Origin of the sequence: Hymenobacter guriensis (assembly GCF_015773195.1) — a bacterium.
GTDB classification, from domain to species: Bacteria; Bacteroidota; Bacteroidia; order Cytophagales; family Hymenobacteraceae; genus Hymenobacter; species Hymenobacter guriensis.
The window spans coordinates 1-53,429 of the sequence record NZ_JADWYK010000021.1; the positions used below are offsets into that span (position 1 = coordinate 1).

Here is a 53,429-nt window from a genome sequence, read left to right on the forward strand (position 1 = left end):
GCATTGCAGCCAAGCCCCGCTAAATGGCTCGCAACTACCTGCTCAAACAGCCCATGCTCGGGGCAGATAATCTTGATCTTGCTTTTGTTGTTCGTGTACACCGCCTGCGAATAGTCGTATTTCGTGCCGTGAACGGCGCGGGCTTTTGCTATGAACTCGTTTAAGCTCAACTTAGCTGTGCCAGCACATTTCGCGCAGCCTATCCCTTTTATATGGTCGTTAGCTGTCTGCTCAAACACGCCATGCTCGGGGCAGATAATCTTGATTTTATGCCCGCTTCTAATGTAAATAACCTGCGAATAATCATAGCACGAACCGTGAACAGCCACGGCCCGCGCTACAAATTCCTCCTGTGTCATTTTCTTAGGCATCACACATCAACGTTTACTTGTTTCAAGATAAACAATCCCTTTGCAGGCAGCAGGGAAAGAATCGCTTCTACTTCCGCGTAGCATTCAGACTTCCCCGCGAAGGGCAGCAGGGGCGCGTAAGAAGCCAACCCCGCCGCGTGAATCTTCTGTTCCAAGTCAAATACCTTACCCGCACTCTGCGAACTATACCGGGCTATGGTGCGCCACTTGTAGGGCATTTTAAAGGGCGTGAAGCGGGCCGAAAGGCAGAACGTAATGCCGACCTTGTAAAAGGATTCCCCGTTGCCATAGCAGCGGATAACATACAGCACCGCCTTGCGCCCGTTTTGCTGGGTCAGCCACACTGCCCGGCGTCTCCCGCCCCGAACTCCCTCGGGGCGGGCTTGCATTTGCTTACTCACCTGCGCAACCCTCCTTTTCGATGCTGTCTGCTACTTCCCGAAAGGTTTTGTCCTGATTGAGGCGCAACGCTATGTCGATTTGCTTCTGTTTGGCTTCAAAAGCTACCTCCCCGCACCAGTACACTTCCTGCCGCTCCAACTCAATTACCCGCAGCATAGCCTGATTTGCCAAGCTATACGCTAAGTCCTTACCCTCTCCTTTTAAGCTAAGCGCAACAGCCGTAGTGCGGGTGGAGCGGAAGGCGACTTCTACGGCCTCTCCAAGCTCAAAAGCGCGTTTAATTTCAGTGAGGGCCTGCATCAGAGCGCGGGCTTGGTCAAGGTAGGCAATCACTTCGCGGAGTTCTTTTTCGGCGTCTTTCATTGGGCGGGGTTGGTTTGGCAGGTGGACAGATATAGGGCGCGGCGGCTCAGGTGGCGGGCGCGTAATTCATCAAGGGCGGCATCAAAAGCGGGCAGGTGGGCGAGGGCGGCGTCTACCAGCAGAGAGCCGATATGAAGGGCCACTTCCGGCAGTACCGCTACTTCCACGCCTTCGGGGTGTTGGGCCGTGCGGAGCGTCACGCCTACCAGCTTGCCGGACAGAATATCCGCCACGACTTGCGGGCGCAAAGGCTCCGCTAGGGAAGCCCCCGTAGGGGCTTCCTGTTTGTGCGAAATGAACATCGGGGCGGGGCTTAGAGGTTAGCTAAATCCCAGGAGGTGAGGCCCGTTTCGGCGGTGAAGGCATAACCGGCGGCGGCGGCACTCATGCCCCCGGCGTAGTCGCTGGTGCGGCCCCGCAGGATGCGCGTAGCGGCGGCAGCGGCAAGGGCCGTGCGCTCGGAAGCTACCCGGCGCACGTTGCGCAGCCACAGGGCCAGTTGGCCGAGGCTCTCGCACTGATAGGCGCTATCGTTGGCGCGGAGGCGTTCGGCATCGGTGAACACCGATTTAGCCATGTGGTACATAATGGCCTGCCGGGCTTGGAGCAAACGGAAGGCGTGGTAGATTTCGCTGCCGGGGGCAAGCGGGTTGGCGGGGGCAAGCATTGCTGTGCTTGCGAGGTTGGTTTGCAGTTGCATACCTTTGCGGTTATAGTGTGAAAAGAATCGGGCTTGCTGGCCCGGCTCTGAATCGGGGGCCATCCGTTGCTGCGGGTGGCCCTTTCTCTTTCAGAACATTGTAAAGGTACATAGTTTCATTGCGCAATCAAAGGAACAAGAAAAGATTTTAACAATTTATTTTCTTGCGCATCGAAACAACTAAAGTCGCTATATTTGTGCCTATGGAAAATCAACCAAAGAGAATAGGCCGCCCACCAAAAAGCCCAGCCCGACTAAAGAAGGGTCGCAACCTGTCCTTTACTGATGCCGAGTACCAACGTCTTGCAGAGTTGGCGGCCGAAGCAGATAGAGGCTTAAGCGAGTACATTGTGGAGGCACTTGGCTTGGATAAACCGAAGCCTGCCCCAACCTCCCTTTAAAAGCCTCTACGCGTCAGGATTTGCGGCTAGCAAGCTAGTAGGCGGGGCGTATGGTTTCCGGTCGGTTTGCTATCTTCCGGCTATGAAAAGAATCTATCTAGCGGTATTGACTGTAGCCCTTTGGGGGTGTCAGCCGAAAGCAGACGATCGCCCGCAAAAGGCGGTGGGCGCTGCGGTTGCGCGTGTTAAGGAGCTTTACCCAGCCGCTAGCGTCACTATGACACAGTATCGAGCCGTTACAATAGGCGACTCGGTAGCATTTCACAAAGGGCAGCCCAGCCCAGCAGACACTACCGTGCTGGAATACGTTGTGCATACCAAGTTTCAATTCAGCGACTCACTGAACCAGTTGCGCAACGATTCTTTGACCCTGGCTGTAAGCCCGGATTATCAAGTTTATCATACTGGCACTACCAAGGGAATCAGATACTTAAAGCTTAAGTGGTAAACTAATACTTTACATTATATTTGCTCAGGCCCTAATAACCTGAGTAATGGATGCAAAAATTGACCTTTCTAAATACATCGTTGGCGGAGAGGCTGTACAGGAAACAGCCAACGATGTAAACGAACTCGCAAGGGCCGTTTCGGCTTTTGCCAAAGGGCTGGAAGCGAACAGCAAGCGTATTCAAAATGAGTTCGCGGCTATCCGCGCGGCAGCAATAGAGGTGCGTGATAAGGGGAACGGGTTGAACCTCGTTAACGACGCCGATATAAAAGCCCTGCGAGAACTCTTCCCTGTTGTCGAGAAACTGAGGGAATCTAAGAGAAAACTTAAGGAGGCGGAAGCTGGGCAGGCGGGCCTGCTGAAAGAAACAGAAGCCGCCTCTAAACAGCTAACCAGCGCGCTACGCGAACAGCAGGCAGCCCTAAAGAAGTCGATTAATGATAACGATATTGAGGCGGCAAAGAAGTACGCCGCACAAATTCTAACAACCAAAAACCAAGCCCAGCTACTTACGCAGGCGCTTAAAGGAGCCAACACGGAGCTTACTGCGGCAAGTGGGAGCTACAACGCCCTTGTGCTTCAAACCAACAAGCTGCGGGCCGAACTGCGGGCGCTGGATACCGGATTTGACAGTAGCAGCGAACACGCCAACAAGCTAAAGAAGCAGATAGCCGACAATACGGAGCGTATTATTGAATTTGACAGGGCAACTAGCGCGTCGTTTCGCAACGTTGCTAGCAACGCCTCCCGCTTTTCTGAGGCGGGCGCGGGCGGTGAAGGTCTGGTTAAAAGCTTTGTCGCTGCCTACTTTGGTATTGAGGCCCTGGCAAATGGGATAGGGCAGGCTGTTGATGCGGCAGTAGGTTCTTTTGTGGAATTTGAAAAGGCGCAAAGCAGCTTGTCTGCCTTAACTGGCGCAAGTGGTGAAGACCTGAAATTCTACGCTGAACAGGCAAACCGCATCGGCCCGGCTATGGGTAAATCAGGAGCCGAAGTGCTAGCCGCGTTTGAGAAAATCGGGTCTGCACAGCCCGCCTTGTTGAAAAACAAAAATGCATTAGCCGCTGTAACAGAGCAGGCCCTGCTGCTGGCTGCCGCGTCAGGCGAAGATTTAGCGCCTGCTGCCGAAGCCTTAACCGGCGTAATGAATCAGTTCCTTGCCCCGGCTGCCGAGGCGGGCCGCTATGTCAATGCGTTGGCGGCGGGAGCGAAAGAAGGCGCCGCTACTATTCCGCAGGCGGCTGCCAGCATGAAGTATTTCGGCACGAATGCCGCTAGCGCCAACACCAGTATCGAACAATCGGTGGCGCTGATTCAGGTACTCGCAGAGCGCAGTATAAAAGGCGAGCAGGCGGGCGTAAACCTGCGCAACGTGTTTGCCAAGCTGGCGTCGGGGGCGCGAGACACCAACCCCGAAATAGTTGGGCTTGACAAGGCGCTGGATAATCTAGGCAAGAAGAACCTCAGTACAGCAGAGTACACTAAGCTGTTTGGGCTGGAAAACTCCAACGCTGCCAAAATTCTGGTAGATGGGCGCGACAAGGTAAAGTCACTCACCATTGCCCTAACCGGAACGCAGACAGCCAGCGAACAGGCAGCCCGCCAACTTGACAACACCGCCGTTGCTGGCAACCGCTTAGTAGCCACTGCGAAGGCTGCTAGCGTGGCCTTCATTGCCGGTGTGGCTCCGGCGGTGCGTAGTCTTTTCAACGGGCTGTCTGGGCTTATTGGCCGGATTTCAGGGGTTACCAAGTCCTTTGAGGAGAACCTAGAAGCTACCGGGCGCGTCATTGCGGCCAATCAAGCGCAGGGGCGCTCTGCGCAGGCCCTGCTTACACGCTATGAAGAGCTAACCGCCAACGGCCTCAAGCCCACCGCTGCCGAAAAGAAAGAACTGGATATTATCACGCTCAAACTGCGCGACTCGCTAGGGCAAAGCGTGGTGAGTATCGAGAAAGAAACCGGCGCGCTTGTATTGAATAAAGACGCCGTACGGGACGCAATCAAGCAAAGACTACTGCTGGCTAACCAGACAGCCGGAACGCTTGCCTTGCAGGCTAATACCCTCAAAGAACAGGCGGTGGCCGAGTCGGCGGCGGCTAAAGGTTTTCAGCGGGACATGAAGGTGCGACAGGATGAACTAGAGCAACTAAACCTGCGTGTAAGCGAGTTCTCCAAATTCGGGTCGCTAAGGCTTAAGTTTGATTTTGTTACCCCAAACGCCAACAATGCCGCCTTTTCCAAGGAGCAGCAGGCGGCGCAGTTAGCTTATGTTGATTCGTTCAACAAGCGCAACAGCGCAACAGCGCAGGCTACAGAGGCAACACAGCGCTACAACGCCACGCTAAAGCAGTTGGCTGACTTAGGTTTTAGTGCCGCCGATGTGCAGCGTCTTTTCGGTATTGAATCAGCTAAAGCCGCACAGTCTATCCTTCCCACCGATGAGGACACGGAGTCGCTGGATGAAAACACGGAAGCCCTGAACCGCAACGCCAAAGCCCTGGCCGAACGTCGGAAGGCGGAGCTGGAGCTTTCGCTTGCTCAGATGGAGCAGACCATTGCCCGCACGAAGCAGTTTCAGCAGGAGCAGGCTGCGCTGTTCTCCAAGGGCATCATTTCGCGTGAAACCTATGCAGAGGCTGTAGCTGGCACGGAGGACATCATCAACGATGCCCAGCGCCGGGCCCGTGACATCCGCATCGAAATATCCAAGCAGGAAACAGCGGCCCAACTGGCAGAGGTGAACCTGGAGCTGGCGCGCATCAAGAAGCGGCGCAAGGTCACGAATGAGGAAATCAACGATGCTGAGCAGGCCGCGGCCAATCGGCGGGTAGCTATTACCCTCTCAGAGAAAGCCAAGCAACTGAAAATTCTGGCGCAGTACGAGAAGGACGTAGTATCGGAGCCGATAGACCCGGTTGTGCCCACTATCGACACGCGTGCGTTTCTGAAGGGGCAGAAGTCCATTGACCAGATCAACGACGACGCCTTGAAACGCATGCGGGAGTATGGCGAAAAGGTGGGCGCGGAAAACGACCTGCGGGTGCAGCGGTTTCGAGAGTCAGAAGAGCGGAGGCGGGAAATTATTCAACAGTCCGTTGATCTGGCTATTCAGGCCGAACAGGCGCTGTTTGACTTCATAGCTCAGGGCAACCAGCAACGGATTGAAAACGAGGAGTACAACCGCGACCAGGCCGTCAGGGGTGCCGGTGACAACGCTGAGCTGCGCGCTTCTATCGAGGAGCAATATGATAAGCGCATCCGCGACCTGAAGCGCAAGGCAGCCCGCGACGAAAAAACGCAAGCGTTAATCTCCGTGGCCATTCAAACAGCGGTGGCGGTGGCCAAAACGATTTCGGAGTTGGGTATTCCCGCCGGTATTCCGTTTGCTGCCATCGCCCTGGCGAGCGGGGCAATCCAGGCCGCCGTGATTGCGTCTCAGCCTTTACCGCAGTATTTCAAAGGCAGGGAAAACGGCCCCGCTGAATGGGCGCAGGTAGCCGAGCGTGGTCCGGAGCTGATCGAGGGCCGTAGTGGTGGCATGAAGCTGGTGCAGAAGCCCTCTGTTGTGTTTCTGGCCGCCGGTGATAAGGTGCACACAGCGCCAAAAACGGCCGACATCCTACGGGCCGCTGACGCGCGGCAGTCGGCGCTGACCGCTTCGTCATTTAGCAGCAGCGCCCAGGCACTAGCCAACAACCGGCAATCGGAATTGACGCCAGAGCAGCTGGCTGAGCTGCTCCGCAAGGCAGGCGAGGCCGGGGTAGATAGGGTGGTGCAGGCTATCAAGAACCAGAAGACCTTCCACACCAACTACACCGACAACGGCATTGAGCGTGCCATTAAGCAGGCCGGCAGCCTCACACACTACGTGGATAGCATCCTGAACAGGTCTTAGCGGCTCAGGGCCTTGGTCCGCTGCTGCTGATATTCTTCCTCCGATAACACGCCCGTGTCGCGTAGCTGGCTGAGTTTTAATAGCTCATCCGCTACCGATGGGTTTTCTTTTGGGGCTGGTGGGGCCTGCTGCACAATCACAGGCGTGGGCGTGGATACCGACCATATGAGTGCTGCTATCCAGCCAATGATGGTCCACCCCAACAGCAGATTGAGCAGTGCAATGCTTCCGGATTGCCGGTGGTTCCTGCCAATGATGGCGGGCAGGAAGTAGATACCGAAGGCAATAGCTGCCCCAATGGTTTCTGTGATACCGAGCCCTTCCTCAGCATCTAAAAGGAGTACAGTGAACATACTACCACTCGTTGTAAAGGATGCCTTCAGCAGCTGTTACAAACAGGCCATTATTGGGCGTTTTATTGTCTATGCGTACTGTTTTGCGCAAGGTGCCATCGATGTACAAATCTGCTGTTAGGTAGCTGCCTGCAGGCACCACCTTGGGCGGCTTCACATTGAGAAAGCTCAGCCTTACCGACACATCATAGTCGGCCGGGATTTTGTTGGTAGACTTCGTGGCGCTTACCTCGGGCGTGGCGATGTTCTCCGAGAATTCAACCACCTGTTTATCGTCGGGGTTGTTTCCCAGGTGCGACGCGCTAGTAGCTGACACCGCCGCACCTAGCCCAGTGAGGCCGGCGCCAGAATACCGCACTTCCAGGATGCGCTCAGACTTCGGGGCTGTCTTCTCCTCGTCTTCATCGCCGCCACAGCCGGCGGCTGCTAAGGATAGGCACAGGAATAGGGTACGGATGTAGAATAGAGTTTTCATTCCGCCAATATAATAAACTGGCGGGAGTGCCCATGCGCTTTTACCCAGTATAGCCCCGGCATCGTCGGGGCACAAAAAAGCCCCGACGATGCCGGGGCTTTTGTCTTACAGGCTCATTCCTTTGCCTTCCAAGAATCGTTTTAGAATTACAAGCGCCTCTTCGGATTGCGCTATTTCTTCCATTTCGAATGCCTTCATGGCTTTTTCATCCAGAAAGCCTTCATATCGAGCAGTGCAACTCATGTCGTACAGCTCAATATAAGCATTGTAGGCGTTTTTACTTACGGGGATATGGGTATCTGGCTTGAATCGTGGCGAATAGTGAATGGTAGATCTGGTTGCGCTATGGCTCGAGAAACCTGCTTTAGGGCATCTTTCTCTTGTCAACCAAGCACTAAGCCAATGTAGCCCAGTGTAGAACATCACTATTACGACCCAATCAGGGAATCCATCTCTCCCTTGGTCTTTCAATACAGCAACTAACTTTTGGTTATGGTTTGCTTTATTGAGGTAAGAATTAACGCCATCCTGACTCATTAAGCTATTGCAATTTCAGTTGATGCAATAACCGAAGAGCCTAATGAACTCGGGATCAAATGGAAAACCAATGGAGCCAGTGTCTCAAAGCCGCTCTCCTTGTAGTCAAGGCGGAACTCACGGAAAGGAGCTCGGTTATCCAAGGTGTAGTCATGGAAAGCAATAGTGTATTCCAATACACCGCTGTCAGCGAAGTTGCCGACCTGCCAGAAACCTGCAACTGAATGTTCAGCAGCAATGCTTTTGACATGAGTTACTACAATAGCATGGAGCAACTCAGCAGCTCTTGCGCTGAGGTGTTCTTGCGACTCCATGAAGTATTGCAACGGAGAGGTAATCAACAAGTCTGCCTTTTGAGCAAGCTGTGTTGCAATACCATACTCACTTAAGAAGTTAGCCGCGCCTGCGAACTCACTGCTAACGCGCGTTAGCAAATCATGCACACGCTCGTCATTGCCAGTTTCGTTGTGTTTGGCGGCGTGGGAGGTCATCATAGTTACAGTCTAGGAGGTTCTAATTGGGTGGGACTCCTACTACAGGCCCACAAAAGTAGGCCATTATACGGCCATTTCAAGGGACGAACACCGCATAGCAAGAAATAATTTAAAATATTTCTTGTGCGACAACATATTTCGGTGTATGCCCAATACTATATAAACGCGCGCGTTTATATAGTACATGCGCGAGTATCATATGGCTTGCTTACTCCCTTTCGCCCGCTCGAAGTAGTCCAGGTGGTGCACAAAATCATACAAACTCAACGCCTTCGGGTTCTGCACATGGTAGTGAGTTTTCAATTCCAGGCAGGCATCTTCAAAACCCCGCGCCAGCAGCCGTTCGGCGTTATGCTCTGCATCGGGCCGGTAGATGGCTGGCAGCATCATCTGCAGCAGCACGTCGTTGATTTCGGCCAGCGGCCCGGCGTACGTACCCTCCTGCTCTTCCAGTAAATCCAGACACTCCAGCACCAGGCGCTGCCGCAGCTGCTCATCTATGGCCGACTGAACAGATGGGAAGCGGGCGGGAAACTCCCGGCTCAGTTCACGCTGAAGTTTTTTTTTACAGCGTCGAGCGTCTCTTCCAACTGCTGCTGCGTGAGCCCGGTAGCCAGCACGTCGGCGCCCGTAATAACCGGCTTGCCTTCCAATGTGCTATCGGCGGGCTGGGCAATACTGATCACGACGGTGGCCAGGGCCTCGGCCTTGGTGCTTTCCCCGCTTTCCAGGTTGTTGAGGCACAGCATCAGGTTGTTCCACTCCTCGGTGGCGGCATCGTACTTTTTCGCACCCTGAAACATGCCGATGCGCCGCAGGTGGCTGTTGGCGTCGCGCATGTCAGAACCCAGCCCGGCCTCGCGGCTGCAGGCCTGGGAGAAGCGCAGGTAATTGCCGGCCGACACGTCGCGGATGGTGTCGGTAACAGTGAGCACGTAGCCCGTGGGCGTTTCGAGTTGCAGCATTTAGCGGGAAGTAAAGTGTTCACAGAGAAAAGCCACGAGCAGAGGCACACACACGGCCCAGCCGCCGGCCGGGGTACACAGGGCCGCCAGCGCGGCAACGGGCAGGCCGGGTACCCAAAAGCAGGTACAGAAGGCGCAGTCCCCGCTGGCTTTGGCCGGCAGCCATACAGGCCGGTACACGAGCCACCACTCCCAGGCAGCGCCTACGGTACTGTGTAGCAGGTTGCCGGGCCGCGCGGCGCGCACCAGCGAAGCCAGGAGCAAGGAAGCCAGCAGGGAAACAGCGAGGGCGTGTATCATGGGCGTAAGTCAGGCGGGCAGGCCGTGGGGCCCACTTGCACGGTGAACGGGCCGGTGCAGTCGATCAGCCCGGGCGTGTGGGCAATGAAAACAATGCGAGCCGCGGCATAGGGGTACATCAGCAGCTGGTGCTGGGCTACTTCCCACCCGTAGCGCCGGAATACCTCCTCGGGCCGGCGCTCTACGGTCAATACCTCCGCATCCGGCAGGGTGTCGGTGAGTACCCGCATGGCGTCGGCCATCAGCTCGTCGGAGTAGTCATAGCCCCGGTTGTCAATCCTGGGCAGGTTCGCCCACAACACCATGGCCAGCGGGTGCGACCATTTGCCGGCGATGCCTTCGGCCCCTTCGTCCCAGTCGAAGGAATCGGGGCCGTTGCGCTCAAAGAAGCTCAGCGTGGCCTGCTTCTCGTCGGGGCGCAGATCTGCATGCTTTCCGCTACCATCCTGCAGGTAGAGCTGCGGGAAGCGCTCCGCCTTCTTATTTACCACGCGCTGCCCGGTCTGCACCAGGCCGTAGGCGTTCGAGAGCCAGGGCAGACCGGCGGCGAAGGCATCGAGCAGCGTATGCACCGGCCGCTGCGCGAGGCGCGGGCTGGCAATGGGCAGAGGGGCGGGTTGGCAGGTCATAGCGTTAGTTGATGCCTATGTGTTGAAATCGGGCCTTGCGGCGGTTGTCGCGCCATGCTTTCGCTACCTGCGTGAAGGGTGCCAGCAGCTTCATTTCCTTGCCGCACCAGTACACCAAGCACTTAGGCCCCTCCGGCGTGACGTCTTCGGGGAGCGTATTGGGGTCCGGCCAAGCCTGCACCTGCGAAACATCCGCCCACTCCAGTAGGGTATTGGCGCAATGCAGATTGTTTATTCCGTCTTTTTCGAGGATCCAGAACTCTACTACCCGAAAAGAGCCGTCGCCGTAGTCCTTGAAATAATCTGCCTGCTGCTCTCCTGCCATCAGTCCAAATACCGCCCGATAAAGGCGTCTAGTTCAGGCTGTAAGATACTGCGCACGAAATCATCCAAATCAGCCTCATTGATGCCCAACAACTCGCCGTACTTCTGTAAAAAGGCGTACTTTTCGTCGGTGGCAACAATCAAATATTGAAGCTCTGCCGTGTCCTGGAGCTCCAATGAATCCAGAAACTCACCCGTCAGCTTCAGGTCGACGTAGGCGGTGTTTTTGAACTTGCCGTATTTGGCCTTGAATTTGGCGTAGGCTGGGCTGTAGCCCCCCGGTTGGATAACTTGCCCGTCCGGCAGTTTGCCTGCCTCCAGGTAGCCCCGATTGATGTCGAGCAGCAGCGCGCCCCCGTCGCGCACCAGGCGGCCCAGCTCCTCCCGAACGGCGGCTGGCAATCGCTCTATGCGCGTGGCGAGGGCTTCCAGCTGATCAAGCATGACTACCCGTTTAAAGAGGCAACACTCACCCGGTCGCGCTTGGCTTCCTGGCATTTGCTGTCCAGCCCGCTCAACCCCAGATCGACATTCTTCACCATGGACGGATAGTAAACATCTGGCGTGCTGAGGTCTTTGCCTCCCCACAGGCGCGCCTCGTACTGCGTGAGCAGCGCGTAGGCATCAGCCTGGATATCGGCCCGCTGCGAGTGCTGGGTGATGGTCGTTGAGCCCAGCACCACGGACAGCATGCGGATGCCCAGGGCCAGCTGCACACAGGGCGCCAGCCGCTCCTGGTTTTCTTCTGATGTGAGGGCGGTCAGAAGGTCGCAGTAGCTGAGCAGCTCCAGGTTCAGGCCGAAGCTCTGGCTTTCGAGCCGCACGGCCGACGTATCGAACAGCAGCCGGTCAGCATCGAGGCTTTCCGCCGGCACCGAAATAGCGCGGGGCCAGGCGTAGTCTTTCCAGCTTTCGTAGGGGTCGCCCGGGCAGCCGCAGGGGCCGGCGGTGAAGTCCTTGTACAGTGCCCGCACATCCAGCAGATCGTCTTCGTAGTAGCCGATGTAGAGCGTAACGTCCGGCTCTGCGGCAGCGGACACATCATACGGGCCCGTGGGCGCGCCCTCGCCCTGGGCGGTAAGTTCTACCCACTTCACAAAGTTGGCCCGGTCTCCGGAGTCGGATTGCACCTGAAACAGCAGCATCGCGTCCGGTTGATCGGAGCGGTAGACATAGATGGGCAGGGGTTGGGTCAGCAGCGCGTCCAGCTGCAGGCCGATGCGCGGCACCTGGGTGGCCACACCCACCCGGTTGCGCAGATTTAGCTGGAAGCCGACGAAGCGGCCCAGCGGGTTTACAGCGTTGGCGCGGTTGGCCAGCCCAGAAAACAGAGGTGTAGTCGGCAGCAGGGTTTTGGCCGACAGCTTGCGCTCGTTGGCAAATTCTGCTACAAACGTCTTGAGGGTGTCGTCGGTAATGCGTTGCAGAAAAGCCGGCAGGGTTTCCTTCTCCGGCTTGAGCTCCTGCAGCAGCGGCAGTGTCACCAGCTCGTTTAGGTCATTCAGATACAGCCCCGAACGACTCTCCGTCAGGGCGGGCGTCAATGCCTCCACACAAGAATCGCCGGCCGACTCGCGCCAGCCGACGATTCCTTGTAGTGCAAGCGCAAGAGCGTTCAGGCGCAGCATAGGGGTGTGATTATACTTGGTCCAGTACCTCGTACTTGTACACGCCGGTGTCACCATTGGACGAGTAGGCCTCGGTGAAGGCAAACTCGGCCGACAGCACGAACGATTCCACGTAGTCAGCCTCGCCACCGGCTACGGTAGCCGAAGAGTCAGCGCAGCCGCGCTTCACTTTCAGCTCCCAGGTAATGCCCATTACGGGGTCGGTGAAGGTCGTCCACACGTCGGTGCCGATGTCCTTGCCGTCGCGGTGCAGCTGGTTGGTCCAGGGGAACACGCCGATGGTGCCAGGGGTGAACAGGTAGGCCGTGGAATCCACGCCGGTACCATCATTCACGAAGCGGGAGAAGTACGGGCGGAAGTCATCCACCTGGAAGCCCAGGTTTTCACCGTTGGCAGCACCCTGACGCAGAACGTAGCTCCAGGCGTCTGCCAGGTTGGGCGAGGCGACGATATCGGCCAGGCCGGAGAAGTCGTTGCCCATCATCTCCGTGGTCAGGCGGCCAAAGAGGCGGTTGTAGTCCGCGAAGGGCACGCGCTTGGCGCCGGCCACCGTGGTAGAATACCGGGTGCCGTTGTTGATGGTCGCCTTGATGGTCTCCAGGTGAGCAGCCGACAAGGTTTCCAGGCGGGTGTAGCCCGAGCGCAGGCGCTCAGCCAACTGGAAGTTAAACTGCTTCTGGTAGTCCATCTGGTTCGTAGCCGAGGCCAGGTATGACACGGCAAATTCCTCCACAATCGTGTTGAACGACAGGGATTTCATGGCAGTCGTACCGGTGCCCTGGCCGGCGCATTTGCGGGTAGTGCCCGAGCCGGCGGCGCCCTTCACCAGAACCGGAATCTTGGTGGGCTGGCCGGTGTACTTGCGCAGGTCGGTGATGTCCAGGCCCGGAATGAGCAGCGGCGCGTTGTCAACGTGGGCCTTGAAGGCGCCAAAGTTGGGCATGCGCAGCTCGTTGCGAGTTACACCAGCGGTTTGAGCGTTTTCGATAGCCGCACGGGCTTCGAGCAAAGTGGTGGCGTCAAAGGCCATAGTGGTAGGTTACTTGAGGTCGGGACGTGCCTTCTTGAATGCCGCGTACACCTTGCCTCCTTTGTCGGAGCCAGACGGAATGCCCTGTTTGTTCAGGTCTTCCGCAAACTCCTTGAGGCTGGTGTACTTGGTGAAATCGAAGGTGGCCGCGTCGTCTTCCTTGTTGAAATCATTGCCGGAGCCTTGGAACCCGCTTCCGGTCGTAACGGACTGTTTTTTCAAACTCACCACCGTAGGGGCGAACTCTGCCACGAGGACAGCTGCGGTCATGGGCGCGGCGGTTTTGGAGTCGCGCTTCACTTCCTTGGTTACTTTGTCGGTAAACTGCTCCTTGCCCTCTACCACGTCGATGTCGTATTTCTGCGACAGCCGGTACTTCACGAACTCGCGCTGCGAGTCCAGTAGTTCGGGCGTGGTGTTGATGGGCAAGGTGTTGATAGCGGCATCCAGGCGGGCGTTGATCTGCGTCTGCTTGGCTTCTGTGGCGTACCTCACCTGCACCTGTTGCAGCTCGGTGTCCTTCTGCGTCAGCAGTTGGTCTTTGGCGGCAATATCAGCGCGCAGGCGGGTAAGCTCGGCGTTTTCGTCGCCGCCGCTTTTGCCGAATTTCTCTTTGAAAGCGCGCTCTGTGTAGTCATCCGTGCGCTCCCCTTCGTTTTTAGGGATGCCGGTGGCCTTGAGTACGCGCGAATCAATGGCGCCGTAGGTGTTGCCGGTAGCGGTGCGCGTGGCTTCAGCGGCGGCAATCTGCCGTTCGTTGGTTAGCCTGGCGGTAAGCTGTTCAGCAGAAAATGTTTCTACGAGGCCGAGCTTTTCGGCGAAGGGATTCACTCCATCGGCCGGTGTTTCGGTCGAACGGAACTGTTCTAAAACTTCCGGCAGGCCGAGCTTTTCGGCCAGATCAGAAACGATTTTTTCGTTGAGCATGATTAGGGCATTGTTGCCAGTGAGGTGCCAATTACTTCCGTCTGTTCATCAGGGCGGACAAAAGGATTGCGGGGGCTCAGCCAGATAGGCGGCGTGGACTGCCCGTAGACTCCCATATAGAGCTTGCCGCCGTTGGCGTTCAGCACAGCCATTTCCTCAGGTGTGAACGCCCAGCAGCTTACGACCTGCTGATTATCAACAAAGCAGGGCAACGACACGCACTCATCGTCACTCATGCTGTCCGGCTTTTTGAGCAGCCAGTTTTGCTCGGGGAATTCTACGGGCGTGGCCATAGCTATGCGGGCTTATTCTTGTTTGACTTGGCCGGCGCTTCAGCAACCGGAGCTTCAGCGGGCGCTTCAGCTACTGCCGGGGTCTTTGCCGTGGGCGTCGTACCGCCATCGGCTTCTACTTTTTTCCACACGGAGCCGGGGTAGCTCAGCAGCGTAGCAGCGTGCTTGGGGTCGAACTGGTGCGACTTTTTCGTGTCGCTGGCCTGGAGCGTGACTTTGTTTGTCATCTTACTTAGCGGCCTTGCCTTTGTGGAGTACCTCCGCCTGGAAACCGGCCTGCTTGCTGATGCTGGTGCGGTACTGGTGGGAGTCGAAGGCTTTCACCACCGGCTCAGCCAGCACCTCCCCGCCCAAGCGGACAATGCGAACGTGCGTCAGGTGCTCTTCGTCTTTGGCTGGCTTGTAAGCTGGGTAGGGCTTGGCGGATGCGGCGGGCTTGGTGGCCTCGGCTAGTTGACCGCGGAGTTTGGCCAGCTCGTCTTCCAGCTCCTGCTCCCGGGCCGTCAGATGGGGGCGCTTATCGCCTTGCTCCTGCAGGGCGTCGATGTTGGATTGCTCCTGCTCCCGGGCGTCGATGGAAGCTTCCAGGGGCGCGATATCAGGCGGCGACTGGGGCGGCTGCTGCGACTGGGGCGAGGAAGGTGAAGGTTGCTTGCTCATTGCTTTTTTCAGTTAGGTAAGAGGTTATTTTTTGCTGCCGGGCTTCTTCTTGCCGCCGGGCTTCTTGGGCATTGGCATGCCTTTGGGCATTTTCTTCATGGTTACATCGCCATTTCAGGCGCTTTAGCAGGTTTAGTGGCGGGGCTCATACCCATTAGCTCATCCGTCGTGTACCACTTGTGCACGGACCCGTCAGGCAGCTTCACAGCGTAGGTATCACCTTGCACCTGCGCAATGGTCAGATTCAGCCCTTCGTGGGCGGGCATGTGCGCCATCCCCGGCTTGACCATCACGGCATCTCCTACGGTAAAGGCTGGCGCCGTCGCCGGGACAGCAGCGGCGGGGGCGTTAAGAGGGGGCATGAGGGTAAAGACGGGGCTGCGCTGGGCGATATCCGTCAGATACAGGGAGAATTGTTCGCGGATGCGGCGCAGCTTCTCGGACGGGGCCAGCAGGCTGCCGAACTCCAGAATAGAGCCGTTTTCTTCCTCGAAGCGAACGACCAAGTCGTTCAGGTAGCGCTTGAGGGCCAGATCGTAGGCCGTGGCCACCCCGTCGGCGCGGGCCTGCTCCACGGTGCAGGTGGGGAATGGGGTAAGCTCCAGCTTCAGCAGGTTTCGCTGCAGCTCCATCGGGTCATTGGCGTACTTGGTGTAGATGATGTCCTCCAGGTAGCTGTAGAGAATCGATTCATCCAGCCCGGCCTTCTTGGCTGCGGCAAAGTCAGCCTCCAACTGTGCGGCGCCCAGCAGCGTCCACCGGCGGCCGGCGTTGCAGGAGGAGCGCAGGAACTGTTCGCGGTAGCGGTACACGGCAAACGTGTTCAGCACGAACTTCTGGCACTCTATCCAGTTGTCGGCCACCAGCGAGAGGCGCGCCTCCATTGGGCCCAGGTCGATGGTTTTCCCGAGGGCTGTTTCCTGCCGGGACTGCATGGCCAGAATCCCCTCCTTACCCAGTACCGCCTTCTCAATCTTGGCTTCGTTCTTTACCAGTTCATCGCCGATGTACTTGAGGCTTTTCAGGTCGGGTATCACGTACCCAGCCGGGGGCGTGATAGGCTCGTCGCCCTTTTCAGGAACTTCCAGGATATACCCCTCATCCCGGCCGTAGGGAATGTAGCGGCCCATGCCTTTGCAGCGCGGGCACTTTTGTTTGCCAATACCCGGGTAATGCAGCCAACCCGCGTCACAGGTGGCGCGGTAGCCCTCAACCGGCGGCGGGGTATGGTCACACTTGACGCCGTAGCTCCAGGGCTTCGGATTCGCAAACCGGGCTTTGCCTAGTTCGTGGTTGCAAAAGTCCCGCAGGTACACGTTGGCCAGCGGCAGCGACTTCGCCAGGAAGCTGGAGCGCAAAACGGGCCGGCGCTCGTCCGGCTGAATCGCGGTGACCGGATAGGCCGGCACGTAGCCCAGCTCGTGCTGGGTGTCTTCCGCCGTTAGCCGGATATACTCCCCCTGCTGATGCCGTACCCGGTAGCAGCTGCTGTCATCCCACACCCAGAAGTCTTTGGTGTCGGCGGTCGTTTGCTGCCAGAGGATCAAGTACTCGACCCGGTTGCCGTTTACTTCGATGTCGTGAATGTCCGACGAGGCAACGTAGCGGTAAAAGGGCCGGGGCCTATCCTGCAGCAGCTCCTCCGCATTCGCATCGGTCATCACCGGCAGATCAACCAGGAACACGCCCTGGAAGCCAACCTGCGCCTGTTTAAACCAGGTGGGGTTGAAGGATTGAAAGAAGGTCTGCCCGGTGCGCCGATTGTCCTTCAGGTACGCATCAAAGTCCTCTTGCAGCGTCGGGTCGCTGAACTCAAAATAGTAGTTCGTGCCCGGGGCGGCAATGGCCTTGCTGATAACGTTGGTCAGGCTATCGTAAATTGGCATAGTGCCGCCCTCCCCAACCTTCTCCAGCACCAGCTGCGCTTGTTCGCTGGTGAGCTCGATACGCTGCTCCCGCAGAAACGCCAGCACCTGGGCAGAGTCCCCTTCCAGATGTAGTCTATGCCGTGCCTCCAAAGCCCGGCCCTTCAGCAGTTCTTGCTGATGGACCGGCTTTTCACAGAGCGCTAGTATCTGAGGGGGCTGTAGTAGCACAGGGACTGCGGCTTGAGAAAGTGACTAGACTTCGGGCTCTTCAGCCGGGGCGTTTACCAGCGTCTTCAGGAAGGGCAGCGGGGCGGGGCTGATGGCTGGCTCGTCAATGCCTTCGTGGGTGAGCGTGAACGGGTAGTTGGTGGGGGTTGCCTGCCCCAGGCCGCCGCGCTCCAGGGCGCCGAAGATCAAGCTGGCGTCTTCGATGGGCCCCTGCAGGTAGCCTTTGTTGTCGAGCTGCCACACGCGCAGGGTTTTGCCGGTGGCGCTGCGCCTGTTGATGGTATTCACCTGCACCGTGGTAGCGGGGGTTGGGTACTGCGCGCGGCCGGTGGTAGTGCGGGTGCGGCCGGTGGTCACCGTGGCGCCATAGGGCACATCGTTACCGCTGAGCGTCTGGTCGGCCGCGGCAGGTACCACACCAGCGGCAATGTTGTCGAGCGTGTACACCCGATCAACACCAGCGGCAGTCATAGCAGCTTGCGCGGCTGACTGGGTGGCCAGGGACGGAACGTCGCCATCCGAGTCCTGGTAGAACAGTTTAACAATCTGCTGCCCCAGAGCCGGCAATGGGTTGCCCTGAGCGTCGCAGTTTTGGGAGTTGTTTTCGACTCCGATTAAGGGCAGGTCGCATTCGTTGGCCATGACCGTCTGGGGGTTTAGAGTTACACTTCAAGAAGTGAAGAACTTAGAGACGGTAAAGTAAAGTATTAGTTTACATACTTGCAAGTATTTTACAGCAAGCCACGGCGTTGAGGCCTCACAAGTTCCAGCAGCTCCCGCTGATACAGGGGGTCGGCATAGTCAGGGGAGCGCCCAAGGGCTTCCTTTTCTTTGTCCTTGGACACGGCGCGCATTTTGCGGTCTTCCTCCTCCATGCGCTTCCACTGCCCTAATTCCTCGCTGAGCAGCTCCCAGACAGTGGGCCCCGGGTCTTCAATGTAGACTTGCGCCTTAACCATCCGTTCGGCCATGCGGAACTTGCACTGCGACTTGAGGTTATCATAGTTCTCGGGCAGCTGTTTACCAGTATTCCGGTCGCGCTCCGATGTTGGATCAGGTAGCGGGCGGCTGTTGTTGACAAAGCCAATGGAGCCAGGTATCTGGTCGCGCACACCTCCGCCAATACCATCATCATCGATTACCGTGCGGGACGGCGGGCACTGCCGGGCCTGCATTACCTCCCGCACTGCTTTGGCCACCACCGTGGTGTCAGCACCGACAAGCACCCGCTCCAGCTTGGCGCGAAAGCCACGCCAGGACCAGATAACAGACTTGTCTGAGCCAAAGCGCGCAACGTCGACGGTGATAGCGGGCAGTCCGTCCGGTACATGGGTGTTGCGGGGCAGGTCGGCTATATGCTCGAAGGGGACCAGCACGGTGGGGTCGTCGTCATACTCCCAGTTGCCCAGCAGCAGGCGCTCCCGCTTTATCTTGTCTTTGATGCCTTCCAGGGCCTCGATAGCTCCACTCTCCCGCTTGAGGTTGTCGGTTACCAGTGACTGCAGAAACCGAAGCCCCCGAAGTAGCTTCCCCGTTTTGAAGGGCTTATAGAACTCGGTGTAGAGCCAGTTCTTTTTCGGGTTGCAGGTAATGAGAATTTTGCCCAGCAGTCCGTACTTATCGTTGAGTTGCCGGCCTACGCGAGATTTCAGGGTGTCATACGCCTCAAAGGCTACCTCGCCGCCTTCCTCAATCCACCCACCGGTATATTCTACCGAGCCATAGCGTTCATATAGCGGGTCAGAGGGCAGGTACTTCAACTCCAACAAGTCAATGCGGCTGCCATTGGCAAACTGCAGATAGTGGTCCTGTCCGTTGTATTTGTAGGCCTCCCGGGCAATACCCAGGCTGCGCCGCACCTTGCCCAGCGTCAGGAAGGTCGACTCGCGCAGGCGCTTCAACTCTTCCCGGCCGATAAACCAGCGGGTTTCCGGGTAGGCAAGTGCGCAGAGCATCAACCACTCGCCGCCCAGCCAGGACTTGCCGCCGTTCGCTCCGCCACCGAAGGCCAGCGCCTTGGTGTCTGAGTCCATCAGTATCTGCAGCGCCTCCTGCTGCTTGGGATTCAGGCTTAGCAGGTCGTAAAACCCCGCCTTGAAGGCCGCGACCAGCGCGTTAGTCCTGCTTAGGCTGGGTGGCATTGAGTATTTCGGCTAGGGCCTCCTTGCTTAATTTCGAGTAGTCTACCTCGGTCGTATCCTTTACCTCCACGCGGTCCACAAAACGGCCGTCAATTTTGAGTAGATCCCGGTTGGCTGCCAGGGCATCATACATTTCTACTGACACCCCGTCTTTGGTGAGCTTGTAGGACTTGATGCGGCCCTCTTCTTTCGCCCGGGCAATAGCCACCAAGTCCAGGTCGGCCACTTCTACTGCTATCGGTTTGCCGGCAACCAGGCGTATGAGGTCCTTACCATGGTGCAGCATCTCCAACTCGTACTCCAGCAGCTGCTCTTTGGCTTTTTGTAGGCGCTTGCCTATTGCAGTCAGCCCCCCCTCCGAGTCGAATAGCCGAATATTCTCGCGGCCGGCGAACTCCTCAATAAACTCAATCTCTTCGCGCTGCTTGGCCGCCAGCACACTCACATACATTTCAACCTGCTCATAGCCCTGCACTTGCCGAACGACCAAGAAGTCATTCAGGCGAGTCGTGGCCATGTCGCTGACATTCTTCAGGGCTTCATCGCCTGATATAGCCAGCTCCCGCATCCGCTGATCGATTGCCTTGCGGATATAGGGTTTTATATAGTTCTCGTAGCCCATTTGGGCCGCATACTGTGGTTCGTACCCAGCCCGGCGGGCGGCCGCGGCCTTATTGCAATCTTTCGGGTACTCTTCAATGAACCGGCGTTGCTTGTCCGTTAGCTCTACGGCTTCCGGCGACTCTTCTTGACTTCCAGACATGGCTGAAAACGTGTTAGATACTATCTGCAAAGTAAACTAATACTTTACATAAATCCTTCCAACACACTGGCAAAGAAAAAACCCCGCCGTTACGGGCAGGGCTTGGTGTGGTAAGGCATATGGCAAAATGTAATATCATTGCTCCCCGCAAAACATACGCCTGCGCCATGGATCAAGCTACTCCTTCCTCTGGCGCAAGCCAACAAACCGACTACCAGCGCCGGTTTGCCGAAGGGCGGGCTGAGGCCTCGTTCACGCTGCAGGCGGTGGCCGACGTGGTAGGTATCAGCAAGGCGGCGGTATCACAGTTTGAGAAGGGCAAGAGCTCACTGAGCCTGGACAAGTTCCTGAAGGCATGCGAGGCCCTGAACCTGCGGACCGAGTGGGTGCTACACGGCAAGGGTAAGATGTTTGACGGGGAGCGGCCGGCGCCACAGCGGGTACAGGGAAGGCCGGCGCGCCGCTTGTAGGCGCTGGCGACTGATACTAAAGTTCAGGGCCAGTGAGGGTGCTTATATGGGTTTTGTCTGCCCCGAGCGTTTGGGTATATTGTACGCCTTACCCTCCCCCCTATGCCACAGTTCCCCGCCCTTCCGTCTGATTATATGTCTGCCCGGGGGCATAAGCACCCACTACGGCTGGGTGGCTGGGCTTACCCGGCTTGGTGGAGTAGAGACTGCTGGCCCAGCCCAGTCAAAGAGTACTACCTGTGGAAGATTGAAGAGCTGCAGCCTGGGGCGTACGAGATAGTGGCGCAGGGCAGTGGAGTGCGGCTGAAGCTGACGGCAGACCTGGCATTTGATCTTTGCCCGCTGGAAATTGAGCTATCCGACCGGCTCCGGATGGAGGACTACCCGGAGCATTTGGAGCGGTTCAGGGCCCAGGGTATCGGGGTATACTTTCGTAACGGTTTCCGCGAGGGCTCCGTCATGCTGGAGGTAAGGAAGCCCCGCGTTGTGTATGAAGGCTACCTGCCGAAGCTCTGGGTGCTACAGGGCCAGAAGGACGCCCAGTTAATGGGCCGCTGGCTGGATCAGGCTCTTTGGTGCATCACCCACCCTCGCAAGTCTGATGCCCTCCGCTGGGTGACCAGGGTATCAGAGCACCGGCCCTTTGGCGAGTGGCCCAACTTGGCGCCTGCCAAGCATCTGGATACTGTCAGCAAACTAGCTATGCCGATTTACCGGAAGTTCATGCAAACCCTGAAGGACAACCCACCAACCGAGGAGGAAATGAGGGAGGCTCAGCGGAATGCAATGTGGGCAGCCTACCATAACATAGAGAAGGAGCAGGAGCAGCTGAAGCAGGAAGCGACCGATGAGCAGGGCCTCAAGGAGATGCTTATTGGCTTCGGTATTCGGCCGGCCGGCACATAACGACTTCAACTCCGTAGAATTTACGGAGTTGAAGCTGGGGCGGCTAACTAGCCATTTTTAACCTATCTGGACCGCTTCCCTTTCGTTTGACCGGCTGACGTTCCCTGAACAATGCGCCGGTATCTACTCCAGAGAGGGCCGCGTACACTTCGGGCGTCGGCGCGAGCTGCGGGTGTTGTTCGGCCCACTGCCGCAGTAGTCGCATGGCACGACATAACCGGTCCCGAAACAAGGTTTCCGAAATCCCGAGGTAGGCAGCTGCCGGCGCGCGCGGCAGGCCGTAGTACTGCGCCAGAATAACGCACTCCCGAAGCCTGCCCGGCAGGGCGAGTACCGCCTTAGTAGCGGCGCCGAGGACGGTAGCGGCCTGCTCTTCGCCCAGGTGCAGCTCTATCTCATCGGGTTCGGCCACTACTGAAGCCGGCAGGTGCAAGAAAGGGTCTTCGGCGGCCGTGGGCTCCCCTGGTATCTTTTTTCCGCGAAACAGGGCGGCATGCTGGTTGTGCAGGATACGGGCGGCCCAGCCCAGGATAGGCCCCTCACTCCCATCTTCGCGGGGCCCTGGGTCAAAGTGCCGCTTCCGGAGGCCGGTGAGGATGCCGAGTATAGTATCCTGCACCAGGTCGTGCCGCCGGTCGGGGCACGTCATGCGGAGCCTGCTTTTAGCGTTGCGGTCCAGGTAGCGCGTCAGGTGGTAGAAGACCGGGGCGAGGTGGCGCTCATCATCCGTTTGGTAAAACAAGCGCACCTGCCCGAGAAGTAGCTGGGTGAGGGCCTGATATTCATTCATTGCCTACCGGAACCGCACCCGGAGGTGTTCCTGTGTTTTGTAGTTGTACAGCTCCTCCAGCAGTTCGATGTATTTGGCCGAGGTGACGCAGGGCTGCAGTTCGCGGGGTTGGAGGCCAATCTTTCGCAGCAGAACCGCCGGCTCGAAGTCGGCAACTTCCGTCAGGCAGTAGTTGATGGCCATCACGAAGCGCGGATTGAAGGCATGGGTAAAGCCCCACTCATCGGCTATCTGCTGCACAAAGGCGGCTACCTGTTCCGCCTTCGCATAGTCGCGCACCTCGAACGACCCAGCCAGAAAGTCGTGGTGACTACTCCCCTGCCCTCCCACCAGCAGCTTGGCCGTGGTGAGCTTAAACTTGGGGTGCTTGTTCAGGAAACGGCTCAGGGCAATGTAGTGCTCCTTGCCTTCTACCGTCCAGTAATTCAGGTAGTCGGCGCTCGTCCAGTTTTTGGCTGAAGAGTTCAGTTCGGCAATGTCGGCCTTACTCAGCTCCGGGGCCAGGCGGTAGTAGATGGATACCCCGAGCAGGCGGGCGGCTTCCAGGCGGTGCTGCCCGTCGATTACCCCGTACTCCATCGTAACATCCATCGGGCGCAGGTGGAGCAGGTTGCGCTTCTGTATCTTCTTGACAAGTCGCTTAACCTGGGCTTGGTCTATTTCCCGGTTGGAGTCGATCAGTTTGAAAATATCGTACTCCTTGGTATGCCGCACTTCGCCGGTCGGCTCTGGAAATTGCAGGGCAGCACCGGTCTCGGCGGCCGGGGTATCCTGTACAATGGTAAGTACGGCCGGCGGAAGGGCGGCGGTGATTTCGGCGGTGAGGTTATCGAATTGAGGGGAGGCACTCATGACAGGCTTGTTTTGAAAATTTGGTAAAACCCGAGATTCTCGGTTTTATGCGGCCACCCGGAGGGTGTACACGAAGTCGTTAGCGGGCAGGCGGCTGCCCTTATGGCGGTTGCAGCGGCGACAGAGGCACTGCAGGTTGCCGCGGTGGTTGCCCCCACCCATACACAGCGGTATAATGTGATCGACGGTGAGCCGTTTGGTAGATCGGCATTTGGCGCACTTGCCGGCGGACAGCACGTCGGCGGTAACAACCAGCCAGGCGGGGTCGTCAAAGGCCGGGCGTGGCGTGGCGGCGGGAATGTCGGCGGCCGGGTGGCGTATCAGTTTGGCGCGGGCCCGGCGGCGTTTGGCCGTTGAGGCTTTGGTCGGCTGCTGCTCGTCGGCGGGCTTGCGGTTGGGCCGAGAGTAGCCAAGGGCCGGCACCGTGTAGTAAGTCACGATGCCGGTTTCTGGGCACTCCTCCCGAATGGTTCGGCGGAGCTTTTTCACGGCAGTTCAACACTGAAGGTGCAAGGCCCGAGGGTGACGTCCCGCATGTTTTTCAGGTGCTCCAGAAGCTCCTTGTAGTGTTCCGCCTGCGTGGCAAACGTCTGCATGCGGCTGGCCTCCTTCCCGGCAGTCAACACCTGGTCGAAGTACCCAACGATGGAGCGGTTGTGCAGGTCCTCATTTATCTCGCTCTCCACTTCGTCGGCCGTGGACATCTGCACCATCTCCCCGTCTTCCGTTTGGCGGTACTTCGGTATCTCCTTGCCCAGCTGGTCCCGAAAGAATTTGAACGGGCTGAAGTCGGTGGCGCTGGCTACTACGCTGGAAAACAGGGCAAAGTCGGCAGGCTGGCTGCTGCCAATGTGTTCCCCCGTAGAATCGGAGCCATCAAAGAACTGCTGCAGGTCACTGCGAAGCGTGTAGGGGGCGAGGCTTTCCTCGTCGTCCTTGAAGGAGGCTTTCCACTTCTGCCCATCCGGGCCAATGCCATCTTCCACCCAGTCAGAGTCCTCTTCGCTGCCGTGCTCGTTGATGCTGTCCATCCGCTTCTCGATAGCGTACCGTTTCAGGTCGCCATCATACACGTCGAATAATTCCGTCAGCAGGGCTATGGATTCGATTACCTCGCTGTGCAGGTCATTCAGCGAGCCGTTGAGCATATGCAGCATATAGAACCGGGGCATACTAAAGTCCCAGGTTTGGGTGGCGCGGGTGCTGGGCTCTTTGAGGCGGGCGCCCTCATCGGTGCATAGTTCTTTCAATAGCTGGGTGAACTCGCCCATGCTGGTGTTCGGGGCGCTTATGACCTCCATCGTGGAGAGCCGGCGCATGTAGGCGTTGAAAAGCTGGGCGAGGTTGTCCTCAGCGGAAATCTTCTCTAGGATTTTGTAGTACATGGCGTTGAATGAGTTAAGTATGAAGTGTTGCGGCGGAAAGCTGGGTGGCTACGGCACCGGCCCAAAGTCCAGATGGTCGCCCTCAAAGTCGTGGGCCGTGCCGGCGGTGATTTCGTCTGAGGTCAGCACGAACTGGTTGCGGGCGATGTAGGAGCTGACCAACTGCCGGTCCCGGTTGCGGTACCACTTCAGCGCGCCTTGTGAGAAGTGCTCTTTGCGGAGCCACTTGAAAAAGCCATCGATAGTCACCCGGCGCATCTGCGGCTGCAGCTTTTCCCATTCTTCCGCCTCCCCGTCCGCCTGCCAGCCGTTTTCCAGGCCGTAGCTGATGTGGTCGGGCAGTACATCCTTTTGGAAGGTTCGGGCCGCGTGGCCAGGGAGGCGGTACACGCGCCAGCCGTTGAGCGTTAGCAGCTCGTCTTCATCCTGAATCTGCTGCGGTGTCCAGGGCGTTTCCTCCTCTTCTACCAGTACCGCGAGCTTGCGCCACGGGCAGGCCAGCGTCAGGAACAGATGCAGGAAAGGGTACTGAGGATAGAGGTTGACGCCCTCGGCGTACCGGGTGTGCATGGCCCGTTCCGCGTTCGGCGCGTACTCGAAGTGCATAAAGTTTACGCCGATGAGGCGGCCCTGTGCTGCCGCTTCCTTGATAGCCATGTGGCGGCGGGAGTAGCCTTCACGCACCTCCTGGGCATATCGTTCGGGCGCTACAGGTGGGTGAAAGTCGCATACCCGTCCTTGATACAGGTTGCCTTGGGGGAGGATTTCTCGGATTTCGCTCATGGTAGAAAAGGTGTAAAAGGTGTAAGTCAATGTTATTCAGCAGAATGGACTACTTCCGGGGCCAGTCTTACCAAGGGTCTGAGGGGTAGCCGATGGTCATGCGGGCGTATTCACCCAGGAAGTCAATCAGCAAGGCTGCGGTGCGGGCATCCTCTTGGCCGGACTCCTGAAGCAGCTGCATAGCTTCTTGCGCGGGCTTGTGTGGGCCATCGGTGGCCGTGGCCTCCCATGCTTTGCCGTGGGCCTGCTTCTGTTTCTCCCGGGCGGCCTGCGCTTGACTCCAGGCCTGCTGTCCCTTTTCTTTTAGGACTTCCCATTCCCCGCGCTGGCTGGGAGAGGCCACCTCTATGAAGTAGTCGATGTTCGCCAGGATGCTCGTAACCTTGGTTTCGACGTCCGCATAGCGTTCGGCAAGGGTTTTTGCTTCTGTCATGGTTGGGGTAAGATTAAGCCGCAGCTGAGGCGCCCGGCAGTCGGTTGGTAGGGTGAAGTTTCCGGCAGTTATCAAGCTCGCCAGCCTTGGCCAGTGGCCCGTCGATGTACTGGCTGGTGCGCAACAGGTGTAGGTATTTCCCCATCGTGGCTACCCACTGTTGCAGGGCAGCTTCGACCAGCTCGTGCGTGTTGCCGCGCGCTTTGTTCAGTTCCGGCGCCAGTAGTAGCCAGTAGTCTTCGCTGTCCTCGTCGGGCCACTCGCCATGTTGCTCCTGCCACGCTGCCAGTACACGCTGCACGGCTGGCTCAGCGTCCTTAAGCGCCTGCCAACCAGTGCGTAGAGCGCCCACGGCCTTGTCGAACTGGCCCAGCAGCTTCTGCCACTCCCCCGCGTTGGCCCAGCCCCCGTCGATGTGCGGATTTCCGCCAGGGCGGCGGGTGCGCTGAACGATGATATCCCGCACCGTTTTGGCATACACGCCGAGGCTGTGAATCCGGCGCCGGGGGGAGGGTATCTGCTGCACTTGGTCGCGGCGGGCCAGTTGCTTCCGGGCAAGCTCACGGAGGGAATCGGGAACGGGAGGGAGCGTATTCATGGCTGGGCTGGGTAGAGGGGAATAATGCGGGCTGTGGGCCGAATTCGGCGGCGGACTTCTGCCTTAACTAACTCAAAGCCAGGGCCGCCGCGCTGTTTGAAGTACAGACCGAGCTGCAACAAGTAGGCCGTGGAGGCCCCGTGCAAGTCCTTTTCGAGGGCTTGCCGGGTAGGTTCCGAGTACTGTTCCATTGGTTAGCTGACCGGGGCTCCGTCGTCGGAGAAGTGGCTCGCGGTGGCCGTGCGCAGGGTACTGAGCGAGGGCAGCTTCAGGGGCAAGATGCGCGGCCCAAAGTGTTCCGCTGGCGCTGGTTCGGCAACTGGCGCTGCGGGTTCCAGGTCGAAATAGCGCCCGTTCTTCATGGTAGAGCCCACTATCACCTCAGCCAGCGGGCCGTTGCGGTGCTTGGCGAAAATCACCTCCGTGGTATCTGCTACGGACTCGCCCATTTCGTCCTCCTTGATCTTGTAGTACTCAGGGCGGTAGAGGAACACGACTACATCGGCATCCTGCTCAATGCTGCCGGACTCGCGTAGGTCGCTGAGCATGGGCTTCTTTTCTCCTCCCCGGCTTTCCACGGCCCGGCTGAGCTGCGAGAGGGCAATAACCGGCACGTTCAACTCCTTGGCCGTGAGCTTCAGGCCCCGGCTGATGCTGCCGATTTCCTGCTCCCGGCTGCCTTTCTTCTCGCCAGTCATCAGCTGCAGGTAGTCGACAACAATCCAGCGGATGTCGTGCTCGGCTTTGAGGCGGGCGGCTTTGGCGCGAAATTCCCCGATGGAAAGGCCGGGCGTGTCTTCGAGGTAGATTTCCGCCTGCTCCAGCCGGGTCACCCGATCCCGAATCGTGCGGGCCTCCTCTACGCCTCCACTGGGAAAGTAGCCCTTTGCCAGCTGGTTGGTCGAGTATTCCCCTAGCTCGGTGGCTATGGTTTTGCGCACCATCTGCGTGTTGCTCATCTCCAGGTTGAAGATGGCGCCGGGGTAGCCAGCCAGGGCGGCGGGCACGGCGTTGGCCAGGGCAAAGCTGGTTTTACCAACGCCAGGCCGGGCCGCCACAATTATCAGGTCCGAGGGCTGCCAACCGCCGGTCACATCGTCAATCGAGCCGAGGCCCGAAGGAATACCCGTAATACCGCCGGGTTTGAGGGTCGCGGCTACAATTTCCTCCGCTACCTGATCGAGCAGGCCGCTGAGCGTGTAGGTGCCCCGTACCTGCAGGCCCTCCTGAATCTGGTTGATGGTGGCGTAAGCCGAAGCCAGCAGATCGGATAGGTCCGTTGTTGGGTCGGCCGCGTCCTTGGTAAGCTGGTGCATCAATACGCCAACGCGCCGCTTGCCCCACAGCAGGTTCATGTACTGGCAGTAATCGGCTATACCGGTGCCGTATGGAGCCTTAGCCAGCAGACCCTGAATGTAGCGCGAGCCGCCGGCCGCCTGCATTTTGCCAACTTGCGCCAGGTACTGGCCTACGGTGTAATAATCTACCGTCTTGCCAGTAGCGTTCAGGCGCTGAATCGCCGTGAACAGGGGTCGGTGGGGCGGGTGGTAGAACGTGTCGGCGCCACCACGGAGTAGCTCCAGGGCTTCGCGCAGGCCCGTTGGCTGGGTAAGCATCACACCCAGCACGGCCCGCTCCAGCTCAATGGAATTCTGCGGAAGGTGGGAGTAGTTTTCGAGCGGGTTCATGTCGGCTTGGTTTTTCGTTGGTCAGCTACTTTTTGATTGATGGAGCCAGTAGCGGTGGTGGCATTGACTGAAGCGGTGCGGGTATTGCCTTGCAACGGCCCGGCCCGGCGTTTGCACCAGTCTTGGAGGGTCAGGCTGGCACTCAAGTAGGCGGTTAGCAGCTTGGCGTGGTTCTCCATGCCTTGCAACACGTCCTGCACAACGGCTTTGCTGAACTTCGAGCAACACGCCCTGTATTGCTCAGCCGTTAGCGGTTTCTTCATTTCCAGAACCCGGGGGGTATTGTCCCCCACCCACTGAAATTCCTTTTCCTCAGCACTTAATTCAACCTCGCCCACCGGAGGAGCGTTAGCTCCTTCTTTTCGTTTTGGTTTAGTTTTCTTCTTATGTACTGTGGTAGTTTCTGGGGGCGAAAAGGGCGGGGAAAAGGGGGAGGAAAAGGGGGGCGAAAAGGGGGTGTTTTTCATACCCTTTTTATCACCCTTTTCTCCCTCATCATCTTCGCAGCCCGGCGGCAGCACTAAAAAATACTGTGTGGTATTGCCTCTCCCCTGCCCGTTCTTGTAATCAAGCAGCCCGTATTGCTTCAGCTTGTTGCGGGCCGTGTCCAGCGGCTCTTTCGTCTTTATTCCAGTCTTGACCCGTAGTTCATCCACAGACAAGTTGAAGGGATTCTTCCACCCTAACAGGTTGCAGTGATCCGCCAAAGCGTGATACACGGCGATTTCGTTGGGGGTGAATGAATGCTCCAGACGCTTTATTCGCCAGAAGTAATTAAACAGGGTGTAGTAGTTCATGCGACGGTGGGAGGCAAAGGGTATAACGATTCGTTACTCCCCTGCTCAGGCCGCTTTTCGCCGCTGGAACCCGCCAACCTCGGCTGGCATGCGCTTTATTTTGGAGAAGCCGATAACGGGTCGGCTAGGCTCTTGAGCTTTCGGCTGCTTGCGCTGAGCATATAGCTCACGACGCCGAGCCCGCTCTTTCTCCCTGTGCTGCTCGTACGCTACGTGGTTGGCGTACAATGCATCCCAGTTGCGGCGGGGAAACGCTGCGGTAGGTAGGCAACATGCCACTTCCGCAAATGACTCATACCGAAGAAAGCGATAGAGGCGAAGGTTCGGGTGGCGCCACGCGTAGCCGTCTTCTGTCCAGTCCGGGCAGGCATCCGCATCATCTTGAATTATCATGCGCATGCCTAAAGAGCCTTGCTTCTTTCGCAAATAGCGAAAGGCTCTGATCGTTCCCGCGAATGACAACTCCTCTATGTATTGAAGGCAATACACATTCCCTTCGACCATCTCCTCCCCTGGAAGCACTTCCTCTGCCCAGAAGGAAACCCCATTTAAAAACCTTGGAGCCATCGAGTTGGCAATCCAGCTATTGTGGCAAGGGGCAATTCCTGAAACCAGAATTTTGTGAGAGTCAGGCCGGATAGGCTCTACTTCGGGCTCGAGCCAATAATCGGCTTCTGTCTGCGTATAGCCATTCATCGTCTTAGGCAAAGACTCAAGAAAAGCAGTTGGCAACATTTGCCGCAGACCTGTGACAACTATTTCGTTCCACCGGCGGCGTTCCAAGCGCTCCTGCTCAGCAGCCTCGGCTGCCTGCGCTGGCTGGTAAGTAATTTTAGTAATTGCCATAATTGAAGGGTGCTTATACCGCGCTGCGGCGTTTGGGGAGGGCCCCACGGCGGGCAGGGCGCTTATCTTCGGTGAGGGGAATGACCTGGTTGGTGCGGCGGTTGCGCTGCTGCCAGGCGGTGAGGTCGGAGAGCAGTACCCGGCGACCTTTGGCGGAATCCGTGCACGGCACCCAGGGCAGGGCCAGCGGGTGCGTAGCCGGGAGGGTGAAGTAGTTGCGGATGGTGCTTTCGTCCAGATTCAGAATCTCGGCCACCTGCAGCACCGTGTACTGTGGGTCGGGCTGGGGCTGGGCCTCTAGCCACGCCTGCATCTGCTCCTGAAAGGCAGGCAAGACGTGAGGCAGAAGCAACTCCACGGGGATTTGAACGCCGCTGTTCATACTGCAGCCTCCTCTGGACTTTTCGTGGAATTATCCATATCTTTGTTTCAATTAAACGCTCGGCTTGAGTAGGCGAGCGGTTGATGAAAGGGAACCCCGGCTGCGGTAACGGCCGGGGTTTATTTTGTCCCACTAGGCCGCTTTGCGCATGTGTTCCGCGCTCGGGTACATCGGAATAATGACAGCCTCATGCAGTCGCTCCAAGCACACCGCATCGGCGCATTCCGTCATATCCAGCTCAGTAATGAATTGCGGCAGGTCGGCGAATATTTCCTCCTGCTGGAAGGCCGTGGGGAAGCGGACAGCCTCGCGGCCGGCGGCAGTAATGCCGTAGCCGGAAACATAGGCCCGCACAGCGTAGGTGTTGCCTTCAGCATCAAAGCAGAGGCAGAAGCCCAGGACGGGGAGAATCGTACCCGCGTCGAAACCCTCAATCGGGCTCGTGATATGCAGGCGGTCGGTCGGATGGAAGCCCGAGAGGATGTCGAACTTTCCGTGCGTCCGACGGGCGCAGGAGAGGCGTGGCACCAAGGGGGCACTGAAGGATACTACTTTCATTTTGAGTAGGGAGGTTGAGAAAGGTTGGTTGTGATTAAGAAGCGGCGGTAACCGCTTGAGCGAGGTCTTTTTGAGCAGATTCCCATTGGGCAAAGCCTTCGGGGTTGGTTTCCTTAGCTAAGCCCAACACCGCTGGCCAGTGGCGACTAGTGGTTTGCTCCATCCTCACCAGTTGAGCTAGGTTAGAGGGATTGCGCAGCCCGGTGCGCTTAGCGAGTTCGGCCAGAAAGCCTGGAGGCATGAGTTGCCGAATCGTGAGGGCAGGTGTGGTTTGATTCATAGGCATCTTTTGGCCCGCCGTATATTGCGTGCGTTGTTGTTGTTGTTTCAAAGATATACGCAATAGCGAACAAGTCAAACGCAATAGCGAACTTTTTTTTCTGATTCCTCAATGGAAAAGCAAGAGCATCCTATAAGTCAGCGTATTAGGATTTTAATTGACTCTTTTGCAGATGGCAACCAGAGGCATTTTGCGGAAAAAATAGGCATCACTCCTAGCGCGATCAGTGACCTATTTGGGAAGAGGAAGAATACCCCTGGAACAGAGATGCTTCAAAAAATCGCAGCTGCGTACAAAAACGTCAGCATGGATTGGCTCTTAAATGGGGAAGAGCCAATGATAATGAGCGGATACATGCATAAAGATCCTGTGCAGGCTGTCGAGGAAGCGCAGGAAGCGAGTAGGGAGCGGTTTTACCATTTGAATAGACTGAAGAGAATAAGAGAGCTTCGCGGCATTAGCTTAGATGAAGCTGCAAAAGCATTTGGAATAACAGCAGATGAATTACATAAAATAGAATGGGCTGTTGAAGGCACAGGCAAGTATGTATGGGATGTTGAATTTCATGAAGCGGCCTCTCAGCTATATCGTGTCTCTCTAGACTATTTAGTAGGAGACCCAGACCTTGAGATGCTTCAACGTTTGATAGAAGCAGAGTCTCGAAAAGGCTATCATGGTGTGCCAATGGTTACCGTTGACTCCGACCAGCGGGAGAATATCGCAATGGTAAGCACACAGGCTGAGGCGAGTTACCCAACACGCTACTTGGAACAGGAGTTTTACCACAAGCTCCCAGCTTTCTCTATCCCACTACCGCAATTCCGCAACGCGACCTTCCGAGCCTTCGAGGTAACGGGTAACTCAATGAGCCCGACTCTTTATCCACAGAGTTGGGTAATAGCCCGCTTCGTGGACCTGCAGGCTGAGTCGATTCAGGAGGGGTATATATATGTAATAGTTACGCATGCCGCAGTTGTGGTAAAACGCGTCATTGACCGGCGGAAGGAGCGCGGGGCCTTCGCGTTGCAATCCGACAATGAAGAGTATCCCACTTTCGACCAGGCCGCAAGCGAGGTGCTGGAGATGTGGCGTGTACAGGCAGGTATCAACTTCCAATTCCCTAATACTCGTTTTGCGATGGTACGCAAAGTGGCAAGTTTAGAAGCCGATATGCGTTACGTAATGGACCGGCTTCAACAAAGGCCAGATAACGAAGAATAGCCGCGCTCCCCACTGGAGAGCGCGGAGGCTTTTTACAGGCAAATCAACTAAACCGGTATAGAAACCGGTATGGCAAAAAACTAACTGTACTGACTTTCAAGTAGATGAAGTGGAAAGCACGATCCCAGGAGGGAGCGCACAAACAAAAAGCCTATCGGAAACGATAGGCTTTTTGCGTTTAGGCAGTTACGGAATAAGGCTGAAGTCAACTTTTCGGGCTTAGGGACAGTATCAGACAGACTGGCCGCCCACACTGACGGTCTCCTGACTCTTCCCTCTCTTCCAAAAGCCTTTTCCTATGAACTCTTTCCGCTCAATGCTGGCCATGAGCCTGCTGGTGCTACTTACTTTCTCCTTGAGCAGCTGCGACGTTATCGGTGACATTTTCAAGGCCGGCGCCTGGACCGGAATCATTGGCGTCGTGCTGGTGATTTTACTGATCTGGTGGATTCTGGGCAAGGTGCGGCGCCGGTAGGCTGTTCATGTCCTCATAACGACATAACAAAAAAGGCAGCCCGCAGGCTGCCTTTTTGCATTTATTTACAACCAGTTAGCCGGCTTTGCGACTCTCGGGCATGGTACCGACGATGTGGTCCCATAGGGTGGTGGATACTCCGAAAGCCACCTCATCCTGCCGGTAGTGGTGCTGGGCGTGGTGATGCCACCAGAACTTCAGAAAGTTTTTGGGCGGCGAGTACACGTGAATGGCGTAGTGTACAAACAGATACAGCGCGTAGCCGAACACGAAACCGGCGAGAATACCAAAGCCTGCGTTGCCGAACACGAAGCAGAAGATGAAGAACAGCAGCGAAGCTACGAATACCGTTACGATGGGAGGCATAGCCAGCCGCGTCTTGTCTTTCGGGAACTCATGGTGGACGCCGTGCATGGTGTACTGAAACTTGGCCCGGCCCGGGGTACTGGGCTTAATATGGTAGAGGAAGCGGTGCATCAGATACTCTACCAGCGTGAAGGCAAACCACCCCGCCAGAAACAGCCCGAAAGCCGCCAGCCCCGTGAGCAGGCCGCGGCTAAGGCTGTAATACAGGCTCAGGGCCGCCACGCCGAAGAAAATGCTGAGAGGGGCGGCAATATGGGTATGCGTAAGGCGCTCCAGCACAGGATTCTCGAACAGCTGAGCCGAGCCTTTGTGTTTGGGTTTATGCAGTTGTCCCGAGGTTGGGGCAGCTTTCTGTTCCATGGTACTGCAAAGAATGATTCAAAACGCAAAAGTAACCATCAACCCGCAAACGTGCATCGGGCTACTATATTAAGCCGTGGCCTGGTAGTGCTGCACCAGGGCCCACAACGCATCAGGTGTGCAGGCCGGGGGGGCACAACGAAGCGCCGCTCTGCTGTAAAACCCGCGGCGGGCTGCTATGGTTTCGGTGAGTCGCTGTTTCAGCGCCTGCTCATCGGGCAGGGCGGCCAGCAGGGGCCGGGCCGCGGCGGCCCGGTGCAGGCGCGCCACCAGTTCCGGCACCGGCACATCCAGCCATACAGTGACGCCTGAGGCCAGCAGCGCATCCATGGTATCATGGAAACAAGGGGCCCCACCCCCGGTAGCCAGCACCAGTTGCGGATGCTGCTCAATCAGCTGGCGCACCAGGCGCGCTTCTACAGCCCGGAAATATGCTTCGCCTTCCGCCGAAAAGATTTCAGCCACACTGCGCTGCTCCTGCCGTACAATTTCCTCGTCCAAGTCCAGGAACGGCAGGCCGCCGCGCAAAGCCAGGGCGCGGCCCAGGGTGGTTTTGCCGGCTCCGGGCATACCAATCAGAAACAGGCGCATAAACAAAAAGTCAAAAGGTAATGCAGGGCAGCAAGATACATGCGCGGCCGGGCGGCTGACTACTTTGCCAAACCTTGCATAAAGGCGTTCTGAAAGTCAGGGGCGAAGTGCCGGATGTTGGGCAGGTGACTGAACTCCTCGATCTGGTGCGTGGTGGTGAGGATGACGGCCGGCATACCCGCGTTCAGCGCCGCTTCTGCCCCTTTCGGCACGTCTTCGAACACCAGACAATCGGCCGGAGCCACGCCGAGCTGCGCGGCGGCCTGCAGAAACGTTTCGGGGTGGGGCTTGCTCAGCGTGACGTTGTCGGCACTGACGATGGCGCTGAAGTAATGCCGGATACCCAACGTATCCAGCACGAAGTCGATGTTGAACGGAATAGCGGCCGAGCCAATGGCCATGGGTATTTGCCGCTGGTGCGCCTTTTCCAGAAACTCCGCCAGGCCGGGCAAAAGGGCCAGATGCGGGCGGTATTCCGCCTGATAACGCCGCTCCTTTTGCAGGGAGAGGCGCTGCATTTCTTCGTCGGTGAGGCGGCCTGCGCCCAGCATACGCACCAGTACTTCCTGGTTTTTGCCGTACATCTGCGGCTTCACTTCCTCCCAGGTAAAGGAACCGCCCAACTCCTCATTCAGCAACGACTGCCAAGCCCGGGTATGGTAATCCATATCGTGGATCATGGTGCCGTTGAGGTCGAAAATAAATGCCTTCATCAGGAGCAGTAGAGAAAGAAAAAGAAGCCCGGCTAGCTCAGCTTTACGCGCGGGTCGAGCACAGCATACAGCACATCTACCACGATATTCACCAGCACAAACAGGGCCGCAATAAAGATGGTAGCGCCCATTACCACCGGGAAATCGAGGTTCTCCACGGCGCGGAGCGTGACGGTGCCCAGGCCTTTCCAGTTGAAGATGTATTCGATAAAAAATGCGCCTGCCATGAGCGAAGCCAGCCAGCCCGAAACGGCCGTAACTACCGGGTTGAGGGCATTGCGCAGGGCATGCCCCACTACCACGCCGTAGCCGGATAAGCCCTTGGCCCGCGCCGTACGGATGTAGTCCTGGCTCATCACCTCCAGCATGGAGCTGCGCGTGAGCTGCACAATAACCGCCAGCGGCCGGATGCCCAGCGCAAAAGCCGGCAGCAGCAGGTTGCGCAGCACCAGATGGCGGCCCGTGAAGGGGTCGGTTTCGTAGAGCTGCCCGGTGAGGTTGAGGCCAGTCCAATGGCTCCAGTAAAAGCCGAACGTCATGGCAATGAGTATGGCCGCCACAAACGAAGGCACCGAAATACCCAGCACCGACACCGAAATCAGGGCGCGGTCGAGCCAGGAGTGCGGGCGCAGGGCAGCCACAACGCCCAGCGCAATACCCACCGAAGCCGCCAGGGCCATAGCTGCCAGCGCCAGCCACAGCGTACCGGTGAAGTGGTCAGCCAAAATGCTGAGCACTTCCTTGTTGCTTTGAAACGAGCGACGCAGATACGGCTTCTTCAGCACTACGGCCTGCTTGCCCAGCGGCAGCAGCGCCACGCCGCCATACTTGGCCACGCCCGCCGAGTCGCGTGGGTGCAGCCCGATGGGTGATACGTCGTTGAGGTAGCCGGCCAGCTGCAAGGGCAAGGGCTGGTCGAGGCCCAGGTCGGCGGCAATGGCGGCACGGGTGGCGGCGTCGGAGCGTTGGCCGGCCAGCAAGGCTACCGGGTCGCCGGGCAGCACGTTAAATAGGAAAAACACCGTGAGGGCCACGCCCACCAGCACCAGCGCCCCCTGCCACACCCGCCGAAAAAGAAATCCAAGCATGATTTTGGGTCTTGGGGACTCAGGGACTTGGGGACTTGGGGACTTGGTTTGCAGTTCAATAAACCAACAAGCCGTTGTTAGTTAGAACGGAAACCAAGTCCCTAAACCCCTAAGACCCCAAGTCCCTTTTTACAACAGCTCCTCTACTTTGGCGCGGCTGGGGATGTCGTGGTAGTGGAACTTGCCTTTCACCACGCCGTCCTTGAGCAGGATAAAGCCGGGGTTGGAGCGAATCATGGTTTTAAGCACGGTAGCATCGGCGTAGTAGAACGGGGCCGCCAAGTTTACCTCGTGGCGGAAGGCGTCGAACTCAGCCGGGCTGCTGCTGGTGACCACCAGAAACTCCGTTTTCTTGCGCGAGGAGTCTACCGACTGCACCAGCTGGTTGATGACCACGAACCGGTCCCGGTCGGCTTTATCGGTGTTCTGCACAATGAGCAGCAGCTTGTTGCCCTGCAGAATCTTGGGGGTGAAGTCGCCCTCATCGTTCCACACCCGGAAATCCGTGATTTTGGGCGCGGCCTCCGGGTTCAGCGTCACCATCTGCTTGAACTTCCAGGTGGTATCGGTGGGGTACTCCGTAAACTCCTGGCTCTGGCCCCCGCGCTCCATGATGTACTTGTAGCGCAGCGGCGCCGAGGGCTTCATGAGCTTGCCGATGTCGTTGCCGACTTTATAGGGCAGGAAATCAAAGTATGGCAGGTGGCCCAGCGCGTACACGCCAATACCAATGGCCACCGACGCTGTTACGGTGATATACACTACGCCCAGCGTGCCCTTGGCAAACACGCGCCGCAGGTGCTTCTGGTTGAAGAAAACCACAACCCACAGCACCAGCAGCAGCACATCCTTGCTGAACGACTGCCAGGGCGTGAGCTTGATGAAGTCGCCGAAGCAGCCGCAGTCGGTTACTTTGTTGAACGCAGCCGAGTAGAACGTAAGAAAGGTAAAGAACACCAGCAGCACCAGCAGCGTCCAGAGGGTTTTGCGCAGGTGCCAGCGCAGCAGCAGGGCCACGCCCAGAATCACTTCCAGGGAGCTGAGCACGAGCGAAATCAGGCGGGCCTGAGGCTTGAAAGCCAGAAAGAACCGTCCGAAATCCACCGCGAATACCTCGAAATATTCTTCCAGCTTGATGGCCGTGCCCACGGGGTCGTTGAGCTTGATCAGCCCCGAAAAAATAAACAGCACCCCCAGCAGCAGCCAGCAAATGCGCGTGAGTTGTCTCATGGTAAGTAGTGCTTAGTACGTAGTGCCCAGTGCTTGGAAAAAGCCATGGGTACTACGGCTGGAACGCAGATTAAGACAGGTGTAGGGATACGGTGCAAGTTACGGATGCCGCTTGCACCAAACGGCATTTTTCTCGTCCAGTTACGAAGCACGATGCACGACCAACTAGGCACTAACTCCCATTTTTATCAAACAGAACACGGCATAGTTGAGCATGTCGCGGTAGTTGGCCTCCACCCCTTCCGACACGCGCGTGCGGCCCTGCAGGTCTTCGATCTGCTTGGTGCGGTGCAGCTTCATCAGGATGATGTCGGTAATACTTTCGATGCGCATCTGCCGCCAGGCCTCCCCGTAGTCGTGGTTTTTGGCGAACAGCAGTTGGCGCGTGAGGTCCACCTCGTGGTCGTAGGCGGCGGTAACCTCTGCGGGGTCTAGCTCCAGGGGTGCGTCGGCGGGCAGGCGCAGCTGCATCAGCGCAATCAGGCAGTAGTTCACAATGGCCACGAACTCGCCTTCGATGCCTTCGTCGACCAATTGGGTGCCTTTTTCCTGGATAGACCGGATGCGCTGGGCCTTGATGTAGAGCTGGTCGGTAACGGAAGGCAGGCGCAGAATGCGCCAGGCTGTGCCGTAGTCGTGCGTCTTGGCCAGAAACAGCGCGCGGCACTGGCTGATTACCTGGTCGTACTCGTGCTGGGTTTGGTTGTGCAAGATTTTCAGGCTAGATTTAAAAACTTCGGACCATTCCGGGCGTTGCCGGCGGCGCCGTTTCGGGCGAATACCTCACCTTTGCGGCGGGCCGCCTGCGCGGCGGGCCGGCTTACACTTTCGTGCTCTCATGACCCTCACAGCTGCGCAAGATACGTGCTTTTCGGCCAGGCAAACCCTGCGTTGCCCCCGCGGACGCGTGCTCGATTTGCGCCGCCCGCAGGTAATGGGCATCCTCAACCTCACCCCCGACTCCTTCTACCAGGGTAGCCGCGTGCAGGCCACCGATGAGCTGCTGCGCCGGGCCGAAACCATGCTGCAGGCCGGAGCCGCTATTCTCGACCTGGGCGGCTACAGCACCCGCCCCGGCGCCACAGAGGTACCCGAAGACGAGGAAAAGCGCCGCGTGCTGCCCGCCCTGCAGGCCGTGCGGGAGGCCTTCCCTGAGGCATTTCTGTCCGTGGATACCTTCCGGGCCGGGGTAGCCACCGAGGCCGTAGCCCTGGGCGCCGACATTCTCAACGACATCAGTGCGGGCACCCTGGACGAGGAGCTGCTGGCTACGGCCGGCCGGCTGGGCGTGCCCTACGTGCTGATGCACCTGCGCGGCACGCCCCAAACTATGGCCCAGCACACGCACTACGCCCACGATCTGGTGCTAGAGATGGTGCGCTTTTTCCGAAGCCGGCTGGCGGCGCTGCGGGCCGCCGGCGTGGTGGACGTGCTGTTGGACCCGGGCTTCGGCTTTGCCAAAACCCCGCAGCAGGGCTACGAGCTGCTGCGGCGCCTGCCCGAGCTACAGCTGCTGGGCCTTCCGCTGCTGGTGGGCGTCTCGCGCAAATCGATGGTGTACAAGCCCCTCGGCCTTACTCCCGATGCAGCCCTCACCGGAACTATTGCCGTCCATACCATGGCCTTGCTCAACGGCGCCCGGGTGCTGCGCGTACACGACGTAGCCGAAGCCGTGCAGACCATACAACTCGTGCGCAACTCCTACCCTGTTCCCGTTTCCCCATGATTGGCTCGTTTACCCTCGGCTTCCTGCGCATCGGCTGGCTGGACGTGGTAGACGTGCTGCTGGTGACGGTGCTGTTCTACCAGCTCTACAAGCTGCTCACGGGCAGCGTGGCCCTCAAGGTATTTCTGGGGCTGATGTCCATCTACCTGCTGTACCTGGTGGTGCGGGCGGCGGGCATGGAGCTGCTTACTTCCATTCTGGGGCAGTTTATGAGCGTGGGGGTGCTGGCCAGTATTATTCTGTTTCAGCAGGAAATCCGGCGGTTTCTGCTCAACATCGGCAAGGCCACCACCTTTGAGCGAATGCGCATGTTTGCCTGGCGCCGCGACACCACGGCCGAGAAAATGAACATCACGCCTTTCGTGGAAGCCGCCAAAAGCCTGGCGGGCAAAAACACCGGCGCCCTCATTGCCTTCACCCAGGGCTCCGACCTACAGTTCTTTGCTGACTCCGGCGACCTGATTGACGCCGCCATCAGCAAGCGGCTGCTGATGAGCATTTTCAACAAGACCTCGCCCCTGCACGATGGGGCCGTTATCATCACCCGCAACCGGCTGCAGGCCGCCCGTTGCATACTGCCCGTAAGCGAAAACCCCGATGTGCCGGCGTCCATGGGTTTGCGCCACCGCGCCGCCATCGGGCTGAGCGAGGTGACGGACGCCGTGGTGCTGGTGGTGAGCGAGGAAACCGGCCAGATTTCGCTGGTACGCGGCGGGGAAGTGTTCCGCAACCTGGCCCCCGCCGACCTGCGCGCCCGCCTCAACGAGTTCCTCTTCGACGGTGCCCCCCGCCCCGCCACTCCCGCGGCGGAGGTTGCCGCGTAGAGAACGTGGAATGGCAGCTGAATTCCAAATTTTGGTTATAAGGCTCTGACTAGGTTTTAATAGGGTAATAATAATGCTGCTGGATAAAGTGATTTACTTCGGTTTCTAGCATGCGGAATGACTCTAGCACACGCAATGCCTGGAACCCGTTGTCACGAGTAAAATCGGCTACCAAGTGTACAGCCTGTCGCTCATTAAAGGAACGACGTCGGCGTACGGTATTTCCAGTGGCTATTCGTAAAGCTGCCAACAATACTTCTTTAGGGTCAGGCAGAGCCTCCAAGCGGCTACTAGCAGGCAGGTGCAGAGGCATGGTCCCATTAGGGTTACCAGCGGCCTCCCTAATAGCGGCCTCATCAGTCAGCAGCCAAGCTTCTGTCATACGTACTGGTATAACTTTAACATAGTCAGGAGGAGCAATGAAAGAGGTTGCTACCCATTCATCGATTTGCTGTTGGCGCACAACTAAAGGTTCTTTCTCCGCGTCACGATGTACAAAAAGCACATCACCCGGAAATAACTGCCACGACTGGCGCAGCCTCTCTTTTGGCTGACTGGGTGGACGTGGCACCTGCCGCAGGTCGGCCACTACCACTTCAAAGGCTTCTTCAATAGGCAAATGCTGTTCTAGCAGCCATTCAACAATGGCTTTTAAGGCTTGATCAGAACTGCCGTCTGCTACTATAGTAACCCTAAGCGGCATGAGGTTCAGGAGTAAGGCTGGCTGCCGGGAATAAGGATAGCTGTTGAATATCGGCCCGGTCAATAAGCCGTTCGCCTTTAGCCCGGCGAGCTATTTTATAAGGAACCGGATTAAGATAATCCAATAGCTTGCCAAGCTGTACTACTGAAGCCGTTGGATTATCCACTACGCGCCATGTATCAGGGACAGCGCTAAATCGTACTCGGCTTACCGTTTTGCCCCCTTCTCTGTTACTGATTCTGTCGGCTATTACTAAGCAATCCTGCGGAATAAGCTGCACTACAGCTGGAGAGTGCGTATTAATAATCACTTGGCGTAACGGGTTATCAGGTCCAATGGGAATAGTAGGATCAGTAGCTATATCTTGTAGTAACTCTAGCATAGCTGGGATTCTGGCTGGATGAATTCCATTTTCTGGCTCTTCCAGACAAAGCACCCCGCCAAGTTGAGGGTCCTCCTCAATAACAGTGAGTGCCAAGAAGCGTAGCGTACCATCTGAAAGGGCACGGGCTGAATGACGGGTACCAGAACGGTCTTCTATTTCCAGCGTTAGCAATTCTCTTTTATCATCCCGGTCAATTCGGACGCGCTTTACATCTTCATTCAATTCATTTAGCCGATTACCTATTTGTGCGTAGTGTTCATTTTCGTGTTCGGCCCCATCCTGCCGGGCTAAACGGTATAAGGTAGCTGGTAAATGCGACCCGTCTGATCCCAAGCGAGTAGTAGCCATAAAACTATCGGGGCGGCGTAAAGCTGTTGGCTCAAGTTGCAGTAAACGCCACGACTGCATCTCTTGCTTAGCCAATAGAGCCGTACTAGCTTCGGCAGCAGTACTGGCTGATAGAACCGTGCGCGTTAGAGTAGAAGCAGAATACTTCCACGTTCGGCCTTGGTTGCCCTCTTGGTGCCTTTGAATAACAGTATGGTCCCGTTCCGCACCTATACTAATAAATGGCGCTGTACGCCTGCCTTTGATAACACTATTACGCCAATCAGGTCGATGTGCAAAACCTAGCTTACGTGCTGCATCACCCCGGTTAATATGCACCAGCCTTTCCGAGAGTAATACCAACCTACCAACCGTGCTGATGGTAGATGATTCCTCATAGCCTAGCACTAGCTCATATCGAAGAAAAGATATAGAAGCATCGGCTGTTTGTCCTAAATCGTCCGTGCCCTGCATTGGCACAATCATTTCTGCCGCAAATGACATCTGTGCCACATGCTCGTCTCCGGTACGAGTAAACAAGCTTCGTAGGTCGCCTGTCTTGTTTTGCTCATCACGCACCATCAAAGCGGCTTCTTGCAGAGGATAGGTGGCCAGATAGCTTAAAAAAGTAATGGCATCAAACAGGTTCGATTTACCTACCCCATTCGTACCTGCAATACAGGTAAAAGGTCCAAAACGAACATCTACACCCACCAAGTTTTTAAAGCCTGAAACAGAGAGTCGGGTTAGCATAGCAGCAGTTTTAAACCAATGATACGAAGAAAAAGCCCGGCTACGTAAGCAGCCAGGCTTTTACAAAAGGCACTTTAGCTAACCTTACGGCGTGTTCGTTACTACCTGGCCGCCTTCCGGCTGCTGGGCGCTACGGTCTTTTAGGGTACCCAGCTCCCTGCCTACCTCGATAAACGCGGCTACGGCTTTTTCCAGGTGGGCGCGGGTGTGGGCGGCGGAAAGCTGCACCCGGATGCGGGCTTGGCCTTTGGGCACTACCGGGAAGTAGAAGCCCACCACGTAAATGCCTTTCTCCAACATCTTAGCCGCAAACTCCTGGGCCAGCTTGGCATCGTAGAGCATGACGGGCACGATGGGGTGCTCCCCGGGCTTGATGTCGAAGCCGGCCTCCGTCATCTTTTCGCGGAAGTATTTGGTGTTTTCTTCGAGCTGGTCGCGGAGCTGAGTACTTTCGGTGAGCAGCTCCAGCACCCGCAGGGAGGCGCCCACAATGGCGGGTGCTAGGGTGTTGGAGAACAGGTAGGGGCGGCTGCGCTGGCGCAGCATGTCGATGATTTCCTTGCGGCCGCTCGTAAAGCCGCCCATAGCCCCGCCCAGAGCCTTGCCCAGTGTGCCGGTGATGATGTCGACGCGGCCCATAGCGTTGCGGTACTCGTGGGTGCCGCGGCCGGTTTTGCCCAGGAAACCCATGCTGTGGCACTCGTCTATCATCACCAGGGCCTGGTACTTGTCGGCCAGGTCGCAGATTTTGTCGAGCTGGGCAATGGTGCCGTCCATGGAAAAGGAGCCGTCCGTGACGATGATGCGGTGGCGGGTGCCTTTGGCCTGGGCATCCTGCAGCTGGACTTCCAGGTCGGCCATGTCGTTGTGGGCGTAGCGGTAGCGCTGGGCCTTGCACAGGCGCACCCCGTCGATGATGGAGGCATGGTTGAGGGCGTCACTGATAATGGCGTCCTGCTCGTTGAACAACGGCTCGAACACGCCCCCGTTGGCGTCGAAGGCCGCGGCGTAGAGAATGGTGTCTTCGGTGCCCAGGAACTCGGCCAGCTTCTTTTCCAGCTCTTTGTGAATATCCTGGGTGCCGCAGATAAAGCGCACCGACGACATGCCGTAGCCGTGGGTGTCAATGGCTTCTTTGGCGGCTTTGATTACCTCGGGGTGGGAGCTCAGCCCCAGGTAGTTATTGGCGCAGAAGTTCAGCACTTCCCCCGCTTCCTGGGTTTCAATTTCGGCGCCCTGCGGCGAGGTAATGATGCGCTCCTGCTTGTAGAGGCCGGCATCTTTGATTTCCTGGAGCTGCTGCTGGAGGTCGGGCTGGAGGGTGGTGTACATGCGGTAAGGGAGAGAATAAGTGAATGAGTGGGCGGCTCTGCGAAAGTACGCAGGGTTTCTGTACGGCATTGCGGCGGCGAAGTGTAGGTTTGCAGTTGGCCGGCTCGTCAGCCTTTCTGCAGCCTCATCCGTATCAAACGTCCGCTTCTCTCCGCTGGCATCCTGCATGAACGTACATATCCAACAAATTCTGGACAACCCGCTGGCGGCGCTGGCCATTGTGGGCAACCTCGTCATCATCGAAAGTCTGCTTTCCGTGGACAACGCCGCCGTGCTGGCCACCATGGTGGGCGACCTGCCCAAGGAGCAGCGCCAGAAAGCCCTGCGCTACGGCATTATCGGGGCCTACGTGTTTCGGGGGCTGTGCATTCTGTTTGCCTCGTTTCTGATTGAGTTCTGGTTTCTGAAGCCCCTCGGCGGCCTTTACCTGCTGTACCTGGCTTATTCCCAGTTCAAACCCAGAAACCACGGCAGCCCCGACGACGACCAGGGCCCCGACAAGCAGAAAAGCTGGGTATACCGCCACACCCTGGGCCTGTTCGGGCAATTCTGGGCCACGGTGGCCCTGATTGAGCTGATGGACCTGGCCTTTTCCATCGACAACGTTTTTGCCGTGGTGGCCTTCACCGACAACCTGATTCTCATCTGCCTGGGCGTGTTCATCGGGATTCTGGCCATGCGGCTGGTGGCCCAGGCCTTTGTGCTGCTCATGGCCAAGTACCCGTTTCTCGAAACCTCGGCGTTTCTGGTTATTGGCATCCTGGGGCTCAAGCTGATGCTGTCGTTGGTGGAGCACTACCAGCCCGAGTCGGCCTTCAGCCGCTTCCTGGGCGGCCACGTTGCCGACGCGGGCCTGACCGTGCTGACGGTGGCCATCTTCCTGATTCCGCTGCTCACCTCTTACTTTTTCAACGTGCCCAAGCACCGCCGGTTTTCGCGGTAAATCTTATGCTACGTCTGCTGCTTGTATGGACCCTGCTTTTCCAATCATCGTGCGTGGGGTTCAGTATTGTGGCTGGCACCAAGCAACTGGAAGTCGGCAAAAGCCTAGGACCTACTATTGGGGAAGACGGCCGACTGAATGGCGGCACAACTCCCGCCGATGCGCTCCGGCTCTGGGGAAAGCCCCATCGTATAGTAGCAGAAGGCACTCAGGAAAAGTGGATATATAAATCCGGCGAACTGGCTTGGCGCGGCATGGAAGTGTGGGCAATAGTTCCTGTTCCTCTTCTACTACCCGTAGGGCATCGGAAGGTAGCCTTGGAATTTACCAATGGGCAACTGGTAAATTATACTGTTGGGGATGGCAGAGAAAGATTCTTCGGCTATTTCATCCTACAAACAGACAGCAAAGTATGGCGCTTCAACTGGGAAGCACGAAATAGTTGTGATGTGGGGTACGGGTGTAAATAGAAACTTATGGCTCTCCTCTAAAAAACGTCTGCACGCCCTGCCGGCCGCTATCCATCAGCTCCTGCTTTTGCGGGGCGGATAGCCGCTTGATTTTGGGGTTGAAGCCGCGCGTGTCGATGCTGATGGTGCGGGGCCAGTCTTCGGGCCGGGGCGCGTTCAGGTTTTCAATGGCTACGGTATACAACGCCCCGATGTAGGAGCGGAAATCCTGCACCGTGTAGGGCGCCAACTGCTGCCGGCCGCCGGGGCGCGTGTCGTAGGCTACCTGCTCGGCGCGGTCGAGGCGCAGCCCCAGCGTTTCGGGATTGATGACCGTTATGACATCTGTTGCCGTGACAACATTATTTGTCACAACAGAACTTGTCACAGCCAGTGGCCCGGCCAAAGCGCCGGGTTGGTAGCGCGGGTGGTCAAACATATCCAGCGGATAGTTGGCCAGCAGGCCGCCATCCACCACTACTTCCACGGGTTGGCCTTTGGCGGGATGCTGCACTACGTGGCCGGCGGTATCCAGTAGCACGGCCCGGAAGTACAGCGGAATGCTCATGCTGATGCGCACGGCATCGGCTACGCGCATATCAGGGTGGGTTTCGTAGCTGAACGTCTGGGGGCACTGGCGGGTGAGGTTGGTGCCGGTGGTGTACAGGTCGCGGTAGCGGGTGGGCTCCTGCTGCGCCAGCGCGTGCAACTCGGCCAGCGTGAGGTTGGGGCGCTGGGTTTTGCGGGCCACCAGCTCGGTGAGGTAGCGCGTGAGCTGGTCGCCGCGGTACCAGCCGTATTGCCGGATCAGGCGGGCGCTGCCCCCGAAAAATAGCCCGCGCCCATCGTTCAGGCGCTGCACCGGAGTTTGGTTTACGACGTCAATGACTTCCTGGGGCGAGTAGCCTACCGCCAGCAAGGCCGCCTGAATGGCTCCGGCCGAGGTGCCGCCCACCCGCCGGATGCCGGCCAGCACGCCCCGGCTTTCCAGCTCCTGTAGCGCACCCCCGTAGGCAATGCCCCGAATGCCGCCGCCCTCCATCACCAGGTTGCGGTACACCGGGCGGGCTACAGCCTCGGGGGTTTGGGCCCACGCGGGAGCCGGGAACCGGAGCATCAGCAGCACCATCAGAAATAAAAAGAGGTAACGCATAAGCAGGTCAGTGAGCTACGGGAAGGAGCCGGGTATGGCCCCGATGGTTGTATACGCCGTAGAAAGACGCAACCCACCCGCGTCCGTATCTTTGCCCTCCACCCATTCCCCTGTTTTCCGCATGCCTACTTCTTCCTCCGCCCCCACCCCCGGCGACACTATTCTCGTTATCGGCGCGGGCGGACAGCTCGGCCTGGAGCTCACCCACGAGCTGCGCCAGCGCTACGGCGCTTCCAACGTAGTAGCCGCCGACGTGCGCGCCCCCAAAGACCTCGAAATTCAGCAGGCCGGCCCGTTTGAGCTGCTGGATGTACTCGACAAAAACCGCCTGACGGAAGTTATTCAGCAGTACAAGCCCAAGCAGGTGTACCACCTGGCCGCGCTGCTCTCGGCCACGGCTGAGAAGAACCCCAAATTCGGTTGGCAGCTGAATATGGATGGTCTGTTTCACGTGCTCGACGCGGCCATAGACCTGGGCGTACAGCAGGTGTACTGGCCCAGCTCCATTGCCGTATTCGGGCCCGATACGCCCCGCCAGAATACGCCCCAGCTCACCATCATGAACCCCAACACGGTGTACGGCATCAGCAAGCTGGCCGGGGAGCAGTGGTGCGAGTGGTACTTCCGCAAGCACGGCCTGGATGTGCGCAGCCTGCGCTACCCCGGCCTCATCGGCTACAAGAGCCTGCCCGGCGGCGGCACCACCGACTACGCCGTGGACATATACCACAAGGCGGTGGCCGGCGAAAATTATGAGTGCTTCTTGTCGGAGGATACCTACCTGCCCATGATGTACATGCCCGACGCGCTGAAGGCCACGCTAGACCTAATGCACGCGCCTGCCAACAGCATCAAGGTACGCAGCTCCTACAACCTGGGCGCCATGAGCTTCAGCCCTCAGGAAATTACTGCTAGCATCCAGCGCCACTACCCCGACTTCCAAGTCACCTATAAGCCCGACGGACGCCAGCAGATTGCCGACTCCTGGCCCGCCAGCATCGACGATGCCCAGGCCCGCCAGGACTGGAACTGGCAACCCCAGTACGACCTGGATAAGATGACCGACGACATGCTGCTGCACCTGAAAGAAGCCGTAGTGCTGAAGTAGCAGCTATGCTTTTAAGTTTAGGTGGTGTGTTGACGGGCATTGTCCAACTGGCAGTAATAGTCGGCTTCTTCTACGGGATTTATCTGTATTTCCGAGTAGAGATACGTCGCGGGCATATTCGTTTCCCTAATCCGTTTATGCCAGGCTGGCGCCAATTGCACAACCGATATGGCAGCGCGGAGAATTTGCACTCCACGGAGCTTGTCTCCGGCTGGATAGGTTGGAGACCCTATACAGATCTATTGAAAATTAAATTTGACACGCAGGATATATGGATACGCAACACCGTAAGCACGGCTGTGCTGGTACGCATTCCATATACTGACATCGAAGTCTTGCAAGCTCCCGTCTGCTGGCAACTTACTCGCTTTAGCGAAAAAGAGTATACGAACGGTAAGTTTCGCGCCAACGGTGTTGTGATTGAATTGCCCGCTTACTGGGCCACACAGCTGCTCGGTCATATGGCTGCAAGCACGCCCTCTTAAGTTATTTAACAGAGTTTTGTCCACTGCAACGCCTCACCCCTCCGGTGGGGCGTTTGCATTAACATTCCACCCAAAAACCTCTTCATAGCCCACACGTTCCTGCTACTGCGCATTTAACACACCGCCCGGACGAAACCAAGTCTCTATTTATGATTGTGAACCATACGCTCGCCGGCTGGCAGATTATTTACCAGCAGGCACATGCCCTGCTAGCAGCGCAGCTGCTGCACCAGTGGCCCGCGTTTCTTCCCTGCGACCAGTGGGTGGGCCTGCTGGCCGCCGCTGCCCAGCACGACGATGAGCAGCAACAGTGGAATGGGCATTACGGCCTCACGCCGGCCGGGGCCCCGGCCAACTTCACCATGAAGGAGTTTTCGCTGGAGCAGGCCACCGGCGTAATGCGCGCTGCCCGCTTTCAGGGTCGCTGGCGTAGCCTGCTTACCAGCATGCACCTAAGCACGCTCTACGAAAGCCTCCGCGGCCAGAAAAAAGCAATAGACGCCTTTCTGGATGAGCAGCTGGCCAGCCAGAAGACGTGGCGGCGGGAACTGAAGATCCGAAAGGCAGAGGCGGAACAGGCTTACGCCCTGCTGCACTGGTGCGACCGGCTCAGCCTGATATTGTGCCGCCACGAGCTACCGGAAATGGGTCGGGCCCTGGAAATCTATACCGGCCCCGATGGCCACCGCCACGAGGTGGTACGCCACGAGGCCGATGGTCCCGTAACGGTACAGCCTTGGCCCTTCCATGAGCCGCAGTTTACCGTGAGCGTAGAGGCCACGGTGCTGCGCCAGCTGCAGTTCGCCAATGATGCCGAGCTGGCCGCTGCTCTGCGCACCGGCCCCATCGAAACGCTGCGCTGGGACCTACGCAAATAATATAGATACCCCAAATTCAGGATGACAGCTTAATAATAGGCTACAGCTTTGCCACCGGCTTCGGGTTCCGCATCAGGCCGGCGGGTACTTGCTGGCTTAGCGAGACGTGGGCCAAGCCGCGGCCGTCTTTGCCATCGGTGCGGTCGGTGGCAAGCAGCAGGGCGCCGTAGCGTTGGTAGCCGGCCCAACGGCGGCGGAAAGCAGGCTGCGCATCGGTGGCTTTAGGGAAATAGGCCCACTCTTCCACCAGGTTGGTTTTGGGGTTGATGAGCACCTCATACTTGTTCTCGGGTGTTACACCCACGTTCTTGAATGTCATGTGCAGCACCTCGGCGGGGGTACCGTCCATCAGCTTGCCCGCGCCGTGGTAGGTGAGCGTGACACCAGAATCCTTGAGCTTGAAGGGCATAAGTAGCCACCAGGAGTTATTTACCCAGATCGGGTACATATCAGCGAGCAGCTTCTGCCCGTCGGGGGTGGCCGAAACGTCTTGGCCGCCACTATACACTTTTCCCTGCTTGGTGCCGAGGTTGTAGAGTGCAACGAGGCTATCCTTCTGCCAGCGGAAGTCGCCGGTTTGCTTGTCCCAGAGCTGGTAGGAGCCATCCAGAAAGTCCCAGCCAAAAATGCGGGCTTCCTGCCAGGCGCGGTAGCCGCCCATGGCCCGCATTACCTTATCGGCCAAGCGCAGGGCGCGCGGGTCGGAGCCGGCCTGGTCGAATCCGGGGGCCGCCGGGTAAGCGGCCGTATCCGAGGCGGCAGCAGTAGCGGCCGCGGCAGTTGCGGGCTGCTCGCTGGGGCTTGACTGGCAGGCACCCAGGCCAGCCAACAGTACAAAAGCAAAGAAAGAAGTGCGCATAGAAAACGGAACAGAGCGTGACACGGGCCGGCGGCGGGCCGGCTGCGCATCTTACGCAAATATGCCCAAACCGGCGCAACAGCCCGAACGCCGGGCGCAATCTGCCCGTACTACCGCCAGCCTCACGCTCTGATGTCTCTGCCTTATGGCCACACACTACCGCTTTTCTGATATTGTCAACATTCTCAAGACCACCGCCAGCGAGTTCATGGTGAACAACTCGTTCCGGCACGCGGCGGCCTTGTCGTACTACACCGTTTTCTCGCTGCCGCCCCTACTGCTCATCGTCATCACCATTGCCAGCTCCATCTACGGGACTGAGGCCGTAACGGGCCAGGTGTACGGGCAGCTGCGCGGGTTCCTGGGCGCCGACTCGGCCAAGTTTCTGCAGGATTCCATTGCCGAGTTTACCAAGCAGCAGAAAGGCGGCCTGGCTACGGTCATCGGCATCGGCACGCTCATTTTCGCGGCAACGACCTTTTTCGTCACCCTGCAGGAAAGCATCAACGACATCTGGAACCTGCGTGTGAAGCCCCGCAACGGCATCTGGCAGTTTGTGCGCGACCGGCTCCTGTCCTTCGGATTGATTTTGAGCGTGGCCCTACTGCTGCTGATTTCCTTTGTGGTCAGCGCCATCCTGAGCGCCTTCACCGGCAAGCTGCAGCAGTGGTTTCCCGAAGTCGGGGTGGTGGTTATCAAGCTGGTGGACTTCTTTCTGTCTCTGGGCGTTACGTCGCTGCTGTTCGCCCTCATCTACCGCTTCCTGCCCGACGCCGTCATCCGCTGGCGCGACGTAGGTATTGGCGCGGTCATTACGGCCTCACTGTTCGTGCTGGGCAAGTTTCTGATTGCCTTCTACATTGCCCAGGCCGACCCCGGCTCGGCCTTTGGGGCGGCCGGCTCCGCCATTGTGCTGTTGCTGTGGGTCAACTACTCGGCCCTCATCATCTTTTTCGGAGCTGAGTTCACCCAGGAGTTTGCCGACGCCTTCGGTCAGAAAGTGCAGCCCAAGGCCCACGCCGTGCGCATCGAAACTCGTGAAGTGCCCGAGGGCGAAACCAAAGAAGAAATTACCACCGGCCGCCCCCGTTCTACCGGCCGCTGGAAAGCCTGAAAAGTCTGAATAAGGCGCAAACTCGGGGCAGCAGTCTGGTTCCTGAATGCCGCAAACAGCGTTTCGCGGCGGCCGGAGCCGGCTTCTGGCTGGCTGTATAAAGTCAGGATGTACATGATTATGTGATTTGCGGGGCACAGCAGAATAGTAGGTTTGGGAAATCTTTACCTACTTTCTCCCATGCGCTACTTTTTCCTTCTGGTTTTAATCTGCGCCGGCCTTGCCCAGGCCCAGGCCCAGCAGCCCGCCACACGCCTGCGGGTTATCAGCTCTGCTGTAGGTACCACCATCGACAGCCAGGAAAAAGTCACCTACGAGCTATTTTCGGAGTACTCAGCCAAGGAGTTCAGCGAGGCCCGCTTCGAGCAGAGCTTAGCCCCCGACAGTGCCCTTACCCAGCGCATCACCCTTACCGATGGCCGCACGCTGCTCAGCCCCATATCCTCGCTGGACTTCGTGAACATGCGTCTGAAAATCGAGGAGAAGGCACGCCGCCTCAGCCCGGGGGCCGGCGTGGCTCTTACCGACTCGGTGGGGCGTGTATACCGCGTGGTGCTGCGCTCAGGCACCACCTTTGCTGGTACGCTGCGCGCCGTACGGCCGCAGGAGTTGGAGTTCACCACCGATAAGCCCGGCGCTGTACTCATTCCCCGCAGCCAGATTGTGAGTATGCAGCTGGTGCCCGCCGTGGAAGCGACCGATGCTCAGCGCCACCCCGGCTGGGGCTATGTGGGCAATGGCACCCGCGTGTTCTTCGCGCCTACGGCCCGGGGCCTGCGTGCGGGTGAAGGATACGCCCAAACGATTGACGTGCTGCTGCTGGGCGCCAACTACGGCATCACCGACTACTTCTCTATGGGCATCCTGGTATCAGCTCTGCCGGGCGTGGGGTTGGGCAATCAGCTGTTTGCCGTCACGCCCAAAATCAGCGTGCCTATCCGGCAGGATCTGCACGTAGGCGCAGGGGTGCTCTATGCCCGTCTACCTACCTTCGATAGCGACTACGACCGCGGCTATGGGGCAGGGGTGCTTTACGGACTGGCTACCTACGGCAGCGCCGACAACAACCTGACGTTGGGTCTGGGCTACGGATTCTCAGGGGAGGCGGGCGGTACGCAGGGCTTCGGCAAGTCGCCGGTGGCGGTGCTGAGTGGGGCCACCCGCGTGAGCAAGCGCCTGTCGCTGATGTCGGAAAACTACCTGATTACGTCTGGCAGCGGCGGACTCGGCGGCCTGTATGGCATCCGCCTGAACTGGCCCCGCACCACGCTCGGTATCGGCTCGTTCTACGTAGCACCTTTCCAGAACGAAGGAGCTTTTGGCTACCTATACCCTGTGTACGTGGATTTGTCGCTGCGCTTCGGAAAAACGGCGCAGAAGTAGACAAAGCACTTCTCACCCCACAAAAAAGCCCGGCTGAACCATATCAGCCGGGCTTCTTCCTGCTAATTGCAGCCTTAAGCAGCCACATCCGCTTTTTGCTTCACGGCCAGCTGGCCGCAGGCAGCGTCGATATCCTTGCCGCGGGAGCGGCGCACGTTGGTCTGTACGCCCCGGTCGGCCAAATACTTGTGGAAAGCCACCAGTTTATCGTCGGCGGTGTTCACGTAGCTGGCGTTTTCGATGGGGTTGTACTCAATCAGGTTCACTTTGCAGGGAATCCATTTTGAAATCTGGAACAGCTCCTCCGCATCCTGCAGCGTGTCGTTGAAGCTTTCGAACACGATGTACTCGTAGGTTACCTTGCGGCCCGTGACCTGGTGGTAGTGCTGCAGCGCGTCCTTGAGCGAGGCCAGGGAGTTGGCTTCATTGATAGGCATGATTTCATTGCGCTTGGCGTCGTTGGGCGCGTGCAGGCTCAGCGCCAGATTGGCCTTCACGCCATCGTCGGCCAGCTTCTTAATCATCTTGGCAATGCCGGCGGTGCTCACGGTGATGCGGCGCGGGGCCATATTCAGGCCGTCGGGGGCGGTGATGCGCTCAATGCTCTTTACTACGTTGGCGTAGTTGAGCAGCGGCTCGCCCATGCCCATGTACACAATGTTGGTGAGCGGGGTGCCGTACTGGGCCTCGCACTGCTCCCGGATGCGCACCACTTGGTCGTAAATCTCGGCCGCATCGAGGTTGCGCTTACGCTCCATGTAGCCGGTAGCGCAGAACTTACAGGTGAGTGAGCAGCCTACCTGGGAGGAAATACAGGCCGTCATGCGCGTATCGTGCGGGATGAGCACACCCTCTACGATGTTGCCGTCGTGCAGGCGGAAGGCTGATTTGATGGTGCCGTCGTTGGAGAGCTGGGAGTTCTGCACCTGCACGCCGTTGATGACGAAGTGCCGGGCCAGCAGTTCCCGCGTTGCCAGGGAAATGTTGTTCATCTCCTCAAATGAGCCCGCCGTGTTTTTCCACAGCCACTCCAGCACCTGCTTGGCGCGGAATGGCTTCTCGCCGTGCTCCACCATAAAGGCTTTGAGCTCTTCGGGGGTGAGTTTGCGAATGTCGCGCTTGGTCAGTACGGGCAGGTCAATCATGGGGGCAAAGATACGACGAAGTAAGAGGACGCCCTACGTCGTCGGCGTAGAACGTTACCCAACTCCCTGACCCTGAAAAAAGTGCCGACAAGTAACGCAATCTGCAATCAGCGACGAAGGCTACCGGCTATGGGGCGGGCTTTTCCTCCCGGCTCAGGTGGTAACCGCCCGCCGCAGCCCCTACCCCCGCACAAAGCATCAGAAACCAACTGATACCATCTCCGCCCTGACCGCCTGACGCGGCCCCAATCAGGAACAGGGCGCCCCACCAGCCCAAGCAGCCGCAGAATACTGTAAATGTTGGGCTAGCCGTGTAGTCCTCATCACTCAGGCGCAGTACGCCGTACACGATAAACCCAATTGCCACTGGTGCGCCTACCAGCAGCATTAGCGCGCCCCACAGAAAGTCTTCTAGTCCGGCCCCTTTAAACGCCTCTCCAAACGCTTCTCCAGCGGTCAACAGCAATAAAGCCAAGAGTTTAGCACGTCTCATTCGAGCAAGATACTATTGACCGAGCTTCTAGCAGCAGGTGTAGTACACCACCGCCCGGCGGCGCTTGGGCGAGAAGCCAATCATCTGGCCGTTTTCTTCGCCCAGGCTGTAGGCAAAGCGCGGTAGGCCGGTGGGCTGCACCTCGGCCCAGGCCGCGCGGTTCAGCTGCTTGTCGGAGGCATTGCGGGGCACCTCGGCCCGTACGGAAAAGGCTTCATCCCCGAAAAACTCGGCGGCCCGCTTGCGGATGTAGTGGGCCTGCTGGGCCGGTGTGGGCGACTCGCCGTACTTGCGGATGCCGTAGTCGATAAGGGCCGTAGCCGGGAATTTCTCGCTCCAGAGCGTGTCGCCGGCCGCGG

General features: G+C 58.0%; 66 protein-coding genes (1 of these 66 running past the window's edge). 14 read left to right on the forward strand and 52 right to left on the reverse strand.

The features are described 5' to 3' along the window. The 5 genes from I5L79_RS21585 to I5L79_RS21605 all read right to left on the reverse strand — a co-directional run. On the reverse strand, positions 1–359 hold a 359-nt coding region (locus I5L79_RS21585; RefSeq protein WP_231403263.1), incomplete at its 3' end, for a hypothetical protein. An 11-nt stretch (positions 360–370) separates the two neighbouring features. Beyond that, on the reverse strand, positions 371–715 hold the full coding sequence (locus I5L79_RS21590) for a hypothetical protein (protein ID WP_196957168.1): 345 nt from the start codon (positions 713–715) through the stop codon (positions 371–373). Between the two features lie 49 nt (positions 716–764). Further along, positions 765–1,136 carry a hypothetical protein gene (locus tag I5L79_RS21595; protein ID WP_196957169.1) on the reverse strand — a complete coding sequence of 124 codons (372 nt, stop codon included), beginning with the start codon at positions 1,134–1,136 and terminating at the stop codon, positions 765–767. Further along, entirely contained in the window at positions 1,133–1,438 is a 306-nt protein-coding gene (locus tag I5L79_RS21600) for a hypothetical protein (protein ID WP_196957170.1), read from the reverse strand. Before I5L79_RS21600 ends, I5L79_RS21595 begins: the two co-directional genes overlap by 4 nt. A gap of 11 nt (positions 1,439–1,449) precedes the next feature. Continuing rightward, positions 1,450–1,836 carry a hypothetical protein gene (locus I5L79_RS21605; RefSeq protein WP_196957171.1) on the reverse strand — a complete coding sequence of 129 codons (387 nt, stop codon included), beginning with the start codon at positions 1,834–1,836 and terminating at the stop codon, positions 1,450–1,452. An 895-nt stretch (positions 1,837–2,731) separates the two neighbouring features. On the opposite strand from I5L79_RS21605, the gene I5L79_RS21610 reads away from it, so the two are divergent. Further along, positions 2,732–6,583 (forward strand): phage tail tape measure protein, encoded by a 3,852-nt coding sequence (locus I5L79_RS21610; RefSeq protein WP_196957172.1) that lies wholly within the window; start codon positions 2,732–2,734, stop codon positions 6,581–6,583. Here I5L79_RS21610 and I5L79_RS21615 read toward each other — a convergent pair. The 20 genes from I5L79_RS21615 to I5L79_RS21710 all read right to left on the reverse strand — a co-directional run bounded on the left by I5L79_RS21615 (position 6,580) and on the right by I5L79_RS21710 (position 20,198). Then, on the reverse strand, positions 6,580–6,936 hold the full coding sequence (locus I5L79_RS21615; RefSeq protein WP_196957173.1) for a superinfection immunity protein: 357 nt from the start codon (positions 6,934–6,936) through the stop codon (positions 6,580–6,582). The genes I5L79_RS21610 and I5L79_RS21615 overlap by 4 nt on opposite strands. A 1-nt stretch (position 6,937) precedes the next feature. Further along, the gene (locus I5L79_RS21620) at positions 6,938–7,411 is read right to left on the reverse strand and encodes a hypothetical protein (protein ID WP_196957174.1); all 474 of its coding nucleotides are present in this window, start codon (positions 7,409–7,411) and stop codon (positions 6,938–6,940) included. Positions 7,412–7,516: 105 nt separating this feature from the next. Further along, positions 7,517–7,948, reverse strand: a complete 432-nt coding sequence (locus tag I5L79_RS21625) for a hypothetical protein (RefSeq protein WP_196957175.1) — start codon at positions 7,946–7,948, stop codon at positions 7,517–7,519. After that, positions 7,948–8,442, reverse strand: coding sequence for a hypothetical protein (locus I5L79_RS21630; protein ID WP_196957176.1), 495 nt, complete (start codon positions 8,440–8,442; stop codon positions 7,948–7,950). The genes I5L79_RS21625 and I5L79_RS21630 overlap by 1 nt, the downstream gene beginning before the upstream one ends. A 195-nt stretch (positions 8,443–8,637) precedes the next feature. Then, positions 8,638–8,916 carry a hypothetical protein gene (locus tag I5L79_RS21635; RefSeq protein ID WP_196957177.1) on the reverse strand — a complete coding sequence of 93 codons (279 nt, stop codon included), beginning with the start codon at positions 8,914–8,916 and terminating at the stop codon, positions 8,638–8,640. A 68-nt stretch (positions 8,917–8,984) separates the two neighbouring features. After that, positions 8,985–9,407, reverse strand: coding sequence for a hypothetical protein (locus I5L79_RS21640; RefSeq protein WP_196957178.1), 423 nt, complete (start codon positions 9,405–9,407; stop codon positions 8,985–8,987). Continuing rightward, positions 9,408–9,707 carry a hypothetical protein gene (locus tag I5L79_RS21645; protein WP_196957179.1) on the reverse strand — a complete coding sequence of 100 codons (300 nt, stop codon included), beginning with the start codon at positions 9,705–9,707 and terminating at the stop codon, positions 9,408–9,410. Beyond that, entirely contained in the window at positions 9,704–10,336 is a 633-nt protein-coding gene (locus I5L79_RS21650) for a hypothetical protein (RefSeq protein ID WP_196957180.1), read from the reverse strand. Before I5L79_RS21650 ends, I5L79_RS21645 begins: the two co-directional genes overlap by 4 nt. Before the next feature lie 4 nt (positions 10,337–10,340). Continuing rightward, positions 10,341–10,661: a hypothetical protein gene (locus tag I5L79_RS23895; protein ID WP_231403264.1), complete on the reverse strand. Its 321-nt coding sequence runs from the start codon at positions 10,659–10,661 to the stop codon at positions 10,341–10,343. Beyond that, entirely contained in the window at positions 10,661–11,104 is a 444-nt protein-coding gene (locus I5L79_RS21660) for a hypothetical protein (RefSeq protein WP_196957181.1), read from the reverse strand. Before I5L79_RS21660 ends, I5L79_RS23895 begins: the two co-directional genes overlap by 1 nt. A gap of 2 nt (positions 11,105–11,106) precedes the next feature. Continuing rightward, on the reverse strand, positions 11,107–12,288 hold the full coding sequence (locus I5L79_RS21665; protein ID WP_196957182.1) for a hypothetical protein: 1,182 nt from the start codon (positions 12,286–12,288) through the stop codon (positions 11,107–11,109). 10 nt (positions 12,289–12,298) lie between these two features. Further along, entirely contained in the window at positions 12,299–13,318 is a 1,020-nt protein-coding gene (locus I5L79_RS21670; protein ID WP_196957183.1) for a hypothetical protein, read from the reverse strand. 9 nt (positions 13,319–13,327) lie between these two features. Next, entirely contained in the window at positions 13,328–14,245 is a 918-nt protein-coding gene (locus I5L79_RS21675; RefSeq protein WP_196957184.1) for a hypothetical protein, read from the reverse strand. Positions 14,246–14,247: 2 nt separating this feature from the next. Continuing rightward, complete coding sequence (locus I5L79_RS21680; RefSeq protein WP_196957185.1) at positions 14,248–14,538, reverse strand: hypothetical protein; 291 nt, start codon at positions 14,536–14,538, stop codon at positions 14,248–14,250. A gap of 2 nt (positions 14,539–14,540) precedes the next feature. Continuing rightward, complete coding sequence (locus I5L79_RS21685) at positions 14,541–14,765, reverse strand: hypothetical protein (protein ID WP_196957186.1); 225 nt, start codon at positions 14,763–14,765, stop codon at positions 14,541–14,543. Position 14,766: 1 nt separating this feature from the next. Further along, positions 14,767–15,198: a hypothetical protein gene (locus I5L79_RS21690; RefSeq protein ID WP_196957187.1), complete on the reverse strand. Its 432-nt coding sequence runs from the start codon at positions 15,196–15,198 to the stop codon at positions 14,767–14,769. A 101-nt stretch (positions 15,199–15,299) separates the two neighbouring features. Next, positions 15,300–17,171 carry a hypothetical protein gene (locus tag I5L79_RS21695; protein ID WP_196957188.1) on the reverse strand — a complete coding sequence of 624 codons (1,872 nt, stop codon included), beginning with the start codon at positions 17,169–17,171 and terminating at the stop codon, positions 15,300–15,302. A gap of 147 nt (positions 17,172–17,318) precedes the next feature. Beyond that, a complete protein-coding gene (locus I5L79_RS21700) occupies positions 17,319–17,936 on the reverse strand; it encodes a hypothetical protein (protein WP_196957189.1) in 618 nt (205 codons plus the stop codon). A gap of 89 nt (positions 17,937–18,025) precedes the next feature. After that, positions 18,026–19,435, reverse strand: a complete 1,410-nt coding sequence (locus tag I5L79_RS21705; RefSeq protein ID WP_196957190.1) for a hypothetical protein — start codon at positions 19,433–19,435, stop codon at positions 18,026–18,028. Beyond that, the gene (locus tag I5L79_RS21710) at positions 19,410–20,198 is read right to left on the reverse strand and encodes a terminase small subunit (protein WP_196957191.1); all 789 of its coding nucleotides are present in this window, start codon (positions 20,196–20,198) and stop codon (positions 19,410–19,412) included. The genes I5L79_RS21705 and I5L79_RS21710 overlap by 26 nt, the downstream gene beginning before the upstream one ends. Before the next feature lie 167 nt (positions 20,199–20,365). Between I5L79_RS21710 and I5L79_RS21715 the strand changes: the two genes are divergently transcribed. Next, positions 20,366–20,668 carry a helix-turn-helix domain-containing protein gene (locus tag I5L79_RS21715; RefSeq protein WP_196957192.1) on the forward strand — a complete coding sequence of 101 codons (303 nt, stop codon included), beginning with the start codon at positions 20,366–20,368 and terminating at the stop codon, positions 20,666–20,668. Between the two features lie 102 nt (positions 20,669–20,770). After that, a complete protein-coding gene (locus I5L79_RS21720) occupies positions 20,771–21,574 on the forward strand; it encodes a hypothetical protein (protein ID WP_196957193.1) in 804 nt (267 codons plus the stop codon). Between the two features lie 43 nt (positions 21,575–21,617). Here I5L79_RS21720 and I5L79_RS21725 read toward each other — a convergent pair whose 3' ends face one another. From I5L79_RS21725 to I5L79_RS21785, 13 genes are all read right to left on the reverse strand, one after another. Then, the gene (locus I5L79_RS21725; RefSeq protein WP_196957194.1) at positions 21,618–22,364 is read right to left on the reverse strand and encodes an RNA polymerase sigma factor; all 747 of its coding nucleotides are present in this window, start codon (positions 22,362–22,364) and stop codon (positions 21,618–21,620) included. A 3-nt stretch (positions 22,365–22,367) separates the two neighbouring features. Further along, complete coding sequence (locus tag I5L79_RS21730; RefSeq protein ID WP_196957195.1) at positions 22,368–23,216, reverse strand: ParB N-terminal domain-containing protein; 849 nt, start codon at positions 23,214–23,216, stop codon at positions 22,368–22,370. 45 nt (positions 23,217–23,261) lie between these two features. Next, positions 23,262–23,705 (reverse strand): HNH endonuclease, encoded by a 444-nt coding sequence (locus tag I5L79_RS23700; RefSeq protein ID WP_196957196.1) that lies wholly within the window; start codon positions 23,703–23,705, stop codon positions 23,262–23,264. Next, positions 23,702–24,601 carry a hypothetical protein gene (locus I5L79_RS21740; RefSeq protein WP_196957197.1) on the reverse strand — a complete coding sequence of 300 codons (900 nt, stop codon included), beginning with the start codon at positions 24,599–24,601 and terminating at the stop codon, positions 23,702–23,704. Before I5L79_RS21740 ends, I5L79_RS23700 begins: the two co-directional genes overlap by 4 nt. A gap of 48 nt (positions 24,602–24,649) precedes the next feature. After that, a complete protein-coding gene (locus tag I5L79_RS21745) occupies positions 24,650–25,384 on the reverse strand; it encodes a hypothetical protein (protein ID WP_196957198.1) in 735 nt (244 codons plus the stop codon). Between the two features lie 67 nt (positions 25,385–25,451). Continuing rightward, on the reverse strand, positions 25,452–25,817 hold the full coding sequence (locus I5L79_RS21750) for a hypothetical protein (RefSeq protein ID WP_196957199.1): 366 nt from the start codon (positions 25,815–25,817) through the stop codon (positions 25,452–25,454). A 13-nt stretch (positions 25,818–25,830) separates the two neighbouring features. Then, complete coding sequence (locus I5L79_RS21755; RefSeq protein WP_196957200.1) at positions 25,831–26,415, reverse strand: hypothetical protein; 585 nt, start codon at positions 26,413–26,415, stop codon at positions 25,831–25,833. 194 nt (positions 26,416–26,609) lie between these two features. Continuing rightward, positions 26,610–28,103, reverse strand: a complete 1,494-nt coding sequence (dnaB, locus tag I5L79_RS21760) for a replicative DNA helicase (protein WP_196957201.1) — start codon at positions 28,101–28,103, stop codon at positions 26,610–26,612. Next, positions 28,100–28,900 (reverse strand): hypothetical protein, encoded by an 801-nt coding sequence (locus I5L79_RS21765; RefSeq protein WP_196957202.1) that lies wholly within the window; start codon positions 28,898–28,900, stop codon positions 28,100–28,102. Before I5L79_RS21765 ends, dnaB begins: the two co-directional genes overlap by 4 nt. A 45-nt stretch (positions 28,901–28,945) precedes the next feature. Then, on the reverse strand, positions 28,946–29,746 hold the full coding sequence (locus tag I5L79_RS21770) for a hypothetical protein (protein ID WP_196957203.1): 801 nt from the start codon (positions 29,744–29,746) through the stop codon (positions 28,946–28,948). Between the two features lie 13 nt (positions 29,747–29,759). Continuing rightward, entirely contained in the window at positions 29,760–30,080 is a 321-nt protein-coding gene (locus tag I5L79_RS21775) for a MerR family transcriptional regulator (RefSeq protein ID WP_196957204.1), read from the reverse strand. A 180-nt stretch (positions 30,081–30,260) separates the two neighbouring features. Beyond that, positions 30,261–30,686, reverse strand: a complete 426-nt coding sequence (locus I5L79_RS21780) for a hypothetical protein (RefSeq protein ID WP_196957205.1) — start codon at positions 30,684–30,686, stop codon at positions 30,261–30,263. Positions 30,687–30,720: 34 nt separating this feature from the next. After that, entirely contained in the window at positions 30,721–31,017 is a 297-nt protein-coding gene (locus I5L79_RS21785; RefSeq protein ID WP_196957206.1) for a hypothetical protein, read from the reverse strand. A 60-nt stretch (positions 31,018–31,077) separates the two neighbouring features. Between I5L79_RS21785 and I5L79_RS21790 the strand changes: the two genes are divergently transcribed. Together I5L79_RS21790 and I5L79_RS21795 are read left to right on the forward strand one after the other, a co-directional pair. Next, positions 31,078–32,187 (forward strand): XRE family transcriptional regulator, encoded by a 1,110-nt coding sequence (locus tag I5L79_RS21790; protein WP_196957207.1) that lies wholly within the window; start codon positions 31,078–31,080, stop codon positions 32,185–32,187. Between the two features lie 298 nt (positions 32,188–32,485). Further along, entirely contained in the window at positions 32,486–32,662 is a 177-nt protein-coding gene (locus tag I5L79_RS21795) for a hypothetical protein (RefSeq protein WP_196957208.1), read from the forward strand. Between the two features lie 75 nt (positions 32,663–32,737). Here I5L79_RS21795 and I5L79_RS21800 read toward each other — a convergent pair whose 3' ends face one another. The 6 genes from I5L79_RS21800 to I5L79_RS21825 all read right to left on the reverse strand — a co-directional run bounded on the left by I5L79_RS21800 (position 32,738) and on the right by I5L79_RS21825 (position 37,721). Beyond that, positions 32,738–33,388, reverse strand: coding sequence for a sterol desaturase family protein (locus tag I5L79_RS21800; protein ID WP_196957209.1), 651 nt, complete (start codon positions 33,386–33,388; stop codon positions 32,738–32,740). A 69-nt stretch (positions 33,389–33,457) separates the two neighbouring features. Further along, positions 33,458–33,979: a shikimate kinase gene (locus tag I5L79_RS21805; RefSeq protein ID WP_196957210.1), complete on the reverse strand. Its 522-nt coding sequence runs from the start codon at positions 33,977–33,979 to the stop codon at positions 33,458–33,460. Between the two features lie 59 nt (positions 33,980–34,038). After that, complete coding sequence (locus I5L79_RS21810; RefSeq protein ID WP_196957211.1) at positions 34,039–34,692, reverse strand: HAD family hydrolase; 654 nt, start codon at positions 34,690–34,692, stop codon at positions 34,039–34,041. 32 nt (positions 34,693–34,724) lie between these two features. Beyond that, a complete protein-coding gene (locus I5L79_RS21815) occupies positions 34,725–35,780 on the reverse strand; it encodes an ABC transporter permease (protein ID WP_196957212.1) in 1,056 nt (351 codons plus the stop codon). A gap of 129 nt (positions 35,781–35,909) precedes the next feature. Then, complete coding sequence (locus I5L79_RS21820; RefSeq protein WP_196957213.1) at positions 35,910–37,010, reverse strand: BT_3928 family protein; 1,101 nt, start codon at positions 37,008–37,010, stop codon at positions 35,910–35,912. Between the two features lie 165 nt (positions 37,011–37,175). Further along, positions 37,176–37,721 (reverse strand): DUF1599 domain-containing protein, encoded by a 546-nt coding sequence (locus I5L79_RS21825; RefSeq protein WP_196957214.1) that lies wholly within the window; start codon positions 37,719–37,721, stop codon positions 37,176–37,178. A gap of 127 nt (positions 37,722–37,848) precedes the next feature. On the opposite strand from I5L79_RS21825, the gene folP reads away from it, so the two are divergent. Then, positions 37,849–38,736 carry a dihydropteroate synthase gene (folP, locus tag I5L79_RS21830; protein ID WP_196957215.1) on the forward strand — a complete coding sequence of 296 codons (888 nt, stop codon included), beginning with the start codon at positions 37,849–37,851 and terminating at the stop codon, positions 38,734–38,736. Continuing rightward, positions 38,733–39,560, forward strand: a complete 828-nt coding sequence (gene cdaA / locus I5L79_RS21835) for a diadenylate cyclase CdaA (protein ID WP_196957216.1) — start codon at positions 38,733–38,735, stop codon at positions 39,558–39,560. Before folP ends, cdaA begins: the two co-directional genes overlap by 4 nt. Before the next feature lie 49 nt (positions 39,561–39,609). Here the strand turns inward: cdaA and I5L79_RS21840 are convergent, their stop codons facing one another. The 3 genes from I5L79_RS21840 to kbl form a co-directional block, all read right to left on the reverse strand. Continuing rightward, a complete protein-coding gene (locus I5L79_RS21840) occupies positions 39,610–40,263 on the reverse strand; it encodes a hypothetical protein (protein WP_196957217.1) in 654 nt (217 codons plus the stop codon). Further along, on the reverse strand, positions 40,253–41,728 hold the full coding sequence (locus I5L79_RS21845) for an AAA family ATPase (protein WP_196957218.1): 1,476 nt from the start codon (positions 41,726–41,728) through the stop codon (positions 40,253–40,255). Before I5L79_RS21845 ends, I5L79_RS21840 begins: the two co-directional genes overlap by 11 nt. A gap of 84 nt (positions 41,729–41,812) precedes the next feature. Further along, complete coding sequence (gene kbl / locus I5L79_RS21850; RefSeq protein ID WP_196957219.1) at positions 41,813–43,060, reverse strand: glycine C-acetyltransferase; 1,248 nt, start codon at positions 43,058–43,060, stop codon at positions 41,813–41,815. A gap of 166 nt (positions 43,061–43,226) precedes the next feature. On the opposite strand from kbl, the gene I5L79_RS21855 reads away from it, so the two are divergent. Next, positions 43,227–44,003, forward strand: a complete 777-nt coding sequence (locus I5L79_RS21855) for a DUF475 domain-containing protein (RefSeq protein ID WP_196957220.1) — start codon at positions 43,227–43,229, stop codon at positions 44,001–44,003. Positions 44,004–44,008: 5 nt separating this feature from the next. Continuing rightward, positions 44,009–44,473, forward strand: coding sequence for a hypothetical protein (locus I5L79_RS21860; RefSeq protein ID WP_196957221.1), 465 nt, complete (start codon positions 44,009–44,011; stop codon positions 44,471–44,473). A 4-nt stretch (positions 44,474–44,477) separates the two neighbouring features. On the opposite strand, the gene I5L79_RS21865 is transcribed toward I5L79_RS21860, so the two are convergent. Next, positions 44,478–45,605 carry a patatin-like phospholipase family protein gene (locus I5L79_RS21865; RefSeq protein ID WP_196957222.1) on the reverse strand — a complete coding sequence of 376 codons (1,128 nt, stop codon included), beginning with the start codon at positions 45,603–45,605 and terminating at the stop codon, positions 44,478–44,480. Positions 45,606–45,726: 121 nt separating this feature from the next. Between I5L79_RS21865 and I5L79_RS21870 the strand changes: the two genes are divergently transcribed. The 3 genes from I5L79_RS21870 (at position 45,727) to I5L79_RS21880 (ending at position 48,076) form a co-directional block, all read left to right on the forward strand. Next, entirely contained in the window at positions 45,727–46,713 is a 987-nt protein-coding gene (locus I5L79_RS21870; RefSeq protein WP_196957223.1) for an NAD-dependent epimerase/dehydratase family protein, read from the forward strand. A gap of 5 nt (positions 46,714–46,718) precedes the next feature. Continuing rightward, complete coding sequence (locus tag I5L79_RS21875; protein WP_196957224.1) at positions 46,719–47,198, forward strand: hypothetical protein; 480 nt, start codon at positions 46,719–46,721, stop codon at positions 47,196–47,198. 149 nt (positions 47,199–47,347) lie between these two features. Next, entirely contained in the window at positions 47,348–48,076 is a 729-nt protein-coding gene (locus I5L79_RS21880) for a DUF3891 family protein (RefSeq protein ID WP_196957225.1), read from the forward strand. A gap of 40 nt (positions 48,077–48,116) precedes the next feature. On the opposite strand, the gene I5L79_RS21885 is transcribed toward I5L79_RS21880, so the two are convergent. Next, positions 48,117–48,935, reverse strand: a complete 819-nt coding sequence (locus tag I5L79_RS21885; RefSeq protein ID WP_196957226.1) for a hypothetical protein — start codon at positions 48,933–48,935, stop codon at positions 48,117–48,119. A gap of 145 nt (positions 48,936–49,080) precedes the next feature. Between I5L79_RS21885 and I5L79_RS21890 the strand changes: the two genes are divergently transcribed. Further along, positions 49,081–50,049, forward strand: a complete 969-nt coding sequence (locus tag I5L79_RS21890; RefSeq protein ID WP_196957227.1) for a YihY/virulence factor BrkB family protein — start codon at positions 49,081–49,083, stop codon at positions 50,047–50,049. Between the two features lie 180 nt (positions 50,050–50,229). Next, complete coding sequence (locus I5L79_RS21895; RefSeq protein WP_196957228.1) at positions 50,230–51,432, forward strand: hypothetical protein; 1,203 nt, start codon at positions 50,230–50,232, stop codon at positions 51,430–51,432. A 74-nt stretch (positions 51,433–51,506) separates the two neighbouring features. Here the strand turns inward: I5L79_RS21895 and rlmN are convergent, their stop codons facing one another. From rlmN to I5L79_RS21910, 3 genes are all read right to left on the reverse strand, one after another. After that, the gene (gene rlmN, locus I5L79_RS21900) at positions 51,507–52,577 is read right to left on the reverse strand and encodes a 23S rRNA (adenine(2503)-C(2))-methyltransferase RlmN (RefSeq protein ID WP_196957229.1); all 1,071 of its coding nucleotides are present in this window, start codon (positions 52,575–52,577) and stop codon (positions 51,507–51,509) included. A gap of 127 nt (positions 52,578–52,704) precedes the next feature. Continuing rightward, positions 52,705–53,037, reverse strand: a complete 333-nt coding sequence (locus I5L79_RS21905) for a hypothetical protein (protein WP_231403265.1) — start codon at positions 53,035–53,037, stop codon at positions 52,705–52,707. Positions 53,038–53,097: 60 nt separating this feature from the next. Continuing rightward, positions 53,098–53,429, reverse strand: the 3' portion of a protein-coding gene (locus I5L79_RS21910) for a hypothetical protein (RefSeq protein ID WP_196957231.1). Its footprint extends 274 nt past the window's final position; the window shows 332 of its 606 coding nt (coding positions 275–606); its start codon lies off the right edge, out of view; the stop codon is at positions 53,098–53,100.

Coding starts and splice junctions, on each gene's coding strand:
- I5L79_RS21710 (WP_196957191.1), bottom strand. CDS start 20,198: ATGTCTGGAAGTCAAGAAGAGTCGCCGGAAGCCGTAGAGCTAACGGAC.
- I5L79_RS21795 (WP_196957208.1), top strand. CDS start 32,486: ATGAACTCTTTCCGCTCAATGCTGGCCATGAGCCTGCTGGTGCTACTT.
- I5L79_RS21865 (WP_196957222.1), bottom strand. CDS start 45,605: ATGCGTTACCTCTTTTTATTTCTGATGGTGCTGCTGATGCTCCGGTTC.
- I5L79_RS21670 (WP_196957183.1), bottom strand. CDS start 13,318: ATGGCCTTTGACGCCACCACTTTGCTCGAAGCCCGTGCGGCTATCGAA.
- I5L79_RS21595 (WP_196957169.1), bottom strand. CDS start 1,136: ATGAAAGACGCCGAAAAAGAACTCCGCGAAGTGATTGCCTACCTTGAC.
- I5L79_RS21640 (WP_196957178.1), bottom strand. CDS start 9,407: ATGCTGCAACTCGAAACGCCCACGGGCTACGTGCTCACTGTTACCGAC.
- I5L79_RS21685 (WP_196957186.1), bottom strand. CDS start 14,765: ATGACAAACAAAGTCACGCTCCAGGCCAGCGACACGAAAAAGTCGCAC.
- I5L79_RS21750 (WP_196957199.1), bottom strand. CDS start 25,817: ATGACAGAAGCAAAAACCCTTGCCGAACGCTATGCGGACGTCGAAACC.
- I5L79_RS21660 (WP_196957181.1), bottom strand. CDS start 11,104: ATGCTTGATCAGCTGGAAGCCCTCGCCACGCGCATAGAGCGATTGCCA.
- I5L79_RS21875 (WP_196957224.1), top strand. CDS start 46,719: ATGCTTTTAAGTTTAGGTGGTGTGTTGACGGGCATTGTCCAACTGGCA.
- I5L79_RS21630 (WP_196957176.1), bottom strand. CDS start 8,442: ATGATGACCTCCCACGCCGCCAAACACAACGAAACTGGCAATGACGAG.
- I5L79_RS21700 (WP_196957189.1), bottom strand. CDS start 17,936: ATGGCCAACGAATGCGACCTGCCCTTAATCGGAGTCGAAAACAACTCC.
- I5L79_RS21885 (WP_196957226.1), bottom strand. CDS start 48,935: ATGCGCACTTCTTTCTTTGCTTTTGTACTGTTGGCTGGCCTGGGTGCC.
- folP (WP_196957215.1), top strand. CDS start 37,849: ATGACCCTCACAGCTGCGCAAGATACGTGCTTTTCGGCCAGGCAAACC.
- I5L79_RS21625 (WP_196957175.1), bottom strand. CDS start 7,948: ATGAGTCAGGATGGCGTTAATTCTTACCTCAATAAAGCAAACCATAAC.
- I5L79_RS21600 (WP_196957170.1), bottom strand. CDS start 1,438: ATGTTCATTTCGCACAAACAGGAAGCCCCTACGGGGGCTTCCCTAGCG.
- I5L79_RS21880 (WP_196957225.1), top strand. CDS start 47,348: ATGATTGTGAACCATACGCTCGCCGGCTGGCAGATTATTTACCAGCAG.
- I5L79_RS21805 (WP_196957210.1), bottom strand. CDS start 33,979: ATGCGCCTGTTTCTGATTGGTATGCCCGGAGCCGGCAAAACCACCCTG.
- dnaB (WP_196957201.1), bottom strand. CDS start 28,103: ATGAACCCGCTCGAAAACTACTCCCACCTTCCGCAGAATTCCATTGAG.
- I5L79_RS21730 (WP_196957195.1), bottom strand. CDS start 23,216: ATGAGTGCCTCCCCTCAATTCGATAACCTCACCGCCGAAATCACCGCC.
- I5L79_RS21860 (WP_196957221.1), top strand. CDS start 44,009: ATGCTACGTCTGCTGCTTGTATGGACCCTGCTTTTCCAATCATCGTGC.
- rlmN (WP_196957229.1), bottom strand. CDS start 52,577: ATGATTGACCTGCCCGTACTGACCAAGCGCGACATTCGCAAACTCACC.
- I5L79_RS21605 (WP_196957171.1), bottom strand. CDS start 1,836: ATGCAACTGCAAACCAACCTCGCAAGCACAGCAATGCTTGCCCCCGCC.
- I5L79_RS21610 (WP_196957172.1), top strand. CDS start 2,732: ATGGATGCAAAAATTGACCTTTCTAAATACATCGTTGGCGGAGAGGCT.
- I5L79_RS21675 (WP_196957184.1), bottom strand. CDS start 14,245: ATGCTCAACGAAAAAATCGTTTCTGATCTGGCCGAAAAGCTCGGCCTG.
- I5L79_RS21765 (WP_196957202.1), bottom strand. CDS start 28,900: ATGAACTACTACACCCTGTTTAATTACTTCTGGCGAATAAAGCGTCTG.
- I5L79_RS21615 (WP_196957173.1), bottom strand. CDS start 6,936: ATGTTCACTGTACTCCTTTTAGATGCTGAGGAAGGGCTCGGTATCACA.
- I5L79_RS21870 (WP_196957223.1), top strand. CDS start 45,727: ATGCCTACTTCTTCCTCCGCCCCCACCCCCGGCGACACTATTCTCGTT.
- I5L79_RS21845 (WP_196957218.1), bottom strand. CDS start 41,728: ATGCTAACCCGACTCTCTGTTTCAGGCTTTAAAAACTTGGTGGGTGTA.
- I5L79_RS21815 (WP_196957212.1), bottom strand. CDS start 35,780: ATGCTTGGATTTCTTTTTCGGCGGGTGTGGCAGGGGGCGCTGGTGCTG.
- I5L79_RS21820 (WP_196957213.1), bottom strand. CDS start 37,010: ATGAGACAACTCACGCGCATTTGCTGGCTGCTGCTGGGGGTGCTGTTT.
- I5L79_RS21725 (WP_196957194.1), bottom strand. CDS start 22,364: ATGAATGAATATCAGGCCCTCACCCAGCTACTTCTCGGGCAGGTGCGC.
- I5L79_RS21620 (WP_196957174.1), bottom strand. CDS start 7,411: ATGAAAACTCTATTCTACATCCGTACCCTATTCCTGTGCCTATCCTTA.
- I5L79_RS21770 (WP_196957203.1), bottom strand. CDS start 29,746: ATGGCAATTACTAAAATTACTTACCAGCCAGCGCAGGCAGCCGAGGCT.
- I5L79_RS21665 (WP_196957182.1), bottom strand. CDS start 12,288: ATGCTGCGCCTGAACGCTCTTGCGCTTGCACTACAAGGAATCGTCGGC.
- I5L79_RS21895 (WP_196957228.1), top strand. CDS start 50,230: ATGCGCTACTTTTTCCTTCTGGTTTTAATCTGCGCCGGCCTTGCCCAG.
- I5L79_RS21810 (WP_196957211.1), bottom strand. CDS start 34,692: ATGAAGGCATTTATTTTCGACCTCAACGGCACCATGATCCACGATATG.
- I5L79_RS21690 (WP_196957187.1), bottom strand. CDS start 15,198: ATGAGCAAGCAACCTTCACCTTCCTCGCCCCAGTCGCAGCAGCCGCCC.
- I5L79_RS21715 (WP_196957192.1), top strand. CDS start 20,366: ATGGATCAAGCTACTCCTTCCTCTGGCGCAAGCCAACAAACCGACTAC.
- cdaA (WP_196957216.1), top strand. CDS start 38,733: ATGATTGGCTCGTTTACCCTCGGCTTCCTGCGCATCGGCTGGCTGGAC.
- I5L79_RS21855 (WP_196957220.1), top strand. CDS start 43,227: ATGAACGTACATATCCAACAAATTCTGGACAACCCGCTGGCGGCGCTG.
- I5L79_RS21800 (WP_196957209.1), bottom strand. CDS start 33,388: ATGGAACAGAAAGCTGCCCCAACCTCGGGACAACTGCATAAACCCAAA.
- I5L79_RS21755 (WP_196957200.1), bottom strand. CDS start 26,415: ATGAATACGCTCCCTCCCGTTCCCGATTCCCTCCGTGAGCTTGCCCGG.
- I5L79_RS23895 (WP_231403264.1), bottom strand. CDS start 10,661: ATGGCAGGAGAGCAGCAGGCAGATTATTTCAAGGACTACGGCGACGGC.
- I5L79_RS21780 (WP_196957205.1), bottom strand. CDS start 30,686: ATGAAAGTAGTATCCTTCAGTGCCCCCTTGGTGCCACGCCTCTCCTGC.
- I5L79_RS21705 (WP_196957190.1), bottom strand. CDS start 19,435: ATGCCACCCAGCCTAAGCAGGACTAACGCGCTGGTCGCGGCCTTCAAG.
- I5L79_RS21650 (WP_196957180.1), bottom strand. CDS start 10,336: ATGACCTGCCAACCCGCCCCTCTGCCCATTGCCAGCCCGCGCCTCGCG.
- I5L79_RS21645 (WP_196957179.1), bottom strand. CDS start 9,707: ATGATACACGCCCTCGCTGTTTCCCTGCTGGCTTCCTTGCTCCTGGCT.
- I5L79_RS21680 (WP_196957185.1), bottom strand. CDS start 14,538: ATGGCCACGCCCGTAGAATTCCCCGAGCAAAACTGGCTGCTCAAAAAG.
- I5L79_RS21790 (WP_196957207.1), top strand. CDS start 31,078: ATGGAAAAGCAAGAGCATCCTATAAGTCAGCGTATTAGGATTTTAATT.
- I5L79_RS21745 (WP_196957198.1), bottom strand. CDS start 25,384: ATGAGCGAAATCCGAGAAATCCTCCCCCAAGGCAACCTGTATCAAGGA.
- I5L79_RS21740 (WP_196957197.1), bottom strand. CDS start 24,601: ATGTACTACAAAATCCTAGAGAAGATTTCCGCTGAGGACAACCTCGCC.
- kbl (WP_196957219.1), bottom strand. CDS start 43,060: ATGTACACCACCCTCCAGCCCGACCTCCAGCAGCAGCTCCAGGAAATC.
- I5L79_RS21890 (WP_196957227.1), top strand. CDS start 49,081: ATGGCCACACACTACCGCTTTTCTGATATTGTCAACATTCTCAAGACC.
- I5L79_RS21720 (WP_196957193.1), top strand. CDS start 20,771: ATGCCACAGTTCCCCGCCCTTCCGTCTGATTATATGTCTGCCCGGGGG.
- I5L79_RS21840 (WP_196957217.1), bottom strand. CDS start 40,263: ATGCCGCTTAGGGTTACTATAGTAGCAGACGGCAGTTCTGATCAAGCC.